This is a genomic window from Amycolatopsis sp. NPDC003865 (assembly GCF_053605345.1).
In genome coordinates this window covers 1-57,671 of the sequence record NZ_JBSGJA010000024.1, presented here as the reverse complement: position 1 = coordinate 57,671, position 57,671 = coordinate 1, and the positions used below count along the sequence as shown (strand labels likewise).

At 73.0% G+C, this 57,671-nt stretch carries 26 protein-coding genes and 1 pseudogene (1 of these 27 running past the window's edge); 13 read left to right on the top strand and 14 right to left on the bottom strand.

Features of this window, described 5'->3' with window-relative positions:
* The 5 genes from ACWEVP_RS40445 to ACWEVP_RS40425 all read left to right on the top strand — a co-directional run.
* Nucleotides 1-258 carry the 3' end of a serine hydrolase domain-containing protein gene (locus ACWEVP_RS40445; RefSeq protein WP_452067871.1) on the top strand. The gene continues 1,017 nt to the left of window position 1, outside the view, so the window shows 258 of its 1,275 coding nt (coding positions 1,018-1,275); its start codon lies off the left edge, out of view; its stop codon occupies nucleotides 256-258.
* Between the two features lie 74 nt (nucleotides 259-332).
* Entirely contained in the window at nucleotides 333-17,915 is a 17,583-nt protein-coding gene (locus ACWEVP_RS40440; protein ID WP_452067966.1) for a non-ribosomal peptide synthase/polyketide synthase, read from the top strand.
* Between the two features lie 10 nt (nucleotides 17,916-17,925).
* Entirely contained in the window at nucleotides 17,926-32,667 is a 14,742-nt protein-coding gene (locus ACWEVP_RS40435; protein ID WP_452067870.1) for a non-ribosomal peptide synthase/polyketide synthase, read from the top strand.
* Nucleotides 32,664-33,917, top strand: a complete 1,254-nt coding sequence (locus ACWEVP_RS40430) for an MFS transporter (RefSeq protein ID WP_452067869.1) — start codon at nucleotides 32,664-32,666, stop codon at nucleotides 33,915-33,917. The genes ACWEVP_RS40435 and ACWEVP_RS40430 overlap by 4 nt, the downstream gene beginning before the upstream one ends.
* Nucleotides 33,917-34,114 (top strand): MbtH family protein, encoded by a 198-nt coding sequence (locus ACWEVP_RS40425; protein WP_452067868.1) that lies wholly within the window; start codon nucleotides 33,917-33,919, stop codon nucleotides 34,112-34,114. The genes ACWEVP_RS40430 and ACWEVP_RS40425 overlap by 1 nt, the downstream gene beginning before the upstream one ends.
* 43 nt (nucleotides 34,115-34,157) lie before the next feature.
* On the opposite strand, the gene ACWEVP_RS40420 is transcribed toward ACWEVP_RS40425, so the two are convergent.
* The 3 genes from ACWEVP_RS40420 to ACWEVP_RS40410 all read right to left on the bottom strand — a co-directional run bounded on the left by ACWEVP_RS40420 (nucleotide 34,158) and on the right by ACWEVP_RS40410 (nucleotide 35,888).
* Entirely contained in the window at nucleotides 34,158-34,652 is a 495-nt protein-coding gene (locus ACWEVP_RS40420) for a roadblock/LC7 domain-containing protein (RefSeq protein WP_452067867.1), read from the bottom strand.
* Complete coding sequence (locus ACWEVP_RS40415) at nucleotides 34,649-35,017, bottom strand: hypothetical protein (RefSeq protein WP_452067866.1); 369 nt, start codon at nucleotides 35,015-35,017, stop codon at nucleotides 34,649-34,651. Before ACWEVP_RS40415 ends, ACWEVP_RS40420 begins: the two co-directional genes overlap by 4 nt.
* A gap of 220 nt (nucleotides 35,018-35,237) precedes the next feature.
* Entirely contained in the window at nucleotides 35,238-35,888 is a 651-nt protein-coding gene (locus tag ACWEVP_RS40410) for a DUF4230 domain-containing protein (protein WP_452067865.1), read from the bottom strand.
* A gap of 59 nt (nucleotides 35,889-35,947) precedes the next feature.
* Between ACWEVP_RS40410 and ACWEVP_RS40405 the strand changes: the two genes are divergently transcribed.
* The gene (locus tag ACWEVP_RS40405; RefSeq protein WP_452067864.1) at nucleotides 35,948-36,091 is read left to right on the top strand and encodes a hypothetical protein; all 144 of its coding nucleotides are present in this window, start codon (nucleotides 35,948-35,950) and stop codon (nucleotides 36,089-36,091) included.
* A gap of 21 nt (nucleotides 36,092-36,112) precedes the next feature.
* On the opposite strand, the gene ACWEVP_RS40400 is transcribed toward ACWEVP_RS40405, so the two are convergent.
* Both ACWEVP_RS40400 and ACWEVP_RS40395 read right to left on the bottom strand, forming a co-directional pair.
* Nucleotides 36,113-37,480, bottom strand: a complete 1,368-nt coding sequence (locus ACWEVP_RS40400; protein ID WP_452067863.1) for an endo-1,4-beta-xylanase — start codon at nucleotides 37,478-37,480, stop codon at nucleotides 36,113-36,115.
* A 9-nt stretch (nucleotides 37,481-37,489) separates the two neighbouring features.
* Nucleotides 37,490-38,242, bottom strand: a complete 753-nt coding sequence (locus ACWEVP_RS40395) for a GH12 family glycosyl hydrolase domain-containing protein (protein ID WP_452067862.1) — start codon at nucleotides 38,240-38,242, stop codon at nucleotides 37,490-37,492.
* A gap of 235 nt (nucleotides 38,243-38,477) precedes the next feature.
* Here ACWEVP_RS40395 and ACWEVP_RS40390 point away from each other — a divergent pair, with 235 nt between their 5' ends.
* Together ACWEVP_RS40390 and ACWEVP_RS40385 are read left to right on the top strand one after the other, a co-directional pair.
* Nucleotides 38,478-41,354, top strand: a complete 2,877-nt coding sequence (locus ACWEVP_RS40390; protein WP_452067861.1) for a glycoside hydrolase family 9 protein — start codon at nucleotides 38,478-38,480, stop codon at nucleotides 41,352-41,354.
* Between the two features lie 119 nt (nucleotides 41,355-41,473).
* Nucleotides 41,474-43,084: a long-chain fatty acid--CoA ligase gene (locus tag ACWEVP_RS40385; RefSeq protein WP_452067860.1), complete on the top strand. Its 1,611-nt coding sequence runs from the start codon at nucleotides 41,474-41,476 to the stop codon at nucleotides 43,082-43,084.
* Here the strand turns inward: ACWEVP_RS40385 and ACWEVP_RS40380 are convergent.
* Nucleotides 43,081-44,745 carry a helix-turn-helix domain-containing protein gene (locus ACWEVP_RS40380; protein ID WP_452067859.1) on the bottom strand — a complete coding sequence of 555 codons (1,665 nt, stop codon included), beginning with the start codon at nucleotides 44,743-44,745 and terminating at the stop codon, nucleotides 43,081-43,083. The two genes, ACWEVP_RS40385 and ACWEVP_RS40380, sit on opposite strands and share 4 nt — an antisense overlap.
* Before the next feature lie 144 nt (nucleotides 44,746-44,889).
* Here ACWEVP_RS40380 and ACWEVP_RS40375 point away from each other — a divergent pair, with 144 nt between their 5' ends.
* Both ACWEVP_RS40375 and ACWEVP_RS40370 read left to right on the top strand, forming a co-directional pair.
* Nucleotides 44,890-46,272 (top strand): MFS transporter, encoded by a 1,383-nt coding sequence (locus ACWEVP_RS40375; RefSeq protein ID WP_452067858.1) that lies wholly within the window; start codon nucleotides 44,890-44,892, stop codon nucleotides 46,270-46,272.
* Nucleotides 46,273-46,319: 47 nt separating this feature from the next.
* Entirely contained in the window at nucleotides 46,320-47,900 is a 1,581-nt protein-coding gene (locus ACWEVP_RS40370; protein ID WP_452067965.1) for a tannase/feruloyl esterase family alpha/beta hydrolase, read from the top strand.
* 41 nt (nucleotides 47,901-47,941) lie between these two features.
* On the opposite strand, the gene ACWEVP_RS40365 is transcribed toward ACWEVP_RS40370, so the two are convergent.
* Nucleotides 47,942-48,556: a TetR/AcrR family transcriptional regulator gene (locus ACWEVP_RS40365; protein WP_452067857.1), complete on the bottom strand. Its 615-nt coding sequence runs from the start codon at nucleotides 48,554-48,556 to the stop codon at nucleotides 47,942-47,944.
* Between the two features lie 94 nt (nucleotides 48,557-48,650).
* On the opposite strand from ACWEVP_RS40365, the gene ACWEVP_RS40360 reads away from it, so the two are divergent.
* Both ACWEVP_RS40360 and ACWEVP_RS40355 read left to right on the top strand, forming a co-directional pair.
* Nucleotides 48,651-49,820 (top strand): alpha/beta hydrolase family protein, encoded by a 1,170-nt coding sequence (locus ACWEVP_RS40360; RefSeq protein ID WP_452067856.1) that lies wholly within the window; start codon nucleotides 48,651-48,653, stop codon nucleotides 49,818-49,820.
* 266 nt (nucleotides 49,821-50,086) lie between these two features.
* Nucleotides 50,087-52,534: a glycoside hydrolase family 3 N-terminal domain-containing protein gene (locus ACWEVP_RS40355; RefSeq protein WP_452067855.1), complete on the top strand. Its 2,448-nt coding sequence runs from the start codon at nucleotides 50,087-50,089 to the stop codon at nucleotides 52,532-52,534.
* Between the two features lie 141 nt (nucleotides 52,535-52,675).
* Here the strand turns inward: ACWEVP_RS40355 and ACWEVP_RS40350 are convergent, their stop codons facing one another.
* From ACWEVP_RS40350 to ACWEVP_RS40335, 4 genes are all read right to left on the bottom strand, one after another.
* Nucleotides 52,676-53,044, bottom strand: a complete 369-nt coding sequence (locus tag ACWEVP_RS40350; RefSeq protein WP_452067854.1) for a hypothetical protein — start codon at nucleotides 53,042-53,044, stop codon at nucleotides 52,676-52,678.
* 469 nt (nucleotides 53,045-53,513) lie between these two features.
* Nucleotides 53,514-53,669, bottom strand: a complete 156-nt coding sequence (locus ACWEVP_RS40345) for a hypothetical protein (RefSeq protein ID WP_452067853.1) — start codon at nucleotides 53,667-53,669, stop codon at nucleotides 53,514-53,516.
* A 126-nt stretch (nucleotides 53,670-53,795) separates the two neighbouring features.
* Nucleotides 53,796-54,881: a spore photoproduct lyase family protein gene (locus ACWEVP_RS40340; protein ID WP_452067852.1), complete on the bottom strand. Its 1,086-nt coding sequence runs from the start codon at nucleotides 54,879-54,881 to the stop codon at nucleotides 53,796-53,798.
* Between the two features lie 11 nt (nucleotides 54,882-54,892).
* Nucleotides 54,893-55,339, bottom strand: a complete 447-nt coding sequence (locus ACWEVP_RS40335; protein WP_452067851.1) for an ATP-binding protein — start codon at nucleotides 55,337-55,339, stop codon at nucleotides 54,893-54,895.
* Between the two features lie 105 nt (nucleotides 55,340-55,444).
* On the opposite strand from ACWEVP_RS40335, the gene ACWEVP_RS40330 reads away from it, so the two are divergent.
* Nucleotides 55,445-56,290: a MerR family transcriptional regulator gene (locus tag ACWEVP_RS40330; protein WP_452067850.1), complete on the top strand. Its 846-nt coding sequence runs from the start codon at nucleotides 55,445-55,447 to the stop codon at nucleotides 56,288-56,290.
* On the opposite strand, the gene ACWEVP_RS40325 is transcribed toward ACWEVP_RS40330, so the two are convergent.
* From ACWEVP_RS40325 to ACWEVP_RS40315, 3 genes and pseudogenes are all read right to left on the bottom strand, one after another.
* Nucleotides 56,255-56,548 carry a DUF3099 domain-containing protein gene (locus ACWEVP_RS40325; protein ID WP_452067849.1) on the bottom strand — a complete coding sequence of 98 codons (294 nt, stop codon included), beginning with the start codon at nucleotides 56,546-56,548 and terminating at the stop codon, nucleotides 56,255-56,257. The genes ACWEVP_RS40330 and ACWEVP_RS40325 overlap by 36 nt on opposite strands.
* Nucleotides 56,545-56,913, bottom strand: a complete 369-nt coding sequence (locus tag ACWEVP_RS40320; RefSeq protein WP_452067848.1) for a hypothetical protein — start codon at nucleotides 56,911-56,913, stop codon at nucleotides 56,545-56,547. Before ACWEVP_RS40320 ends, ACWEVP_RS40325 begins: the two co-directional genes overlap by 4 nt.
* A pseudogene (locus ACWEVP_RS40315) lies at nucleotides 56,910-57,671 on the bottom strand (cytochrome b); the annotation flags it as partial. The gene ACWEVP_RS40320 and the pseudogene ACWEVP_RS40315, both read right to left, overlap by 4 nt.

Sequence of the window (57,671 nt, the reverse complement as noted above, 5' to 3'; positions counted from 1 at the left end):
ACGGAAGCGACGCGCGTGGTGCCGGTCCCGCCCGGCGACTTCGGCACGTACCGCAACGGATCCATCGAGTACGTGATCACGGCCGACCGCCTCGTCGTCGACGGTGAGGTGTTCCCCGAACTGGTGCTCCACGACGACCGGACGTTCACCGTCCGCGATCCGGCGACCGGCCGGGTCACCCCCTGTGGCCGGTTCCGCGGCGAGCCCGGTGCCTCGGCCGCGGTCGAAATCGGCGGCCGCCTGGCCGGGCGCCGCTGACGCAAGCCCCTGTCCTGCCCCGCCGGTAGCGGCGGGTTCCCCGTCGTGCCCGGAAGGTAGCGAAGACGATGACCGTGCAAGACACGCCGGCCGAACCGGACGGCACCGCGCCGAGAACCGCCGGCCTGGCGGAACTGTTCGCCGCACGGGCGCTTTCGGCGCCGGACGCCGTCGCCGTGGAAGGTGACGGCCTCCGGCTGACCTACGGTGAGCTGCACGCCCGGGCCGGGCGGCTGGCCGCCCACCTCGTCCGGCTCGGCGTGCGGCCGGAGGACCGGGCCGGGCTCCTGCTCGGCCGGTCGGCGGAGCTGGTCGTCGCCGAGCTGGCCGTCGTGATGGCCGGGGGCGCGTACGTGCCGCTCGACGGCCGCGCGCCGGACACCCGGCTGCGCACCCTTCTGGCCGACGCCGGGGTGTCGGTCCTGGTGACCGACGACCCGAGCCGGGCCGCCGCGATCCACAGTGGACCCGCCGTGTCCGCGGTGGAACCGTTGCCGGAGGGGGATTTCGTGCCGCCGCGGGCGGACCCGGACCGGTTGGCGTACCTGATGCACACTTCGGGCTCGACCGGGACGCCCAAGGCGGTCGCCGTCCGGCACCGCGACGTCGTGGCGCTGGCCGCGGACCGCCGCTTCGCCGGGGGCGCGCACGAGCGGGTGCTGCTGCACTCGCCGGTCGCGTTCGACGCGTCGACCTACGAACTGTGGGTGCCGCTGCTGGGCGGCGGCACCGTGGTGGTCGCCCCGCCCGGCGACCTCGACGTCGAGACGCTGCGAACCGTCCTTTCGCGACACCGTGTGACGGCGCTCTGGTTGACGGCCGGCCTGTTCCGCGTCGTCGCCCAGGAGGCGCCGGACTGCTTCCGCGGCGTGCGCGAGGTCTGGACCGGCGGGGACGTCGTCCCGGCCGGGTCCGTGCGGCGCGTGCTGCGGGCGTGCCCGGGCCTGACCGTGGTCGACGGCTACGGCCCGACCGAGACGACCACGTTCGCCACGGCCCACCGGCTGCCGTCGGCGGAGGCGGTACCGGCGGCCGTGCCGATCGGCCGCCCGCTCGACGACGTGCGCGCCTACGTCCTGGACGGCGCTCTCACCCCGGTCGCCGACGGCGAACCGGGCGAGCTCCACCTGGCCGGGGCCGGGCTGGCCCGCGGCTACTGGGCCCGGCCCGGTGCGACGGCGGAGAAGTTCGTCGCCGACCCGGCCGGCGCGCCCGGTGACCGCATGTACCGCACCGGCGATCTGGTGCGCCGCACCGAAGACGGCGAGCTGGAGTTCCTCGGCCGGGCCGACGACCAGGTCAAGGTCCGCGGCTTCCGGGTCGAGCTGGGCGAGATCGAGACCGTGCTCGCCGCGGCCCCCGGCGTCGCCGAGGTCGTGGTGGTGGCCCGCGAAGACCGGCCGGGCGTCAAACGCCTGGTGGCCTACGTGGTGGGGGAGCCGGGTGACCTCGAAGCGGTCGCCGCGGCGGCGCTGCCCGGCTACATGGTGCCCTCGGCGTTCGTGGTGCTCGACGAGCTTCCGTTGAGCGGCAACGGAAAGGTGGACCGCCGGGCGCTGCCCGCACCGCCCGCGGAAACCTCGGAAAGCGCCGGGCCCCGGACGGACACCGAGCGTGCCGTCGCCGGTGTCCTGGCGGAGGTGCTGGGTGTCGAGCGCCTCGGCGTCGACGAGGACTTCTTCGCACTCGGCGGCGACTCCATCCTCGCGGTGCAAGCGCTTTCGCGGCTGCGCCGGGAATTCGGCGCCGGGCTGTCGGCGCGGGCACTGTTCGACGCGCCCACCGTGGCGGCGTTGGCGAGCCTCCTCGAGGACGCTCCGCGCGCCGACGCCGCGATCCCGGTCGCGCCGCCGTCGGACGTGCTCCCGCTGTCCCCGGCCCAGCGGCGGCTGTGGTTCCTCGACGAACTGACCGGCGGCAGCGCCGAGTACAACACCGGCGCCGGGCTCCGGCTGGCCGGCCCGCTCGACGTCGACGCGCTGCGCGGGGCGCTCGCGTCGCTCTGCGCGCGGCACGAATCACTGCGGACGACGTTCGGGGACGGCGTCCAGCGGATCGCACCCACCGGCGAGATCCCGTTGCGCGTCGAAGAAGAACCGCCGGCCGACGACGTGCTGGCGGCCGAGCTGAGCGAGCCGTTCGACCTGCGGGCCGGCCCGCTGACCCGCGTGACCCTGTTCCCCCTCGGCCCCGGCGAGCACCTGCTCCTGCTGTGCCAGCACCACATCGTCACCGACGGCCGCTCGATCGGCGTGCTCACGAAGGAACTCCTCGACCTCTACGCCGGCGTGACCCCGCCGCCGCTGACCCTGGGCTACCGCGACTACACGCACTGGCGCCTGGAGTCCACTTCGGACGACCAGCTCGGCTACTGGCGCGATGCCCTGGACGGCCTCGAACCGCTCGCCCTGCCGACGGACCGGCCCCGCCCGCCGCAGCGCTCGACCGACGGCGCGGTGCACCGCCACGACCTCCCGGCCGGCCTGGTCCGGCGGATCGCCGACGCCGGCCGCCCGCACGGCGCCACGCTCTTCATGACGCTCACCGCCGCGGTGCAGGTGCTCCTGGCGGCCTACAGCGGGCAGCGGGACATCGCCGTCGGCACGGCGGTCGCCGGCCGCGACCGGGCCGAGCTCGAGCCGCTGACCGGGTTCTTCGTCAACACCCTCGTCCTGCGGTCCACAGTGGATGGTGATCGGCCGTTCGGCGACTTCCTCGGCGAGTTCCGTGAGACCGTGCTGACGGCGTTCGCGCACGGTGACGTCCCCTTCGACCGCGTCGTCGACGAGGTGCAGCCGGACCGCGACCCGTCGCGGACGCCGCTGGTGCAGGCCGTCGTCGTCCTGCAGACGCCGCTCGTGGAGCCGCGCGAGGTCGGCGGCCTGCGGGTGACCGAGTACGAGCTGCCGCGCCCGTCGGCCCGGTTCGACCTGGTCGTCGAGTTCTGGCCGCACGAGGACGGCTTGCGCGTCACCGTCGAGTACGCCACCGCGCTCTTCGACGCGGCCACGGTCGAACGCCTCACGCACAGCCTGGAGACGCTGCTGACCGGGATCGCCGCCGACCCGGCGCGCCCGGTGGGCGACCTCCCGCTGCTCACCGGCGCCGACCGCGAATTCCTGCTCCCGGCGAGCACGGAAAGCGCGGAAGGAACGGTCCCGGACCTCTTCGACCGCCGCGCCGACCGCCACCCGGACGCGACGGCGGTGGCCGGCGCGGTCGAGCTGACCTACCGCGAACTGAAGGACCGCGCCGACCGGCTCGCCCGGCGGCTGATCCGCCTCGGCGTCCGCACGGAGGACCGGGTCGGCGTGCTGATGGACCGCTCGGCCGACCAGGTCGTCGCCGTGCTCGCGATCCTCAAGGCCGGTGCCGCCTACCTGCCGCTGGACCTGCGGGCCCCGGCCGGCCGGATGCGGCTGGTCCTCGACGGCACCCCGCTGCTGCTCACCGACGAGCGGTGGCAGGACACGGCGGCCGAGGTCCACCCGGATCCGTTCGTGGTCACCGACGTCGACGAGCCGGCGGCCACTCCGGACATCCCGCTGGATCCGCGCAACCTGGCCTACGTCGAGTACACCTCCGGCTCCACCGGCGTCCCGAAGGGCGTGGCCGTGCGGCACGCCGACGTCGCCGCGCTCGCCGCCGACCCGCGGTTCGCCGGCGGCGCCCACGACCGGGTGCTGCTGCACTCGCCGCTCGCCTTCGACGCCTCGACCTACGAGCTGTGGGTCCCGCTGCTGAACGGCGGCACCGTCGTCGTCGCGCCGCCCGGCGACCTGGACGCCGACGCTCTTCGCGGACTCACGGCCGAGCACAAGATCACCGCGCTGTGGCTGACCGCCGGGCTCTTCCGGCTCTTCGCCGAGGACGACCCGGAGTGCTTCGCCGGCCTGCGCGAGGTCTGGACCGGCGGTGACGTCGTCCCGCCTGCCGCGGCGCGCCGGGTGCTCGACGGCTGCCCGGGGCTGACCGTCGTCGACGGCTACGGCCCGACCGAGACCACGACGTTCGCCTCGTCGTTCCCGATGCCGGTGGCGGCCGCGGTCCCCGAGACCGTCCCGATCGGCACGCCGCTGGCCGGCATGCGCGTGTACCTCGTGGACGACCGGCTCCGGCTGGTGCCGCGCGGCGCGTTCGGCGAGGTCTGCATCGCCGGTGCCGGTCTCGCCCGCGGGTACTTCGACCGGCCGGGCGCGACCGCCGAGCGGTTCGTCGCCGATCCGTTCGGCGCGCCGGGCGACCGGATGTACCGGACCGGCGACCGCGGCCGGTGGCGCACCGACGGCACCCTCGAATTCGCCGGCCGGGCCGACGACCAGGTCAAGATCCGCGGCTTCCGCGTCGAGCCGGCCGAGGTCGAACGCGTGCTGGCGGCCCAGCCGGGCATCGCCCAAGCCGTCGTGGCGGTGCGCGTGACCGGGACGCGCAAGCAACTGGCCGGATACGTCGTCCCGGTCGACAAATCCACTGTGGACACCGAGGCGCTCCGGCGTGCGGTCGGCCGCACGGTGCCGGACTACATGATGCCGTCCGCGATCGTCGTCCTGGACGCGTTGCCGCTCAACGCCAACGGCAAGGTCGACCGGCGCGCCCTGCCCGAGCCGCGCTTCGAGTCCACCGGGGACCGGACACCGCGCACCGAGCGGGAAGCCGTCCTCGCCGGCATCTGGGCCGACGTGCTCGGCGTCGAACGCGTCGGCGTGGAGGACAATTTCTTCGCCCTCGGCGGCGATTCGATCCTCAGCATCCAGGTCAGCGCCCGGGCCCGGCGCGCGGGCCTCGCCGTGACGACGGCCGACCTGTTCCGGCACCAGACGATCGCGGCGCTCGCCCCGGTGCTCGGGGACGCCGCGGCGGGCCCCGACCGCGGGCCGGTGACCGGCGAGGTCGCGCTCACGCCGATCCAGCGCTGGTTCTTCGCAACCGCGGCGGTGCCGTACCGGTTCGACCAGACGATCGCGGTCGAGCTCGCGCCGAACGCCGGCGAGGTCGCGCTCGCCGCGGCGCTGGCCGCGCTGGCCGAGCACCACGACGCCCTGCGGATGCGGTTCGAACCCGACGGCGACGGCTGGCGACAGCACAACGCCCCCGTCGGCGAAGGACACTCGATGCTGCGGTGGGCGCTGTCCGGCGAACCCGGCCGGCGCGTGCTGCACCTGGCCGCGCACCACCTGGTCGTCGACGGCGTCTCGTGGCGGCTGCTGCTCGAAGACCTCGACCGCGCCTACCACCAGGTCATCCGCGGCGAAGCGGTCGACCTCGGCCCGCGGACGACGTCGTTCCGCGACTGGGCTGCCAAGCTCGCCGAGCACGCCGAAGCGGGCGGCTTCGACGACGAACTGGACCACTGGCGGAGCCTGCCCGAGGCGGCCCCGATCCCCGTCGACGGCCACGGCGCGAACACGGTCGGCCGGGCCCGCGCGGTCACCGTCCGGCTCACCGCGGAGGAGACGCGGGCGCTGCTGCGGCAGGTGCCCGAGGTGTACCGGACGCAGGTCAACGACGTCCTGTTGACCGCGCTCGGCCGCGTGCTGGGGGAGTGGACCGGGCACGTTCCGGTGATCGACCTCGAAGGGCACGGCCGCGAAGAACTGTTCGACGCCGACCTCTCGCGGACGGTCGGCTGGTTCACCAGCATGTTCCCGGTGGCGCTGGACGTCCCGGACGACTGGGGCACCGCGCTGAAGTCGGTCAAGGAGCAGCTGCGGGCGGTTCCGCGGCGCGGCATCGGGTACGGCGCCCTGCGGTACCTGACCGGGACCGCGCCGGTGATCACCCCGCCCGTCAGCTTCAACTACCTCGGCCGGTTCGACCTGCCCGGCGACCTCTACACCGGCCTGCACCGCGAGCTGTCCCTCGACGCCGACCCCAGCGACAGCCGCCCGCACCTCCTCGAAGTCGTCGGCCGGGTCGACGGCGACACCCTCGAATTCGGCTGGCACTACGCCGAAGGCGTGCACGACGAAGCCACCGTCAAACGGCTGGCGGAGGGGATGCTCGACGCGCTGCGGGCGATCGCCGCGCACTGCGCGGACCCGGCGGCGGGCGGCCGCACACCCTCCGACTTCCCCCTCGCGCACCTCGATCAGTCCACTCTGGACGCACTGGTCGGCGACGGCCGCGAAGTCGAGGACGTCTACCCGCTGACGCCGATGCAGGCCGGCATGGTCTTCCACGACCTGGCCCAGCCCGGCGAACGCGTCTACTTCGAACAGATCTCCTTCACCCTCGAGGACGTCCCCGACCCGCGGCGGCTCGGGGAGGCGTTCCAGCGGATCGTCGACCGGACCCCGGTGCTGCGCAGCCGGATCGTCTGGGACGGCGTACCCGAACCGCTCCAGATCGTCCAGCGCACCGCCGAACTCCCGGTGTCCTGCCCCGAGGACGAAGCGGAGTACCTCGCGGCGGATCTGGCCGAAGGGCTCGACCTGGCGACGGCGCCCCTGGCCCGGCTGGCCATCGTGCGGCTGTCCGGCACGGCCGTGCGGGTGATCTGGACGTTCCACCACGTCCTGCTCGACGGCTGGAGCGTCTTCGGGATCCTCAACGACGTCGTCGCGCTGCTGCGCGGCGAAGAACCGCCGCCACGACGGCCGTTCCGTGACTACGCGGCCTGGCTGGCCGGCCAGGACGAGACCCTCGCCGAGACGTACTGGCGCGCCGAACTCGACGGCGTGACGCCCACGCCGCTGCCCGGCGACCGCGCTTCCGGGCGCGCCCACTCGGCGAGTTCCGGCGCCCGCGTCCCGCTCGAACTCGACGACGCCGGAACGGCGGCGGTCCACGCCTTCGCCCGCCGCCACCGGCTGACCGTGAACACCCTCGTCCAAGGTGCCTGGGCGGCGCTGCTTTCCCGCTACAGCGGCGAGCCCGAAGTCTGCTTCGGCGCGACGGTGTCCGGCCGCCCGGCCGAACTGCCCGGCGCGGACGACATCCCCGGCCTGTTCATCAACACGCTCCCGGTCCGCGTGCGCCTCGACCGGGACCGGGGCGTCGCCGCCTGGCTGCGCGACCTCCAGGCCGCGCAGGCGGAATCCCGGCGCTTCGGGCACGTCGGGCTGCCCCGGCTGCAGGCGTGGAGCGGCAGCGGCGGGAGTCTGTTCGACAGCATCGTGGTGTTCGAGAACTACCCGGTCGACGAGGTCTCCGGGCTGCGGGACGTCGTCGCGGCCGAGCGCACCAACTACCCGCTCGGGCTGGTCGCCTACCCGGGACGGCGGCTGTCGCTGGTGCTGACCCACGACCCGGCGGTGATCGCCCCGGCGGTCGCCACCCGGCTCGCCGCCCACCTCGAAGCTCTGCTCCGGGGCATGGTCGCCGCCCCGGACGCACCGGTGACGCGGGTGCCGATGCTGTCGGCGGCCGACGTCCGGCAGCTGCTCACCGAACGGAACGACACCGCGCACCCGGTGCCGGCGGGGACCGTGCCCGAGCTGTTCGCGGCCCGGGTGCGCAGTCACCCGGACGCGGTCGCGCTGGTGACGGACGACGAGTCCGTCACCTACAGCGAACTCGACGTCCGCGCGAACCGGCTGGCCCACCGGCTGCTCGGCCTCGGCGTCCGGCCGGAGGACCGGGTCGCCGTCCTGATGGACCGCTCGCCCGCGCTCGTCGTCGCCGAACTGGCGATCCTCAAGGCGGGCGGCGCGTACCTGCCGCTGGACCTGCGCGCTCCCGCCGACCGGCTGCGCCTGCTGCTGGCCGAAGCCGAGGCCGACGTGCTGGTCGCCGACGACACCTGGCTGGCTACCGCCGAAGAAGTCCACAGTGGACCAATTGTGACCGGTGCGGGCGACCGGCCGGAAACGCCGCCTGTGCTGGCGATCGATGCCGACCAGCTCGCCTACGTCATCTACACGTCCGGGTCGACCGGCAAGCCCAAGGGCGTGGCCGCCCGGCACCGCGACGTCGTCGCGCTGGCTGCGGACCGGCGGTTCGCCGCGCATGACCGGGTGCTGCTGCACTCGCCGCAGGCCTTCGACGCCTCGACCTACGAGCTGTGGGTCCCGCTGCTGAACGGCGGCACGGTCGTGCTCGCCCCGCCCGGCGACCTCGACGTCCACACCCTCGGCCGCGCGCTCACCACGCACGGGGTCACCGGCGCGTTCCTCACCACCGGGTTGTTCCGCCTGGTCGCCCAGGAAGCCCCCGAGGTGTTCGCCGGGCTGCGCGAGGTCTGGACCGGCGGCGACGCCGTGCCCGCGGCCGCCCTGCGCCGCGTGCAGGCCGCCTGCCCCGGCGTCCTCGTCGCCGACGTCTACGGCCCCACCGAAACCACGACGTTCGCGACCGTGCACCCGCTGCCCGGCGAGATCCCCGACGTCGTCCCGATCGGCGCGCCACTGGACAACACGCGCGTCTACGTCCTCGACGGCGACCTGCACCTGACCCCGCCGGGCGCGCCCGGCGAGCTGCACATCGCCGGCGCCGGGCTCGCGCGCGGCTACCTCGGCCGGCCCGGCCTGACCGCCGACCGGTTCGTCGCCGACCCGTTCGGGCCGCCGGGGGAGCGGATGTACCGCACCGGCGACCTGGTGCGCTGGACCGGCGACGGCGCGCTCGAGTTCGTCGGCCGCGTCGACGAGCAGGTGAAGGTGCGCGGGTTCCGCGTCGAGCCGAGCGAGATCGAAGCGGCGCTCGGCGAGCACCCGGACGTCGAGCAGGCCGCGGTGCTGGCGCGCGCGGACGGCGGGGTGAAGCGGCTGGTCGCCTACGTCGTCGGCGAGACCGCGGGGCTGGCGGAGTTCCTCGGCAAGACGCTGCCGGACTACATGGTGCCCGCCGCGTTCGTCCGGCTGGACCGGTTCCCGGTGAACGTCAACGGCAAACTGGACCGGACCGCGTTGCCCGCGCCCGACTTCGGCGGCCGGGAGCACGTGGCCCCGCGCACCGACCGCGAACGCCTCGTCACCGAGATCTGGGCCGAGGTGCTGGGCGTCGAGCGCGTCGGCGCGACCGACGACTTCTTCGAGCTCGGCGGCGACTCGATCCTCAGCATCCAGGTGGTGTCCCGGGCCCGCCGGGCCGGGCTGGAGCTGCTGCCCGGCGACCTGTTCGCCCACCGCACACCGGCCGCGCTCGCCGCAGCGGCGCGCACCACCACCGAGACGGCCGAGCGCGGCCCGGTCAGCGGAGCCGTGCCACTGACCCCGATCCAGCGCTGGTTCTTCGCGACGCAGACCGCCGCGCCGGACCACTTCCACCAGTTCGTCCACTGGGGACCCGGCACCGTGGACGTCGGCGCGGCCCGGCGAGCCGTCGACGCGCTGCTGGCGCACCACGACGCCCTCCGGATGCGGTTCAGCCACGACGAAGCCGGCTGGCACCAGGAGAACGGCCCGGTCGGCGCCGAGACCCCGCTCGTGCGCCTCGCCGTCTCCACGCACGACGTCAAGCTCACCGTGCACCACCTCGTGGTCGACGGCGTGTCCTGGCGGGTGCTCGTCGAAGACTTCGAGCACGCCTACGGCCAAGCGCTGCGGGGCGAGCCGATCGACCTCGGCTCGCGGACGACGTCGTTCCGCGAATGGGCCGGCCGCCTGACCGAGCACGCCAGGAACGGCGGCTTCGACGACGAGCTGGACCACTGGCGCGGCCTGCCCGCGGTGACGCCGATCCCGGTCGACGGCGAAGGCGACACGACGGCTGCCGGGCTGCGCTCGGTCACCGTCCGGCTGCCCGAGCCGGAGACGACCGCCCTGCTGCGTGAAGTCCCGCCGGTCTACCGGACGCAGGTCAACGACGTGCTGCTGACCGCGCTCGGCCGGGTGCTGCGGGACTGGACCGGCGGCACGCCCGTCGTCGACCTCGAAGGCCACGGCCGCGAAGACCTGTTCGCCGGTGTCGACTTGTCGAGGACGGTCGGCTGGTTCACCAGTGTGTTCCCGGTGGCGCTGGACGTCCCGGACGGCTGGGGCACCGCGCTCAAGGCGGTCAAGGAGCAGCTGCGCGCGGTTCCGCGCCGCGGCATCGGGTACGGCGCCCTGCGGTACCTGGCCGGCACCGCCCCGGAGATCGATCCGCAGATCAGCTTCAACTACCTCGGGCAGTTCGGCTCCGGCCGCCTCGAATCCGACGAGAGCCCCCGCTCGGCGCGGGCGCACCTGCTCGACGTCGTCGGCCGCGTCGAAGCCGGCGAACTCGAACTGACGTGGTACTACGCCGAAGGTGTCCACCATGAGTCCACTGTGGACACGCTGGCCACGGCGATGCGCGAAGCGCTGCGGGAGATCGTCCGGCACTGCGCGGACCCGGGCGCGGGCGGCCGGACGCCGTCCGACTTCCCCCTGGCCGCCCTCGACCAGTCCACCCTGGACGAACTGGTCGGCGACGGGCGCGCGGTCGAGGACGTCTGCCCGCTGACGCCGATGCAGTCCGGCATGGTCTTCCACGCCCTGTCCCAGCGCGAGGAACGCGTCTACTTCCAGCAGGTCGCCTTCGTGCTCGACGGGGTCGGTGACCCGGCCGCCCTCGAACGCGCGTGGCGGCACGTCGTCGACCGGACCCCGGTGTTGCGGACGCGGATCGTATGGGAGGACGTGCCCGAGCCCGTCCAGGTCGTGCAGCGCCACGTCGACGTCCCGGTCACCCACCACGACTGGCGCGGCCGCACCCCGGCCGAGCGGGACCGGGCCTGGCGGGACCTCCTCGACGCCGACCGCGCCCGCGGGCTCGACCTGACCGGGACGCCGTTGCTGCGGCTGGTGCTGGCGCGCCTGTCCGACACCGAAGTCCGCGTGCTGTGGACGTTCCACCACGTCCTGCTCGACGGCTGGAGCGTCTTCGGCGTGCTGTCCGACGTCTTCGCCGCGTACGCCGGCGACGAGCTGCCCGAGCGGCCGCCGTTCCGCGACTACGTGACCTGGCTGGCCCGCCAGGACGACGCCGCGGCCGAACGGCACTGGCGAGCGGAGCTCGGCGACCTCGCCGCCCCGGCCCGGTTGCCCTTCGACCGCGTGCCCGCGCAGGCCCACACCACCCGTTCTTCGCAGTGGCTGCGCATCCCGCTCGAGAACTCCGGGCGGTTGCGGGACGCGGCCCGCCGCGCCGGGCTCACCGTGAACACCGTCCTGCAGGGCGCGTGGGCGCTGCTGCTGGCGCGCCTCGGCGGCGAGCCGGACGTCTGCTTCGGCACCACGGTGTCCGGCCGCCCGGTCGAGCTGCCCGGCGCCGACGACATCACCGGCATCTTCATCAACACCCTCCCCGTGCGGGTCACTGTCGCGGGCGGGCCGGTGGCGGACTGGCTCGCCGCGCTGCAGGACCGTCAGGTCGAGTCCCGCCGGTACGGGCACTTGCCGCTGACGAAGCTGCAGGCGTGGAGCGGCACCACGGGAAGTCTCTTCGACAGCATCGTCGTCTTCGAGAACTACCCGGCCGACACCGCGGCGGCGCACGGGCTGCGCCTGCGGGACGTCGACGCGGCCGAGACGACCAGCTACCCGCTCAGCGTCGTCGCCTCGCCGGGCGAGCGGATCACCCTCGACGTCGGCTACGACCCGGACCTGTTCGACACCGCGACGGCCGAGCGGATCGTCCGGCAGCTGACCGGCGTCCTCGACGCCTTCGCCGCGGACCTGCACCGGCCCCTGTCCGACGTCGACCTGCTCACCGACGCCGAACGCCACCGGGTGCTGGTCGAGTGGAACGCCACCGGACACCCGCTGCCGGAAGGCGATCCGGCCGCGCTGTTCGCGGCCCAAGCCGGGCGCACCCCGGACGCCGTCGCGCTGACCGGGGACGGCTTCCAGCTGACGTACGCCGAACTGGACGAGGCCGCCGACCGGCTCGCGCGGTACCTGGTCTCGCTCGGCGCCGGGCCCGAACGCCTGGTCGGCGTGCTCATGGACCGCTCGCCCGGCCTCCTCGTCACCGAACTGGCGATCATCAAGGCGGGCGCGGCCTACCTGCCATTGGACACCCGTGCGCCGGCACCGCGGCTCAAGACCCTCCTCGCCGGCGTCACCATCCTCGTCGCCGACCAGAGCTGGGCCTGGACCGCCCGCGCGATCCACCAGGGACTCGTCGTCGTACCGGACGGCCGGACGGCGGAGGTACCGCTGCCGGTCGCGGACCCGGACAACCTCGCGTACGTGATGTACACGTCCGGTTCGACGGGGACGCCGAAGGGCGTGGCCGTGCGCCGGCGCGACGTCGTGGCGCTGGCCGCCGACCGGCGGTTCGCCCCGCACGACCGGGTGCTGCTGCACTCGCCGCACTCCTTCGACGCCTCGACGTACGAGCTGTGGGTACCGCTGCTCACCGGCGGCACGGTCGTCGTGGCGCCCCCGGGCGACCTCGACGTCGACACCCTCGGCCGGCTGCTCACCACGCACCACGTCACCGGCGCGTTCCTCACCACCGGCCTCTTCCGGCTGGTCGCGCAGGAAGCCCCGGCGGCCTTCGCGGGGCTGCGGGAGGTGTGGACCGGCGGCGACGCGGTCCCGGCCGCCGCGCTGCGCCGGGTCCGCGAAGCCTGCCCGGACACCGTGGTCGCCGACGTCTACGGCCCCACCGAGACCACGACTTTCGCGACCGTGTACCCGATGCCCGGTGCGGTTCCGGACGTCGTCCCGATCGGCAGGCCCCTCGACAACATGCGTGCCTACGTCCTCGGCCCGGACCTGCGGCCGGTGCCGCCCGGCGCGCCCGGCGAGCTGTACCTCGCCGGGGAAGGCCTGGCGCGCGGGTACCTCGGCCGGCCCGGGCTGACGGCCGAACGGTTCGTCGCCGACCCGTTCGGGCCGGCGGGGGAGCGGATGTACCGCACCGGCGACCTGGTGCGCTGGACCGGCGAGGGTGCGCTCGAGTTCGTCGGCCGCGCCGACGAGCAGGTCAAGGTCCGCGGGTTCCGGATCGAGCCCGGCGAGATCGAGGCCGCGCTGGCCGCGCACCCCGGCGTTGCCCAGGCGGCGGTGCTGGCCCGCGAAGACCACGGTGTCAAACGCCTGGTCGCCTACTTCACCGGTGCCGCGGACGACCTGGCCGGGTTCCTCGGGCAGACGCTGCCGGACTACATGGTCCCGGCCGCGTTCGTCCGGCTCGAGCGCTTCCCGTTGAACGTCAACGGAAAGCTCGACCGGACCGCGTTGCCCGCCCCGGACTTCGCGGCGGCCGGCACCCACCGGGCGCCGTCGACCGAGGCCGAGCGGGCGCTGGCCGCGATCTGGGCGGACGTGCTCGGCGTCGAGGACGTCGGAGCCGAGACCAACTTCTTCGAACTGGGCGGTGACTCGATCCTCAGCATCCAGGTCGTCTCCCGCGCCCGCCGCGCCGGCCTGACCCTGTTGCCGCACGACGTCTTCCGGCACCCGACCCTGGCCGCGCTCGCCGCACACGCGGGCACGGACCACAGTCCGCGCGCCGAGCAGGGCCCGGTCACCGGGGAGGCACCGCTCACCCCGATCCAGCGCTGGTACTTCGAGACCCAGCCCGCGCGGTTCGACCAGCGCGTGGTCGTCGAGTTCGCCGAGGACGTCGACGAGCACGCTCTCCGCCGGGCGCTGGAGGCGGTGTGGGCCCACCACGACGCCCTGCGCCTGCGGTTCGACCACGGCAACCAGCGCGGCGAACCGGTGTGGCCCGCCGAACTGCGCACCGGCGAGGTGTCCTTCGACCTCGGCCGCGGGCCGCTGCTGAACGCCGTCCTCGACGGGCGGCGGCTGCTGCTGGCCGCGCACCACCTCGTCGTCGACGGCGTCTCCTGGCGGATCCTCCTGGAGGACTTCCACGCCGCCTACCGCGGTGAGGACCTGGCGCCGAAGACGACATCGTTCCTCGCCTGGGCGCGACGGCTGGCCGACCACGCCGAAGCCGGCGGCTTTGACGACGAACTCGACCACTGGCGTGGCCTGCCGCCGGTGCGGCCGCTGCCCGCCGACGGCGACGGCCCGGCCACCGTCGCCGAGAGCCGCGAAGTTACCGTCCGGCTCACCGCCGAAGAGACGCGGGCGCTACTGCACGACGTCCCCGAGGTGTACCGGACGCAGGTCAACGACGTGCTGCTGACCGCGCTGGGCCGCGTGCTGCGGGACTGGACCGGGCACACCCCGGTGATCGACCTCGAGGGGCACGGCCGCGAGGAGCTGTTCGACGACGTCGACCTGTCCCGGACGGTTGGCTGGTTCACGACGGTGTTCCCGGTCGCCCTCGACGTTCCGGACGACTGGGGTACCGCGCTGAAGTCGGTCAAGGAGCAGCTGCGGGCGGTTCCCCGGCGGGGCATCGGCTACGGCGCCCTGCGCTACCTGACCGGCACGGCCCCCGCGATCGACCCCCCGATCGGCTTCAACTACCTGGGCCGGTTCGACGACGCCGCCGGTGGCCTCGACGCCGACGTCGACCCGGACGCGCCCCGCACGCACACCCTCGACGTCGTCGGCCGGGTCGTCGGCGGCGAGCTGGAGCTGGCCTGGTCGCACGTCGCCGGCGTGCACCACCGGGGCACCGTCGAACGCCTCGCCGAGCGGATGCTCGCCGCGTTGCGGGAGATCGTCGCGCACTGCGCCGAACCGGGCGCGGGCGGGCGGACCCCGTCGGACTTCCCCCTGGTCCCGCTCGCTCAATCCACAGTGGACGATTTGGTCGCCCGCGGCGCCGAGGACGTCTACCCCGTGACGCCGATGCAGGGCGGCATGGTGTTCCACGGCCTTTCCCAGGCCGGGCAGGGCTTGTACTTCGAGCAGGCGACGTTCGTGCTCGACGGCGTCACCGACGTCGAGCGGCTCGCCGAAGCCTGGCAACGGGTCGTCGACCGCGCTCCGATCCTGCGCACCGCGTTCGTCTGGGCCGGGGTCGCCGAACCGGTCCAGGTCGTGCACCGCGAGGTCACGCTGCCGGTCCGCCGGCTCGACTGGACCGGGCGCGATCGTGACGAGGAGCTGCGGAAGCTCCTCGCCGAGGACCGCGCGGAGGGACTCGACCTCGGTACGGCGCCGCTCACCCGGGTCGCGCTGGCCCGGCTCTCGGCCACCGAAGTCCAGGTGCTGTGGACGTTCCACCACGTCCTGCTCGACGGCTGGAGCGTCTTCCAGGTGCTCTCGGACGTGTGCACCGCCTACGCCGGGCAGCCGCTGCCCGCGCGGCCGCCGTTCCGCGACTACCTCGCCTGGCTGGGCCGCCAGGACCAGGTGGACGCCGAACACTTCTGGCGCACCGCGCTCGACGGCGTCGAAGGCCCGACGCCGGTGCCCACCGACCGGACGCCGGCCCCGGGCCACGCGCCCGTTTCGGCCGAGTGGCTGCCGGTCAAGCTCGACGAGCCCGCCACGGCCCGGCTCGACGCGTTCGTCAAGCGGCACGGCTTGACCCACAACGTCGTGCTGCAAGGGGCCTGGGCGCTGCTGCTGTCGGTCTACAGTGGACGCGACGACGTCGTCTTCGGTGCCACCGCCTCCGGCCGGCCCGCCGAGGTGCCCGGCGTGGACGACATCACCGGCATCTTCATCAACACCCTGCCGGTCCGGGCCGGCGTCGACCGCCGCGCCCGCGTGGCCGACTGGCTCGCCGGGCTGCAGGCCGCGCAGGCGGAGGCCCGCGGGCACGGCCACGTGCCCCTCGCGCGGGTGCAAGGCTGGGCGGGCCTGCCCGGCGGGGCCGACCTGTGCGCGAGCCTGGTGGTGTTCGAGAACTACCCGATCACCGGCGCGGCCGCCGGCCACGGCCTGACCGTGCGCGGCCTGTCGGCCCGCGAGACGACCAGCTTCCCCCTGACCGTGGTCGCCTCGCCGGGGGCCGAGCTGTCGGTCGACGTCGGCTACGACCCGGCCCTGTTCGACGCCGCGACGGTGTCCCGGCTGGCCGGGCACCTGCTGACGGTCCTCGGCGAGCTGGCCGCGGACGGCGACCGCGCCCTCGGCGCGGTCACGATGACCACCCCGGCCGAAGCCCGGCTGCTGGCGCGGTGGACGACGACCGGCGACGAGCCACCGGCCCGGTCCCTGCCCGAGCTGTTCGCCGAGCGGGTCCGCGCCCGGCCGGACGCGGTCGCGGCCGTCCTCGACGGCGAGGCGGTCACCTACGCCGAGCTGAACCGGCGGGCCAACCGGCTCGCGAACCGCCTGGTGGGCCTGGGGTTGCGGCCGGAAGAACCGGTCGGGCTCGCCGTGAGCCGCGCGGACGCCGTGGTCGCCGAACTGGCCGTGGTCAAGGCAGGCGGCGCGTACCTGCCGATCGACACCCGCGCCCCGGCCGAGCGGCGGAAGCTGCTGCTCGACGGCGTCCGGTTCGTCATCGCCGCGGAGGAGCACCCGCTCGGGCAGACGGTGTTGCTGTCCTCAGTGGACGAGGAATCCGGCGCGGACCCCGAAGTCGCCGTCGATCCGGACCAAGCCGCCTACGTGATGTACACGTCCGGCTCCACCGGAGTGCCGAAGGGGGTCGTGGTGCGCCACCGCGATGTCGCCGCGCTGGCCGCCGACCGGCGGTTCCGCGGTGGGGCGCACGAACGCGTCCTGCTGCATTCGCCGCTGGCCTTCGACGCCACGACGTACGAGCTGTGGGTGCCGCTGCTGACCGGCGGCCGGGTGGTCGTCGCCCCCGGCGAAGGCGTCGACGCGCCGGCGCTGCGGGACCTCGTGCGCGAGCACGGCCTGACCGCGATGTGGATCACCGCCGGGCTCTTCCGCGTCCTCGCCCAGGAAACCCCGGACTGTTTCGCCGGGTTGCGCGAAGTCTGGACCGGTGGCGACGTCGTCCCGGCCACCTCGGTGCGGCGCGTCCTCGCCGCGTGTCCCGGGTTGCGGGTCGTCGACGGCTACGGCCCGACCGAGACCACGACGTTCGCGACCGCGCACCCGATGGCCGGTGTCGTCCCGGACCGCATCCCGATCGGCCGGCCCCTCGACGGCGTGCGGGCCCGCGTCGTGGACGCGGACCTGCGCCCGGTGCCGCCGGGCGTGCCGGGCGAACTGTGCCTGGCCGGGGCGGGCCTGGCCCGCGGCTACCGGGACCGGCCCGGCCTCACCGCCGACTGGTTCGTGGCCGACCCGCTCGGCGCGCCGGGGGAGCGGATGTACCGCACCGGCGACCTCGTCCGCTGGACCGCCGAAGGCACCCTCGAGTTCCTCGGCCGCCGCGACGACCAGGTCAAGCTGCGCGGGTTCCGCGTCGAACCGGGCGAGGTCGAAGCCGTGCTGGCCCGGCACCCGGACGTGGCGCAGGCCGCGGTCGTCGTGCGGGAAGACCAGCCGGGCGCCAGGCAATTGGTGGCCTACGTCGTGTCCGATGTGGACGATTTCGTGCTCCGGGAGTTCCTGGCCCGCACGGTGCCGGACTACCTCGTGCCGACCGCCTTCGTCACGCTCGACCGGCTGCCGGTCAGCGCCAACGGCAAGGTCGACCGCCGCGCGCTGCCCGCACCGGCCGCGCCGGAAACCCGGCACGTCGAACCGGAAACCGAGACCGAACGCGCGCTCGCCGGGATCTGGGCCGAAGTGCTCGGCGTCGACCGGGTCGGTGCCGAAGACAGCTTCTTCGCCCTCGGCGGCGACTCCCTGCGCAGCCTGCAGATCGCCGCACAGGCCAGTGCGCTGTTCGACGTCCGGCTCACCCCGGCCGACGTCCTGGCCGCGCGCACGGTCGCCGGGCTGGCCGGAACCGTCGAGGAACTCATCCTGGGCGAGCTGGAAAGCCTCGCCTTCGACCAGGAAGCGTGAGGACTGCTCCATGACCACGTCCCGACAGGACCGCATCGCGGCGCTGCCCGCCCACCTGCAGGAAGCGCTGCGCCGGCGGATGGCGGGAGCGGGCGCGCGCACGCCGGAGATCCCGGCCGCCGCCGACCGCTCCCGTCCGATCCCGCTGTCGTCCGCCCAGCGCCGGCTCTGGTTCCTCAGCCGCCTGCGGCCCGGCGACCCCGAGTACAACAGCGCGTTCGCCCTGCGCCTCACCGGCGAACTCGACGTCGCCGCCCTGGGCACCGCGCTGCGGCTGCTCGTCGCCCGGCACGAGCCGCTGCGCACCACGTTCACCGAGGTCGACGGCGAAGGCGTGCAGGTGGTGCAGCCGCCGTACGAGGTGCCGCTGCCCGTCGTCGACGTCGCGCAGGCCGACCTCGACGCCGTGCTGCGCGAGGAGTACGTGCGGCCGTTCGACCTCGAACGCGGCCCGCTGCTGCGCGCGGTGCTGGCCCGGGTCGGCCCGGCCGAGCACGTGCTGCTCGTGTGCGTGCACCACATCGCCACCGACGGCGCTTCGATGGGCGTGCTCACCGAGGAACTCGGGCTGCTCTACCGCGACGGCTCGGCCGCCGAGTTGCCGCCGCAACCCCTGCAGTACGCGGACTTCGCGCTGTGGCAGCACGACCGCCCGACCCGCCCGGCCGGGCTCGAGCACTGGAAAGAGCGGCTGGCCGGGATCACGCCGCTGGACCTGCCGGCCGACCACCCGCGCCCCGCCACCCGGGGGACGGCGGGCGCGGTCCGCGAGTTCACCGTGCCCGACGCCGTCGCCCGGCGGCTGGCCGAGCTGGCCCGCACGGCCGAAACCACGGTGTTCACGGTGCTCGTCGCCGCTTGCCAGGCGCTCTTCGCGCGCTACACCGGGCAGGACGACATCGCGCTCGGCACCGTCGTGCAGGGCCGTGACCGGCCGGAACTGGAGCGGGTCGTCGGGTTCTTCGCCAACACCGTCGTCCTTCGCTCCACAGTGGACACCGCAGTACCGTTCGCCGACCACTTGAGCACCGCCCGCCAGACGGTCCTGGACGCCTTCGCCCACGACGACGTCCCCTTCGAGGAACTCGTCGACGCCGTGCACGCCGGCCGGGACCCGGGCCGCCACCCGCTGTTCGACGTCATGGTGCTGCTGCACAGCGCCGGCGGTGCGCTTTCCTTCCCCGGCCTCACCGCCGAACCGGCCGAGGTGGCGCGGGACTCGGCGAACTTCGACCTCTCGATCGAGTTCGAGGAGTCCGGCGGACGGCTGGCCGGGCTCGTCGAGTACAGCACCGAGCTGTTCGAAGCCGCGACCATCGACCGCCTGCTCACGCACCTGCTGCGGCTCCTCGGCGGGATCGCCGCGGACCCGGCGCGCCGGATCGCCGACCTGCCGCTGACGACCGAGGCCGAAGAAGCCACGTTGCTGGAGTGGGGGAGCAGCGCGCTCGACGTCCCTCGGACGACCGTCGTCGACCTCCTCGACCACCAGGCGCGGACCCGGCCGGACGCGACCGCGCTGGTCTGCGGCGACGTCCGGCTCACCTTCGCCGAACTCGCCGCCCGCACCGACGCGCTCGCCGCGGACCTCGCGGCGAGGGGCGCCGGGCCGGACCGCGTGGTCGCCGTGCTGCTGCCGCGCTCGGCCGAAGCGATCGTCGCGCTGTTCGCCGTGCTCAAAGCCGGTGCCGTGCACCTGTCCATCGACCCCGGGCAGCCGGAAGAACGCATCCGCGTCCTGCTGGACGACACGCGGCCGGTGGTCGTGCTGGACGGCAGCGTGGTGCCCACCGGCGGGCCGAGACCGGCCGGGCCCCATCCCGCCGATGCCGCGTACGTCATCCACACCTCCGGCTCGACCGGCACGCCCAAGGGGGTCGTCGTCGAGCACGCGGCCCTGGTCAACCTCCTCGCCAACCACCGGAGGGTGTTCGGGCGCGAGCCGATGCGGGTGGCGCTCACCGCGACGCTGTCGTTCGACACCTCCTGGGAAGGCCCGCTGCTGCTGGCCGACGGCCACGAACTGCACCTGATCACCGACGAGACCCGCCTCGACCCGGCCGCGCTCACCCGGTACGTCCGCGACGCGTGCGTCGACTTCCTCGACGTCACCCCGTCCTACCTGCGGCAGCTGCTGCCCGCGGGGCTCCTGACCGGCGCGCACCGTCCGCGGTTCCTCATGGTCGGCGGGGAGGCCGTGGACCTCGACCTGTGGCAGGAGCTGGCCGCCTCGGACACCGCCGCGTACGACTACTACGGGCCCACCGAGTCCACTGTGGACGCCACCTGCGCGCCGATGACGGGGGACCGGCCGTTGATCGGCCGCCCGCTCGGCAACGTCGGCGCGTACGTCCTCGACGAGCACCTGCGGCTCGTCCCGCCCGGCGTGCCCGGCGAACTCTGCCTCGCCGGGGCGCAGCTCGCCCGCGGCTACCTCGGCCGGCCGGGCCTGACCGCCGACCGCTTCGTGGCGAACCCCTTCGGGGAACCGGGAACGCGGCTGTACCGCACCGGTGACCGCGTCCGCTGGATCGACGGGCGGCTGGAACACCTGGGCCGCATCGACGACCAGGTCAAGGTGCGCGGGTTCCGGATCGAGCCGGGCGAGGTCGAGGCGGCGCTGCGGCCGCACGTGACCGACGCCGCGGTGGACGTGCGCGGCGGCCGCCTCGTCGCCTACGTCGTCGGCGACGCGGAGTTCGCCGGCTTGAAGGCCGAGCTGTCGCGGACGCTGCCGGCCCACCTCGTGCCGTCGGCCTTCGTGCGTTTGGATCGGCTGCCGCTGACCCGCCACGGGAAGCTGGACCGCCGGGCCCTGCCGGCACCGGACCTGGCCGCGGCCACGGAGTACGTCGCCCCGCGGGACGACCGCGAGCGGCTGGTGACCCGGGTCTGGGCCGACGTGCTCGGCGTCGAGCGCGTCGGCGTCGACGACGACTTCTTCGACCTCGGCGGCGACTCGCTGCTCGGCATCCGGGTCGTCTCCCGGCTGAGGGACGAACTCGGCGCCGACGTCCCCGCCCGGCTCGTCTTCACCGCACCGACCCCGGCGCGGCTGGCCGCGCAGCTGCCCGACGCGGCCGCGCCGCGGGCGGCGATCCCACTCCTGCCGCGCGACGGCGGGCCGCTCGAAGCACCGCTTTCCTTCGCCCAGCAACGGCTGTGGTTCCTCGACGAGTTCGAGCCGGGCAGCACCGAGTACGTCTCACCGACGGTCCTGCGGCTGCGCGGCGAGCTGGACACCGCGGCGCTGAACCAGGCGCTCACCGCGCTGGTCGCCCGGCACGAGTCGCTGCGCACGACGTTCGCGACCGTCGACGGCCGCGGCGTCCAGATCATCCACCCGCCGTACGCGGTCGACGTCCCGGTGACCGGCGGCGACCTCGCCACCGCGCTGGACACCGCCACCGGCCCGGTCGACCTGCGCACCGGCCCGCTGCTGCGCACGGCGTTGACGCGGCTCGCCCCCGGCGACCACGTGCTCGCGCTGGTGCTGCACCACATCGTCACCGACGGCTGGTCCTCGGGCGTGCTCCTGAGCGAACTCGCCGCGCTCTACACCGCGTTCACCCGCGGCGAAGACCCGGCGCTGCCGCCGTTGCCCCTGCAGTACGCCGACTACGCGGTCTGGCAACGGGACCGCACGGACTTCGACGACCAGCTCGGCTACTGGCGGCACCGCCTCGACGGCGTCCCGGTGCTGGACCTGCCCACCGACCGGCCGCGCCCGGCCGTCCGCACCAAGAACGGCGCCCTGCACGAGTTCAGCGTCCCGGCCGGGACGACCGCCCGGCTCAAGGAACTGTCCCGCCACCACGGCGGCACGCTGTTCATGACGCTGCTCGCCGCCTGCCAGTTGCTGTTCGCCCGCTGGTCGGGGCAGGACGACGTCGCCGTCGGCACCGTCGTCACCGGCCGCGAGCGCACCGAGCTGGAAGGGCTCATCGGCTTCTTCGTCAACACCCTCGTCCTGCGGTCCACTGTGGACCTCGGCCGCGGGTTCGACGCGTTCCTCGGCGACGTGCGCGACACCGTGCTGGACGCCTTCGCCCACCAGGACGTCCCGTTCGACCGCGTCGTCGACGACCTGCAGCCCGAGCGCGACACCAGCCGCACGCCGCTGTGCCAGGTGCTGGTCGTGCTGCACAACACCCCGGACGCCCGGCCCGCCCTGCCCGGCCTCGACGTCGAAGAGCTGGTCCCGCCGATCGTCACCGCCGGCTTCGACCTGATGGTCCACTTCCAGGAAACGGCCGGGCGGCTCGACGCGGTCGTCAACTACAACACCGATCTGTTCGACCGGGCCACGATCGAGCGGTTCACCGGCTGGCTGCACACGCTCCTGGACGCCGTCGCGGCCACGCCGTCGCAGGCCCTCGGCGCGTTGCCGTGGATGACCGGCGCCGAGCGCGAACTGGTGCTGCGCGACTGGAACCCGGCCGGCGAGCCGGAGTCGCGGCCGACGCTGCCCGAGCTGTTCGCGGCGCAGGCCGCGCGCACGCCGGACGCCGTCGCCGTGACGCACGAGGGCACCGAGCTGACCTACCGCGAACTGGACCGGCGGGCGAACCGGCTGGCCCACCGGCTGATCGCCGCGGGCGCCGGACCGGAGCGCCTGGTCGCGCTGCGGCTGCCGCGCTCGGCCGATCTCGTCGTCGGAATCCTCGGCGTGCTCAAGTCCGGCGCCGGGTACCTGCCGATCGACCCGGACTACCCGGCCGCGCGCGTCGAGGCGATGCTCGCCGACGCCCGGCCGGTCTGCATCGTCGACGACGTCACCGCGGACGACCGGCCGGACACCGACCCGCGGGCGCGCGTCGATCCGCACAACACCGCGTACGTCATCTACACCTCCGGCTCGACCGGCGTGCCGAAGGGCGTGCTGGTCCCGCACGCGAACGTCACCCGGCTGTTCTCCTCGACCGCGCACTGGTTCGGCTTCGACGAGGAGGACGTCTGGACGCTCTTCCACTCCTACGCCTTCGACTTCTCGGTGTGGGAGCTGTGGGGCGCGCTGCTGCACGGCGGGCGGCTCGTCGTCGTCCCGGCCGATGTCGTCCGCGCGCCCGAGGACTTCCTGACGCTGCTGGCCGAGCAGCGCGTGACCGTGCTGAACCAGACGCCGTCGGCGTTCTACCGGCTCGGCACCCTGCCGTCGCCGCCGCTGAGCCTGCGGTACGTGATCTTCGGCGGCGAGGCACTGGATCCGGTGCGGCTGGCGGACTGGCGCCGCCGGCACCCGGACGGCCCGCGGCTGGTCGACATGTACGGCATCACCGAGACCACCGTGCACGTCACCTACCGCGTCCTCGACGACGACCGCGCCACGGTCGGCGTGCCGATCCCGGACCTGCGCGCCTACGTCCTGGACGCGGACCTCGCGCCGGTCCCGCCCGGCGTCACCGGCGAGCTGTACGTGGCGGGCGCCGGGCTCGCCCGCGGTTACCTCGACCGGCCCGGGCTGACCGCGTCGAGGTTCGTCGCGGACCCGTTCGGCGCGCCGGGAACCCGGATGTACCGCACCGGCGACCTGCTGTGCTGGACCGCCGGCGGCGAACTGGCCTACCGGGGCCGCGCCGACCACCAGGTCAAGATCCGCGGCTTCCGCATCGAGCTGGGTGAGGTCGAGGCCGCCCTGACCGCGCACCCCGACGTGACCGGAGCCGCCGTCGTCGCCCACGGCACCGGCGACACCCGCCGGCTCGTCGCCTACCTGACCGGGACCGTGCCCGGAACCACCGCGCTGCGCGAGTTCCTCGGCCGCTCGCTGCCCGCGCACATGGTGCCCGCGGTGTTCGTCGGCCTGGCCGAACTGCCGCTCAACGCCAACGGCAAACTCGACCACAAGGCGCTGCCCGAACCCGGCGCCCGCACCGAAACCCGTTATGTGGGGCCGCGTACGCCCGAAGAGACCGTGCTGGCCGACATCTGGTCGGCGGTACTGGGCGTCGAGCGGGTCGGCGTCGAGGACAACTTCTTCGGTCTCGGCGGCGACTCGATCCTCAGCATCCAGGTCGTCGCCCGCGCCCGGCAGGCCGGGCTGGGGATCTCGTCGAAGGACCTGTTCCAGCACCAGACCGTCGCCGAGCTGGCCAGGGTCGCCACGCCGAATGCGGCCCCCGTGGTCGTCGAAGAAACCGGCCCCGCGCCGCTGGGCCCGATCCAGTCGTGGCTGTTCGAGCACCTCGACCAGCCGTGGCGGCTGACCATGTCCGTCCACGTCGTCCTGTCCGCTGTGGACAGAGTGCGGCTCGTTCGCGCGGTCGCCGCGGTGACCGAACGCCATGACGCCCTGCGCATGCGGTTCTCCCGGGCGGACGGCGAGTGGCGGCAGGAACCCGCCGCCGCGGAGACCGCCGACGTCCTCCGGCACGTCGAACTGTCCGAAGTGGATGATGTCGTCGCCGCGATGCACGCCGAAGCCATCCGCGCGCAGACGTCCTTGGACATCGCGAACGGCCCGGTCTGGCGGGTGGTGCTCTTCACCTTCGCCGACCGCGCGCCCCAGCTGTTCCTGACCGCCCACCACCTCGTCATGGACGGTGTCTCCTGGCGCGTCCTGCTCGGTGACCTCGACCGCGCCTACCACGGCGAAGCGCTGGAACCGGTGGGCAGCTCGTTCACCCACTGGGCCCGGTCGCTGACCGAGCACGTGAAAATGGGACGCCTCGACAAGCACACCGCGTATTGGGAAACTGCCCTCCGCGGTGCGCGGACGGACCTCCCGGTCGACCACCCCGGCCGCAACCGCGCGAAGTCGGCGCGCGCGGTCTCGGTGTCACTTGGCCGGGCCGAGACCGCCGCGCTCCTGCGCGACGTGCCGGCGGCGTACCGCACCGAGGTCAACGACGTGCTGCTCAGCGCCCTCGGCCGGGTGCTCGCCCGCTGGACGGGCCGGTCCCGCGTCGTCGTCGCGGTGGAAGGCCACGGCCGCGAGGAAATCGCGGCGCCGCTGGACCTGTCCCGGACGATCGGCTGGTTCACCGCCCAGTACCCGCTGGTCCTCACGGTGCCCGACGGGGACTGGGGTGACGTCCTCAAGGCGGTCAAGGAGCAGCTGCGCGCCGTGCCGGACAAGGGTGCCGGCTACGAAGCCCTGCGGTACCTGAGCCCGCCGGACGCGCCCGGTGCCGCGCTGCGCGACGACCCCGCCCCGAAGATCTCCTTCAACTACCACGGCCGCTGGGACGTCGACGGCGACGGCTGGTACTCCGGCCGCGGCGAGCCCCTCGGGCACGACAGCGACCCCGACGGCCCCCGGCCGTACCTGCTCGACGTCGTCGGCGTCGTCGAAGCCGGCGAGCTGCACTTCACCTGGGAGTACTCCGCCGAAGTGCACGACGAGACCACCGTCCGCGCACTTGCTTCGCAGCTGGTCGAAGCCCTGGCCGAGGTGGTGGACCACTGCGCCGGCGCCGGTGGCCGCACTCCGTCCGACTTCCCGCTGGCCCGGCTCGACCAGGGCACCGTCGACCGGCTGGCCGGCGACGGCCGCGACGTCGAGGACCTCTATCCGCTCACGCCGCTGCAGGCCGGGATGGTGTTCCACAGCCTGGTCGACCGCGATTCGAGCGCGTACTTCGACCAGTTCCGCCTGCGGCTGGCCGGCGTCCGCGACCCGCGCGCGCTCGCCGAAGCGTGGCAACGCGTGGTGGACCGGACGCCGATCCTGCGCAGCAGCATGGTCTGGGACGGCGTCGACGAGCCGCTCCAGCGCGTCCACCGGCACGTCCGCGTCCCGGTCGGGCAGCACGACTGGCGCGACCGCACCCCGGCCGGCCAGGAGACCGCGCTCGAAGAGCTGCTCCGAGCCGACCAGGTCGCCGGCATGGACCTGACGGCGCCGCCGTTGATGCGCCTGGAAATCGCCCGCGTCGCCGACGACGAGGTCCAGCTGGTCTGGACGTCGCACCACGTCCTGCTCGACGGCTGGAGCACGGCCCAGGTCTTCGGCGAGGTGGCCGAGCAGTACGCGGCGATCGCCGGCGGCCGGACCGCCGAACTGGCCCCGCGCCGGCCGTTCCGCGACTACCTCGCCTGGCTGGCGGCGCAGGACCACGCCGAAGCCGAACGGCACTGGCAGACGGCGCTCGGCGGCTTCGCGGCCCCCACGCCGTTGCCGTACGACCGCCGTCCCCAGGAGGCCCACCGCGCCGAGTCGGCCGCCGAGGTCCGCGTCGAGCTGTCCGCTTCGGAGTCGGCCCGGTTGCGGGAAGTGGCGAAGGCGGCCGCGCTGACCGTGAACTCGGTCGTCCAGGGCGCGTGGGCGCTGCTGCTGGCCCGCCACAGCGGCGAATCCGACGTCCTGTTCGGCATTACGGTCTCCGGGCGGCCGGCCGAGCTGCCCGGGGTCGAGGCCATGATCGGCATGTTCATCAACACCATGCCGACCCGCGTGGAAATCCACAACGGACTGTCGATCGCCGGATGGCTGCGCGCGATCCAGGCCCGGCAGGCCGAAGCCCGGCGCTACGACTTCCTCGCGCTCTCGCGGCTGCAGGCGTTCACCGCGGTCCCGGCGGGCACGGCGCTGTTCGACAGCGTGGTGGTCTTCGAGAACTACCCGATCGAAGAGAGCGGAGCGGACGGCGTGCGGGTGCTGGACGTCAGCTCGCTCGACACCACCAGCTACCCGCTGAACCTGACCGCCTTCCTGCACGACCGGCTCGGCCTCGAGCTGTCCTACGACCCGCGGCTGTTCGACGAGCCGACGGTCCGGCGGCTGGCCGGGCAGCTCGCCCACCTCGTGCGGTCCATGGCCGCCGGTCCGGACCGCCGGGTGGGGGAGCTGTCCCTGTCGGCGCCAGAAGAGCGGCCGGAGCTGATCGAAGCCGGGGTGGGTGCCGCGCTCGACGTCCCGGCGGGCACGGTCTTGGACGCTTTCGAGGCGACGGTCGCGCGGAGCCCGCACGAGACCGCGCTCGTCTTCCGCGACACGCGGCTGAGCTTCGCCGAACTCGACGCACGGGCCGCCGAGCTGGCCCGCCGGTTGACGGCCGCGGGGGCCGGACCCGAGCGGGTGGTGGCGATCCGGCTGCCGCGCTCGGCGGAGGCGGTCATCGCGATCCTGGCGGCGTTCAAGGCGGGGGCGGCGTACCTGCCGGTCGATCCCGGGCTGCCGGACGACCGGGTGCGGATGCTGCTCGAGGACGCGCGCCCGGTGGTGGTGCTGGACGGAGCGGAGCCGCCGCCCGCATCGGACGCGGTCGCCGCGACCCGGCCCGGGCCCGCGAACACCGCCTACGTCCTCTACACCTCCGGCTCCACCGGCCGGCCGAAAGGCGTGCTCGTCGAGCACCGCGGGCTGATGAACCTGCTCGCGAACCACCGCGGCGTCTTCCTCGGCGGGCCCCGGACCCGGGCCGCGCTCACCGCGTCGTTCTCCTTCGACACCTCCTGGGAACCCCTGCTCGCCCTGGTCGAGGGCCACGAGCTGCACGTCATGGACGACGACACCCGGCTCGACCCGCACGCCGCCGTCCGGTACGTCCGCGACCACCGGATCGACCTGCTCGACCTCACCCCGACCTACCTGCACCAGCTCCTGGCCGCGGGGCTCCTGCAAGGAGACCACCGGCCCGCCACCGTGCTCGTCGGCGGCGAGGCGACCGGCGAGGCGCTCTGGCGGGAGCTGGCCGGTTCCGGTGTCACCGCCCACAACTACTACGGCCCGACCGAGGTGACCGTCGACGCGACGCACGCCCCCGTCACCGGCGACCGGCCGTCGATCGGGCGGCCCCTGGCCAACCTCTCGGCCCACGTGCTGGACGCGGCGGGCCACCCGGTCCCCGCCGGCGTGGCGGGGGAGCTGTTCCTCGCCGGTCCCCAGCTGGCCCGCGGCTACCTGAACCGGCCGGGCCTGACCGCCGAGCGGTTCGTCGCCGACCCCTTCGGACCGCCGGGATCCCGGATGTACCGGACCGGCGACCGCGTGCGCCGGGGCACCGACGGGCGGCTGGACTACCTCGGCCGCGTCGACGACCAGGTCAAGATCCGCGGCTTCCGCGTCGAACCGGGCGAGATCGAGGCGGCGCTGCGGCAGCACCCGGCGGTCACCGACACGACGGTCGTGGCCCGCGACGGCCGGCTCGTCGCCTACGTCGTCGGCGAAACCCGCGACCTGCGGACCTGGCTGCGCGGCCGCCTGCCGGAGCACCTCGTGCCGTCGGCGTTCGTGGCCCTGACCGCGATCCCGTTGAACCGCAACGGGAAGATCGACCGGACCGCGCTGCCCGCACCCGACCGGGACGCCGAAGCCGAGTACGTCGCCCCCGAAACGCCCGCCGAACTCCGGCTCGCCGCGATCTGGGCCGACGTGCTGCGCGTCGGGCGCGTCGGGCGCACCGACAGCTTCTTCGAGCTCGGCGGCGACTCGATCAGCAGCATGCGGATCACCTCCCGCGTCCGCGCGGAGTTCGGCATGGAGGTCTCGCCGCGCGCCTTGTTCACCGCGCCCACGCTCGAACGGTTCGCCGCCGCGCTGCCCGTCGCGCTGCCCGCCGCGCGGGCCACCGCCCGGCCGATCCCGGCCGTGCCGCGAGACGGCGCCCTGCCGCTTTCCTTCGCCCAGCAACGGCTCTGGTTCCTCGACGAGTTCGAACCGGGCAGCACCGAGTACGTGTCGCCGACGGCGCTGCTGCTGCGCGGCGACCTCGACGTGACCGCGCTGCGCCGGGCACTGACCGCCGTCGTCGCCCGGCACGAGTCGTTGCGGACGACGTTCGCGACCGTCGACGGCCACGGCGTCCAGCTCGTCCACGAGCCGTACGACGTCGAGCTGCCGGTCGGGAACTTCAGCGAAGAGGCCCTCGAAAGCGAGCTGCGGAAGCCGTTCGACCTGCGCACCGGGCCGCTGCTGCGGGCCCGCCTGTTCCGCCGGGCGGCCGGCGAGCACGTCCTGCTCCTGGCGCTGCACCACATCGTCACCGACGGCTGGTCCTCCGGCGTGCTGACTTCCGAGCTGGACGCCTGCTACACCGCGTTCACCCGGGGCGGCGAACCGGACCTGCCCGGACTGCCCGTGCAGTACGCCGATTTCGCCGTGTGGCAACGGGAATCCCTCGACGGCCCGGTGCTCGCCGAGCAGCTCGGCCACTGGCGCGAGCGCCTCGACGGCGTGGCGCCGCTCGAGCTGCCGACCGACCGCCCGCGCCCGCCCGTGCGCACCACCGAGGGCGACTGGGTCGAGTTCACCGTGCCCGCCGAGGTCACCGCGCGGCTCAAGGAGCTGGCGGGCGAGGGCGACGGCACGCTGTTCATGACGCTGGTCGCCGCCTGCCAGGTGCTGCTCGCCCGGTGGGCGGGCCAGGAGGACGTCGCGGTCGGCACGGTCACCGCCGGCCGGGAGCGGCCCGAACTGGAGCGCCTCGTCGGGTTCTTCGTCAACACCCTCGTCTTGCGGTCCACTGTGGACGCGAAACGGCCGTTCCGCGAGTTCCTCGGTGAGGTGCGGGCCACCGTGCTGGACGCCTTCGCCCACCAGGACGTCCCGTTCGAGCGCGTGGTGGACGCGGTGCAGCCGGTCCGCGACTCGAGCCGGACCCCGCTGTTCCAGGTGATGGTGGCGCTGCAGAACACCGGCGACGAGCCGGACGGCGGCACCCTCGCCGCCGAGGAGCTCGCGCTGCCGATGACGACCGCGACCTTCGACCTGCTCGTGCAGTTCGAGGAACACGGGGGCGCGCTGCGCGGTGCGATCAACTACAGCACCGGCCTGTTCGACGCGGCCACGATCGAGCGGGTGGCCGCGCGGCTGCGGGTCCTGCTGACCGAAGCCGCGGCGGACCCGGACCGGCCCGTCGGCGACCTCTCGCTGTTCCTGCCCGGCGAACGCGAAGCCGTGCTGGCCGCGGCCCCGCGGGAGCCGCGGCCGGACGTCACCCTGCCCGCGCTGCTGCGTCACGACTCCGACGCCGTCGCCGTGTCCGACGACCGGGTCTCGCTCAGCCACCGCGAACTGGACGTGCGCGCGAACCGGCTCGCGCACCGGCTGATCGCCGCCGGAGCCGGCCCGGAGACGCGGGTCGGGGTGCTGCTGCCGCGGTCGGCGGACCTGCTGGTCGCGGTGCTGGCGGTGCTCAAGACCGGGGCGGCCTACGTCCCGATCGACCCCGGCTACCCGGCCGACCGGATCGCCTACCTGCTCGAAGACGCCCGCCCCGTCTGCGTGCTCGACGACGTCGACGCGCCCGGTTTCCCGGACCACGCACCGGAAGCGGCCATCGACCCGGAGCACCCGGCGTACGTCGTCTACACCTCCGGCTCGACCGGCCGGCCCAAGGGCGTGGTCGTGAGCCACCGCGCGGTGGCGAACTACCTGCGCTGGGCCGTCGACGCCTACCCGGGCCTGGGCGGCGCCGGTGTGCTGCACTCCTCGGTGTCGTTCGACCTCACCGTCACGACGTTGTTCGGCCCGCTCCTGGCCGGTGGCCACATCCGGGTCGCCGACGTCCTGGAGGCCGAGCCGGTGCCGTGCACGTTCCTCAAGGCGACGCCCAGTCACCTGCCCGTCCTGGCGGGCGACCCGCGGGACCTCGTCGTCGGCGGCGAGCAGCTGCTCGGCGACGTGCTGGACCGGTGGCGCCGGGCGCACCCGGGCGCGACCGTGGTCAACGAGTACGGGCCGACCGAGACGACGGTCGGCTGCATGGAGTACCGCGTCGAACCCGGGGACGCGGTCCCCGCCGGGCCGGTCCCGATCGGGCACCCGATCCGCAACACCCGGCTCTACGTGCTCGACGCCGGGCTGAACCCGGTGCCGCCGGGCATCCCCGGCGAGCTGTACATCGCCGGCGACGGGCTCGCCCGCGGCTACCTCGACCGGCCCGGGCTGACGGCGTCGCGGTTCGTCGCCTGCCCGTTCGGGCCGCCGGGGGAGCGGATGTACCGCTCCGGCGACCGGGTGACCCGGCGACCGGACGGCGAGCTCGTGTACCACGGCCGGGCCGACGAGCAGGTCAAGATCCGCGGCCACCGCGTCGAACCCGGCGAGATCGAGGCCGCGCTGCGGGCGCACCCCGCCGTCACCGACGCGGCCGTGCTCGCCCGGGACGGGCGGCTGATCGCCTACGTCGTACCGGACGCCGAACCGGACCTGCGCGAGTTCCTCGGCCGGTCGCTGCCCGACTACATGGTGCCGTCGGCGATCGTCGCGCTGGACGCCCTTCCGGTGACCCGCAACGGAAAACTGGACCGGGCCGCGCTGCCGGACGCCGACGCCGAAGAACACCGGTACGTCGAGCCGGCCGGGCCGGTCGAGACGGCGCTGGCCGCCGTCTGGGCCGAGGTGCTGGGCCGCGAACGCGTCGGTGCGCGCGACAACTTCTTCGAGCTGGGCGGGGATTCGATCCTCAGCATCCAGGTCGTGCACCGCGCCCGGCTGGCGGGACTGCGGATGCGCTCGAAGGACCTGTTCGCCCACCAGACCGTGGCGTCGCTGGCGACCGTGGTCACCGCGGCCGGCGAAGACCGGGCACAGCACGAAGCCGTGGTCGGCGAGGTGCCGCTCACGCCGATCCAGCGGTGGTTCCTCGACGCCGAGCCGGCGAACCCGGCCCACTTCACCCAATCCGTGCTGCTCGAACTGGCCGGGCCCCCGAACGAAGAGGCGCTGCAGCAGGCGCTCGACGCGGTCGTCGCCCACCACGACGCCCTGCGCCTGCGGTTCACCCGGGACGGCGGGCAGTGGCGGCAGCACAATGACGCGCCGGAAGCGGCCGTCCCGCTGCGGATACTGTCCACTTCGGACCCCGAGGCCGTCGCCGACGAGGTGCACGCGAGCTTCGACCTCGCCCGGCCGCCGCAACTGCGGGCGGTGCTGTTCGAGCCGGACCGGCTCTTCCTGGCGGCGCACCACCTGGTCGTCGACGCGGTGTCGTGGAGCATCCTCGTGGAGGACCTCGAGCGGGCCTACGGGCAGATCCAGGCGGGGGAGAAGGCGGACCTCGGCCCGAAGACGACGTCCTTCCGCGACTGGGCCCGGCGGCTGCGGGAGTTCGCCGAAGGCGGCGGCCTGGACGACCAGCGCGAGTTCTGGGCGCGGGAACTGCCCGGCCGCGCGCTTCCGCTCGACCACACCGGTGACGGGACGGCCGCGGTCGAGTCGGTACCGGTCGAGGTCGGCGAGCGCGACACCGACGCCCTGCTGCACCTGGCGCCCGGCGCGTACCGGACGCGGATCAACGACGTGCTGCTCAGCGCGCTCGCCTGGGCGGTCGGCCGCTGGACCGGGCACGACGCGGTCGCGATCGACCTGGAAGGGCACGGGCGCGAGGAGGTCTTCGACGGCGTGGACCTGTCCCGGACGGTCGGCTGGTTCACCACGCTGTTCCCGGTCGGGCTGACGATCGACCCGGACGCGGGCTGGCGCGCGCTGGTCAAGTCCGTGCGGCGGCAGCTGCGGGCGGTGCCGGGCAACGGGTTCGGCCACGGCGTGCTGCGCTCCTACCGGTTCCCGGAGCTGGGCGCGAACGCCCCGCAGCTGGCGTTCAACTACCTCGGCCAGGGCGACGGCACGGGCGGCGGCGACGGGCTCTTCCGCGCGTCGCACCCGCCGATCGGCCGCGAGCAGGACCCGGCGAACGTGCCGGCGCACCTGCTGGAAGTCGTCGGCGGCGTGCGGGACGGCCGGCTGGAGTTCACCTGGTTCTTCCGGCCGGACCGGCACGACCGCGCGACGGTCGAGGCCGTCGCCGCCGGCTTCGCCGAAGCACTGCGGAGCATCGCCGCCGACTGCCGCGGGGAGGAGGCGTGAGCGCGCCGGCCAAGGAGAAGCTGTCCCGCAACCGGGACTACCGCCTGCTGTGGAGCGGCCAAGTCGTGTCCGAGGCCGGGTTCAGCACGACGACGATCGCGTTCCCGTTGCTGGTGCTGGCGATCACGGGCTCGGCCGCGCAGTCCGGGCTGGTGCTGGGCGCGGTCGCGATCGCCCAGCTGGTCGCCGGGCTGCCGGCCGGTGCGCTGGTGGACCGCTGGCCGCGCAAGCGGATCATGCTCGGCTGCGAGGCGGTGCAGGCGCTCGGGGCGGCGAGCCTGGTGCTCGCGGTGTGGTGGGGCGTGGCCGGCGTGGCGCAGCTCGTCGTCGTCGCCGTCCTGATGGGACTGTGCCGGGCGTTGTTCGAGCCCGCCGAGGAAGCCAGCCTGCCGCGGCTGGTGAGCACCGAGCAGGTCCCGTCGGCGGTGGCGCTGAACGCGGCGCGCACCAGCGCCGGCCAGCTGTCGGGCACCGCGCTCGGCGGGTTCCTGTTCGCGCTGGGCCGGTTCGTGCCGTTCGTCTTCGACGTCGTCGCGCACGTGGTCGCGTTCGTGTCGCTGGTGTTCGTCCGCCTGCCCGCGCGGCCCGGACCGGCGGCGGACCGCCCGCCCGCGCACCTGGGCCGCGAGATCGTCGAAGGACTGCGCTGGGTCTGGCAGCAGCCGCGCGTGCGCGTCACGGCGGTGTGCGCGATCGTCCTGAACCTGTTCTTCGCGGCGTACTACCTGGTGATCATCGTGCTGGCGAACGAACGCGGCGTGCCGCCCGGCGAGATCGGCGTGATGGCCGCGATGCTCGGCGCCGGCGGCATCGCGGGGGCGCTGGCCGCGCCGTACCTGCACCGCCGGCTGGGCCCGTACCCGCTGATCATCGGCGTGTTCTGGGGGCTGACGCTGCTCACGCCGCTGGCGGTGTTCGTGCACGACGGCTACCTGATGGGCCTGCTGTTCGCGGCGATGGCGTTCCTGGCGCCGGCGGCGAACACGACCATCAACACCTACCAGCTGCTCTACACACCCGACGAGCTGCGCGGCCGCCTCGGCGGCGTGATGGGCGTGACGGGCGGGCTGGCCGCGGCGCTCGGCCCGGCGCTGGGCGGCTGGCTCGTCGACCTCCTCCCCGACGCCGCCGCCGTGCTCGGCTGCGCCGGGGCGATCGCCGTGGTCACCGTGCTGACCACGTTCAGCCGCACCCTGCGCGGCTTCCCCGCTGTGTCCGATGCCGAAACCGTCAACACCGAGGAGTCCTGATGGACGAGAACACCACCTACCAGGTCCTGCTCAACGACGAGGGCCAGTACTCCCTCTGGCCGGCGGACAAGGAGGTACCCGCCGGCTGGCACCCCGACGGCACGCGGGGGACCCGCCAGGAGTGCATGGACCACGTGGACGAGGTGTGGACCGACATGCGGCCCCGCAGCCTGCGGGAACGGATGTCGGCCGGCTGACCCGGCGGGGATCCCGGGCTCCGGCCCGGGATCCCCGCGCGGCTCACTGAGCCCGGCGCGTGGCCTTCGGCGGGGTGGCCTGGCGCAGCAGGGACAGCGCTTGCTTGGCGGCCAGCGTGAACAGCCCCATCGTGATGTCCGGCTCGCCGAACACGACGAGCAGGAGCGACGACTCGACGGGGAAGACGCAGACGTAACCGGAGCTGCCTTCGAACATCGCGGACCGGGACTCGCCGATCTTGGCCTGGGCGGCGAACTGCGTGGCGAGCCCGACGGCCGCGGCCGACATGGCGGCGACGCTGTCCGGCTCGATGCCGTCGTTGTCGTTGGCCAGGACCAGTCCGTCGTAGGTGGCCACGAGCAGCCCGGCAACCTGGTCGACCTGGCCGCGGATCCGGCGCAGCGCCTCCAGCGTCTGGCTCCGGTCGGGCGGCGGGCTCGCCACCGCCGGGTCGGGCGGCGGGCCGGCCTCCGCGGACGGCCGGCGGATCGGCAGCGGGCCGCCGGGGTACTGACCGTAGGTGTCGGCAGCCTTCATACGGAGAGACTGGACTCGATGCGCTTGAGGCTGTGCCGGGCGAGCGCGAGGTTCGCGCGTTCGCGGTCCAGCGCCAGGTACAGGAACAACGTCGAGTTCCCGCGCGCGGTCAGGGGCCGGATCAGGTGGTACTGGCGGTGCAGCGTGATGAGGATGTCCTCGATGGCGTCGTCGAGCCCGAGCGAAGCCATCACCCGCAGCTTCGCGCGGACGACCTCGGTGTTGCCGGCGGCGGCGACGTCCAGGTCGAGCCACTCGCCACCACCCGCCGAGCCGAGCGACATTCCGCTGTCGTAGTCGACGAGCGTCGCGCCGAGGGCGCCGGGAATGGACATCGCTTCTTTCAACGCCAGTTCGATCGTCATGGAAAAGGGGCCCTTTCGCTTGCGAAGGCATGTGACGTTATGTGTTCGCGAGGGCTTCCCGTACGACTGTTCGGAGCAACTTGAACACGGTTCGCGGCGGTAATTCTGCCGGGTCGCCGTGGATTCTTCTCACACAAGGTGAGCGGGCCGGCGATTCCTTTTCCGCACGGAATCGGCTGTCGCGGATCTGCAATTTGCAGGTCGCAAATCGCGTGACCGGTCAGCCGGTCGCGTTGTCCGCGTAGGTCACCGTGATGTTCTTGAACCCGAGCGACTGCAGCAGGCCGACCAGCATCGTCTTCGTGTTCCGCTCCGCGTCGGCCACCAGCGTGCTCTTGCCCGCCGCCTCCTGGATCTTTTTCTGGGCCAGTTCGTAGACTGCCTGCTGCGAATTCGGGTTGCCGTTCAGGAAGTCGCTGATCCGCGTGAAGAGACCCTGCTGCTGGGCGTACACATAGGACTCCTTGACGTCCAGGGTCGCCGGTTCCAGCTGGGCGTGGCCCAGCGTGATCGTCGCCGACAGGCGGTCGTCGGAGACCTTGACCGCGTCGCCCTTCAGCCGCGAGAAGTCCACATACGCGTTGTCCGTGCCGACGCCGACGAACATCGTGTCGCTGCCCGCGAGGAAGCTCGGCAGGATCGAGCTCGTCGTGATGTCGACGATCACCTGGAACGACCCGCTCGCCGCCTCGTAGCGGGACAGCTCGACGATCGACTGCAGCAGCACCGGACCCGAGCGCTCCTCGGTCTTCTCGGCGAACGGGTTGCGCAACTGGGGTAACAGGTGCACCGCCGACGCGACCAGCACCGCCACCGCCAAAAGCACCACTGCCACCCCGGCCGCGACCAGCCGCTTGCCCCAAGCACCCATGCCGGAAGGTTACCCAGGCCGGCGCGCGGTCAAGCGGGTGCGGCGGTACCGTGTCCGGTGTGCGCAAGTCCGTGTGGCTGTGGATCCTGGTGATCGTCGTCGTCATCGTGGTGCTGGGGCTGATCTTCGGCGGGTACCGCAAGGGCGAGAAGCTCGGCGCGCCCGGCCCGGTGGTGACTTCGAGCCTGAGCCGGGCGGCCTGAGCCCCTCGCGGAAATGGTGGATCAGCGGGCCGCGCAGGTTGCCGTGACGCCCTCGGCGCTGCCGGTGCCCTGGAAGCCGAACTCGGTGGACTGACCGGCCGCGACGCTGCCGTTGTAGCTCACGTTGGTCCAGGTCACCGCACCGCTGGTGCCACTGTTGGTGGCGCTCCAGCCGTTGGTGACGGCCGCGCCCGCCGGCAGGTTCGTCGTCACCGACCAGCCGCTGAGGGCACTCGACCCGGCCGTAACCCGCACGGTGGCCACGAATCCGCCGTTCCACGAGTTGAGCGACACCGAACTGCTGCAGCCGCTCGGCACCGGGGTCGTGGGTGTCGTCGGCGTGGTCGGGGTCGTCGGGGTCGTCGGGGTGGTGGGTGTCGTCGGCGTGGTGGTGGTGCCGCCGGCGTTCAGCGCGTCGAGGACGCTGGTGTACGCGGCCTTCTTGTTCCCGTTGCCGTCGAACAACAAGGGGTTCTCACCGGTGCGCCACGAGTCGGTGTCGCGGATGCCCCACACCGTGATCCCGGCGCAGCGGGAAACGGCCAGGCAGGCCCGGGTGACCGTGCCGTAGACCGCGGCCTGGTTCGACCCGGAGATGTCCAGCTCGGTGATCTGGACCTCGACGCCGAGGCTCGCGAACCGCTGCAGGTTGGCCTGGTAGTCGCCCGGCGCCGAGTTGCTGAGGTGCGACTGGAAGCCGACGCAGTCGATCGGCACACCGCGGGCCTTGAAGTCCTGCACCATGGTGTAGACGCCGGTGCTCTTCGCGTTGACGCCGTCGGTGTTGTAGTCGTTGTAGCAGAGCTTCGCGCCGGGGTCGGCCGCCCGCGCCGCGCGGAACGCGGCTTCGATCCAGTCGTTGCCGGTGCGCTGCAGGTTCGAGTCCCGCCGTCCGCCGCTCCCGCCGTCGGCGAAGGCTTCGTTCACGACGTCCCAGGCGTAGATCTTGCCCTTGTAGTGGGTGGCGACCTGGGTGACGTGGTTGATCGCGGCCTGGCGCAGCGCGGACCCGCTGAGCCCCTGGGCCCAGCCCGGTTGCTGCTGGTGCCACAACAGAGCGTGGCCGCGGACCCGTTTGCCGGTGCTGACCGCCTGGTTCAGGATGCGGTCGCCGCCGGAGTAGGAGAACTGGCCCTGGTTGGGCTCGGTCGCGTCCCACTTCATCTCGTTTTCCGGCGTGACCATCGAGAATTCACGGTCGAGGATGCCGACGTAGGTGGAGTCCCCGAGCTTCCCGGCCGAGACGGCGGTGCCGAAGTACCGGCCGGTCTGGGCGGCCGAGGCGCCGAGCGTCGAGGCCGCCCCGGCCGAGGTGGCGAGCACCAGCGAAATCCCGAGCGACACGGCCAGGAACGACGATGCGAGCGCTGCGCGCGATGCGGTTTTCATGATCCCACCTCAACCGATGGAAGCCGAGAAGGAGTTGACCGCGAGGCCGACGCCGCCGCTCCACGGCTCGAACCCGGCCTGGATGCTGGTCAGGTACCAGGACCGGTCGACCCGGGTGCGGTTGTCGACGTCGTTCACGAAGTCCATGACGTTGAACGACCAGCCCGAAATGGCGGACTGGGCCACGTAGGACACCACGTCGTTGCCGCCGTTGTTGCCCTGCCACACTTCCCAGCCCCGGCCGCCGATGGTCGTCGTGCCGACCCGGCCGCCGACCGGCTGCACGCCGCCGACCCGGTTGAACCAGATCATCAGCTCCATCTGGTTGACCCCGTTCGTCTTCGCGGTCGGGTCCATCCAGATGTCGTAGGAGGCGTCGAAGGTCGAGCCGCCGACGTAGGTGTAGGAGATCGAGGAGGGCGCGCTGCCGATCCGGCTCAGCTGCCGCGGCAGGGGGGAGCCGGGGGAGCAGTTGCCGTAGTGGCAGCCCAGGTAGACCGCCGGGTACGACAGCGGGGCTCCGCCGCTGGTCGAGCCCTGCTGGGTCTGGATCCGGAACCCGCTGCCCGTGACGTTGATGCACTGCTGGGCGCTGCTGCCCCACCGGTTGTTCATGACCACGTACCGGCCGCCGATCGTGGTCGAGCCGTACTGGTCGCAGATCAGGGTGTCCGCGTGGGCGGCAGGCGCCGTGCCGACGACCGGGGCCAGCAGGCCGGCCGTGAACAGTGCTACCGCGGACAGGGCGTGCTTCAGTTTCACGTGCCGCCTCCACCTCGTCGTGGGGAACGCTTCTGGGAGCGCTCTCAGCTCGTACCGGTTCCGATGAAACCACACGGGAACCGACGAGCAAAGACCCGAGCGGTGATCAATTCACGGGCACCCCGCGAAAGTTTCGCCGCGATTGCCAATCGCGCGGGGCAGCGGTTACCGTCGGCTGGGAGCGCTCTCAGTCCGGATCACCATCAGTACGCCGACGAAGACGAGGAGATGGCGAATGCGGGCAAGAAAGCTGCGGGCCGGACCGGCCCTGCTGGTCGCGGTGGCGCTCGGGCTGGCGGGAGGTACCGCGCCCGCGTCCGCCGCGGACTACGAGCGCCTGCTCAACGGTACGTTCTCCAGTGGCACACTCGACCCGTGGTGGGCCGGGTCGGGCACGACCGGCCACGTCACCGCGGGGGAGTTCTGCGCCGACGTCCCCGGCGGCACGGCCAACGGCTACGACGCCCTGGCCGGCCAGAACGGGGTGCCGTTCGAGGCGGGGCAGCAGTACACCCTGACGTTCGACGCGCACGCGACGACCGCCCAGCAGATCTCCGCCGTCGCGGGCGAAGCCGTTTCGCCCTACCGGCAGATCTCGCGGACCGACCTGACGGTGACGCCCTCGACCCAGCACTTCAGTGTAACTTTCACGTCCACTTTGGACTTTCCCGCCGCGGGCAACGGGCAGCTGGCGTTCTGGTTCGGTGGCCAGGCCGCCGCGAACACCGTGTGCCTGGACAACATCTCGCTCATCGGCGGCGTCGTCCCGCCCGGTGGCCTGCCGCCGACCAGCGGCATCCGCGTCAACCAGGAGAGCTACGCGCCCGGCCTGCCCAAACGGGCCACGCTGATCAGCGACTCGACGACCGCGCAGACCTGGACGCTGAAGAACGCCGCCGGCACCGCCGTGGCGACCGGCCAGACCAGGCCGCGGGGCGCGGACGCGGCCTCCGGCGAGAACGTGCACGAGATCGATTTCTCCGCCTACGACACCGCCGGCACCGGCTACACGCTCAGCGTCGGGTCCGAGACCAGCTTTCCGTTCGACATCTCCACCGCCGGACCGGAGAAGCTGAGGTACGACTCGCTCGCGTTCTTCTACCACCAGCGCAGCGGGATCGCGATCGACGCCGCCTACGTCGGTGCCGGCTACGCGCGGCCCGCCGGGCACGTCAACGTGGCGCCGAACCAAGGTGACGACAACGTCCCCTGCCGGTCGGACCTGAACTGCGGCTACACCCTCGACGTGCGCGGCGGCTGGTACGACGCCGGCGACCACGGCAAGTACGTCGTCAACGGCGGCATCGCCGCGTGGCAGCTGCTCGACGAGTACGAGCGCGCGGTGCGCCTCGGTGACGCGAGCGCCTTCGGCGACGGCAAGCTGGCGATCCCGGAGCGCGCCAACGGGGTGCCGGACATCCTCGACGAAGCCCGCTGGGAAGTCGACTTCCTGCTCTCGATGCAGGTGCCGGACGGCAAACCGAACGCCGGCATGGTGCACCACAAGATCCACGACGCGCAGTGGACGGCCCTGCCGACCCGGCCCGACCAGGACAGCCAGCCGCGCCGGCTGTCCGCACCGAGCACGGCGGCGACGCTGAACATGGCCGCGGTGGCCGCGCAGGCGTCCCGGTCGTGGGCGACGATCGACCCGGCGTACTCGGCGAAGCTGCTGGCCGCGGCCGAGAAGGCTTACGCGGCGGCGAAAGCGAACCCGAACGTCCTGGCCGACCCGAACGACGGCACCGGCGGCGGCACCTACAGCGACAGCACCGTGACCGACGAGTTCTACTGGGCCGCCGCGGAACTGTTCGCCACCACCGGCAAGAGCGCGTACCGCACCGACGTCACCGGCTCGTCGCTCTACCGCGGGAAGAGCTTCACCACGCACGGCTTCGACTGGGCGTCGACGGGCGCGCTCGGCGACATCACGCTGGCCCTGGTGCCCACCGACCTGCCCGCGGCGGACGTCGCCGCGACCAGGACGGCGATCACCACGACCGCGGACAGCCACCTGGCGCAGCTGGCGACCATGGGCTACCCGGCGCCGTACCGGACGGCCGACGGCACGTACGAATGGGGTTCCAACGGCCTGGTGGCCAACAACGGTGTCGTGCTCGCGCTGGCGTACGACTTCACCAAGCAGGACAAGTACCGCGACGGCGCGTTCGCGGCCATGGACTACCTGCTCGGCCGCAACCCCGCGAACTACTCCTACGTCGCCGGCCACGGCGACCAGCCGGTGCGCAACGTGCACCACCGGTTCTGGGCGCACGAGCTGGACGCGTCACTGCCGACCGCTCCGCCCGGCGCGCTGTCGGGTGGGCCCAACAGCGGCCTGCAGGACCCGACCGCGGCCCGGCTGCTCGCCGGGTGCGCGCCGCAGCGCTGCTTCGTCGACGACATCCAGGCGTACTCGGTGAACGAGGTCGCGATCAACTGGAACTCCGCGCTGGCCTGGCTGTCCGGCTGGGTCGCGGAGAAGACGTCGTCCACTGTGGACACGACGGCGCCCGCCGCGCCGGGTACCCCCGCCGTGTCCGCGGTGACGAGCGGCGGCGCCACGGTGACCTGGCCGGCGGCCGCGGACCCCGAAAGCGGCGTCAAGAGCTACGACGTGGTCCGCGTGGCGGGTTCGGCCCGCACGGTCCTCGCCGCCGTCCCCGGTACGACGGCGACGCTCACGGGACTCGCGCCGTCGACCGCGTACCAGGTGGTCGTCGTCGCTCGCAACGGCGCGGGCCTGACGAGCGCGGACTCACCTTCGGCGCAGTTCACGACCCTGCCCGCGACCCCGGCGGGCGGCTGTGCGGTGACGTACGCGGCGAACACGTGGAACGGCGGGTTCACCGCGGCCGTCACGGTGAAGAACACCGGCACGACGGCGTGGACGAGCTGGAAGCTGGGCTTCACCTTCCCGGGCACCCAGAAGGTGACGCAGGGCTGGTCGGCGACCTGGGCGCAGTCGGGCGCGAACGTGACCGCGGCGTCCCTGCCCTGGAACGGTTCGCTGGCCCCGGGCCAGTCGGCGTCGATCGGCTTCAACGGCAGCTACACCGGCAGCAACACCAACCCGGCGGCCTTCACCGTAGACGGGAGGACGTGCGGCTGAGTGGAGGTAGCCGACACCGGAGAGGGCGGAGGAGTGGGATCTTCCGCCCTCTTCTCCCGCCCGTGACCGCGCTTAAGGTCGTGCCCTGCCGGGGAAACCGACGACCGAAAGAGACGATCATGGACGGGCTGATGCAGCCGCGGCCGCTCACCATCGCCCACATCGTGGACCGGGCCGAGCGGCTCTTCGCGCACAAGGAAATCGTGACGCCGGACGAACGGCGCACGTACGCCGACGTGCTCGGCGACGTCCGCCGCCTCGCCGCGGCGCTGGCCGCCCTGGGCGTCCCGGAAGGCGCGCGCGTCGGGACGTTCGCGAGCAACACCCGCCGCCACCTGGAGCTCTACCTCGCCGTGCCGGCCACCAAGCGGGTGCTGCACTCGATCAACATCCGGCTCTCGGCGGAGCACCTCGAGTACATCGTCGGCCACGCCGAGGACGACGTGGTGTTCGTCGACCGCGGGCTGCTCCCGCGCATCTGGCCGAGCGCCGGGAAGCTGCCGAAGGTGCGGCACTGGGTGGTGCTGCCCGACGGCACCGACGAGGAGATCCCGGCGGATCCCCGGATCCTGGACTACGACGCGCTGGTCTCGGACGCGGAGCCCTTCGCGGGTTCGTTCGAAGCCGCGTTCACGCTCGCGGACGAGAACCTCGCGTCCGGGCTGTGCTACACCTCGGGGACGACCGGGCCGCCCAAGGGCGTGCTCTACAGCCACCGGTCGACGGTCCTGCACTGCCTGGGAACCCAGGCCGCCGGCCTGATCGGGCTCTGCGAAAGCGACGTCGTCCTGCCGATCGTGCCGATGTTCCACGCCAACGCGTGGGGCCTGCCCTACGGAGCGATGATGGCGGGGGCGTCGCTGGTGCTGCCCGGCGCGTCGGCGGAACCGGCGCACCTGCTGGGGTTGATGGCGGCCGAGCGGGTGACCGTCGCCGGCGCCGTCCCCACGGTCTGGACCAGCCTCGCGCCCGAACTGGGCGCGTACGACCTGAGCGCGACGCGGTTCCTGCTCGGCGGCGGCTCCGCCGTGCCCCCAGCACTGTCGGAGACCTACCGGGCCGCGATCGGTGTCCCCATCACCCATTCCTGGGGGATGACCGAGATCAGCCCGGTCGGGGTCATCGGCGGTGTGCGTACCCAGCACCAGGGGCTGACCGAGGACGAACAGGTGACCGTGCGGGCCGCCCAGGGGCAGCCGCTGCCGCTGGTGAACGTGCGGATCGTCGACGTCGAGACCGGCGACGAGCTCCCGTGCGACGGCCGCGCCGTCGGCGAGCTGCAGGTCGCGGGCCCGTGGGTGGCCGGCGGCTACTTCCGGGTGGACGCCCCCGGCAGCTTCACCGCCGACGGCTGGCTGCGCACCGGCGACCTGGCCACCATCGACGGCGAGGGCTACCTGCGGCTGGTGGACCGGATCAAGGACCTGATCAAGTCCGGCGGCGAGTGGATCTCCTCGGTCGAGCTCGAGGCCGCGATCGCGGCGCACCCCGACGTCGTCGAGGTGGCGGTGATCGGCCGCCCGGACCCGCGGTGGATGGAACGGCCCGTCGCGTACGTCGCCTTGCGCGAGGGCAGCGCGACCACGGCCGGCGACCTCCTGCGGCACCTGACGCCGCTGGTCGCGAAGTGGTGGCTGCCCGACGAATTCGTGTTCATGCCCGCGTTGCCGAAGACGGGCACCGGGAAGCTCTCCAAGCTCGACCTGCGGGAGGCGCAGCGGATCGCCTAGGAGATCCCGGCGCGCAGCCGGTGCAGGCGCAGGCCCAGCTGCAGCTCCAGATCGTTGCCCTGCCGCCAGTCGAAGCCGAGCACGCCGCCCGCGCGGTCCAGCCGCTTGAGCAGCGTGTTGACGTGGACGTGCAGCGCCCGCGCCGTCGCCGCGACGTTCGCGCGGTGGTCGTAGTACGCCCCGAGCGTCTCCACGAGCTCGGTGCCGCGCTGCCGGTCGTAGTCCAGCAACGGGCCGAGGGAGCCGGCCAGGAACCGGTCGAGCTCCCCGGCGCGCTCGGCGTCGAACACCATGGCGTACAACGCGTATTGCCGCGTCGTCGCGCCCGTGTCGGTGTGCCCGAGCGCCCGCAGCACCGCGCCGCAGCGGCCCGCCAAGGAGAACGCGCGGGACCAGTCGTGGCCGGCCGCCCGCTCGCCGACGACCAGAACCGGCGCGCCGAGCGTGCGGCGGAGTCTGCTGTGGACTTCCGCCACCAGCTCTTCCCCGTCGGCGGCGGGGAGCAGCATCGTGGCCCGGCCCAGGTGCTCGCCGGCCAGGCCGCCGTGGTCGCGGGCGACGTCGTGCAGGTGGCGGGCCAGGTCCGTCGGCGCCACCGCGGGGGAGTCCGCCACGACGACCAGGTCCAGGCGGTCGGCGTCGATGCCGCGGGCGCGGGCCCGGGTGCGCTGGGCCGGGCTGATCCCCGGGCTGCCGACCATCAGCTCGGTCAGCAGCTCGCCGCTCACCCGCTCGCCGGCCTCGGCGACCGCCCGCTCCTTGAGGATGAGCAGCCCGAGGATGTGGGTGGCCCGCTCCAGCGTGCGCAGGTCGGTGTCGTCCGGAACGCCGTCCCGGCGCCACGCCAGCGCGCCCAGGTAGCTGTCGCCCGCCTGGATCGCCGCCACACTCAAGCCGGCGGCGACCGTGCAGCGCCCCGAGCGCCGCGCTTCTTCGACGAGGCCGGCCAGCTCGATCTCGCCCGCGCGGTCGAGGAGCGTGACGCGGCCGCCCAGCTGGTCGGCGAGCAGCTGCGCGACGTCGTCCGGAGTGCCACCGGCCAGCACGACCCCGGTCAGTGCTTCGTGGATCGCCTGCGCCCGTTCGATCTTCCGGTACGCGCCCTGCAGCTCCTGCAACGCGGTCCGGCTCGCTTCGTAGAGCCGGGCGTTGTCGAGAGCGACCGCGGCGTGGTCGGCGAACGCGTTCAGCAACGCGATTTCGTCGGCCTGGAACGACCTTTCGGAGCGGTACGCGGCGAACAGCGCGCCCACCGCCTCACCCCGGATGACCAGCGGGACGCCGAGGAGCGCGACCAGGTCTTCGGTCCCCACCAGCCGGTCGAAGTCCGGGTCGTGCTGGATCAGCGTCGAGGACGCGTAGTCGCGCACCCAGTGGGGGCTCCGCGAGGCCAACACCTTGCCGCCGAGCCCCACCGTCGCCGGGATGGCCGCCGCGAGGAACTCGGCGGAGATCGTGCCGTCCGACGCGCGGGCCGACAGCCTCCCGTCCGCGCCGACCAGCGAGAGGTAGGTGAAGTCGGTGCCGATCAGGTCGTGGGCGTGGTGGACGATCGACTGCAGGACCTCGTCCAGCCCGCCGAGTGCGGTGAGGGACTTGACGGTCGCGTACAACGAGGCCAGTTCGCGCTGCCGCCGCGCGAGCGAACCCGGCTCGGTCACGGCACCCTCCTCCTCGCGATCGGGTGGACGAAAGGCCCACCGGCCCGCCGTGAGGAGTGGGTGGTCCACACCTCATCGGCAGCGTAACGGCGTCCTAGCATCACCGCCATCACCAGGCTGCGCTCAACGACGAAGGCGGCACCCATGGCAATCCCGCTCACCCAGCCCGACGGCCAGTCCGGCTCCGACGTGGCGAAAACCCGGCCCCGGGCCTTCCGCAAGCTGCTGGCCGCCGGGCTCGTCGGAAGCTCGATCGAGTGGTACGACTTCTTCCTCTACGGCACCGCGGCCGCGCTGGTGTTCCCCAAAGTGTTCTTCCCGCATTCCTCGGCGCTGACCGGCACCCTGCTCGCCTTCAGCACGTTCTGGGCGGGGTTCGTGGCCCGGCCGATCGGCGGCGTGCTCGCCGGGCACCTCGGGGACCGGTACGGGCGCAAACCGGTGGTCGTCGCCTGCCTGGCGGTGATGGGGGCGGCGACCTTCCTGATCGGCTGCCTGCCGACCGCGGCCGCCGTCGGCCCGCTGGCCCCGATCCTGCTGGTCATCCTGCGCTTCGTCCAGGGACTCGCGACCGGCGGCCAGTGGGGCGGCATCATCCTGCTGCTCACCGAATCCGCCGGGCCGAAACGCCGGGGCTTCGCCGGCACCTTCGGCCAGACCAGCGTTCCGGTGGCCGTGATCATCTCGAACCTGATCTTCGTCGCCACCAGCGGCCTGATGCCGGACGCCGCGTTCCTGTCCTGGGGCTGGCGGATCCCGTTCCTGCTCAGCGTTCTCATGTTCGCGGTCGTCCTCTACATCCAGGCCAAGGTCGAAGACACGCCCGAATTCCTCGAGCTGCAGAAGGAAGCGGCGAAGTCGGACGACGAAGTGGTGGCCCGCGCGCCGCTGGCGCAGGTCGTGCGCACCAAGTGGGGGACGATCCTGCTCGGCTGCGGGCTGCTGTCGGCCACCAACAGCCTGTTCTACGTCAGCATCTCCGGGCTGCTGAGCTACGGCACGGGGACGCTCGGGCTCAAACGCGACGCCCTGCTGGCCGTCGTGCCGCTGGCGTCGGCGGCGATGCTGGCGACCATCCCGTGGTCCGGGCACCTCTCGGACAAGATCGGCCGCCGGCCGCTGATCCTCGTCGGCGGCCTGGGCGTCGCCCTGTGGGGCTTCCCGTACTTCGGGCTCGTCGGCACCAAGTCCCTGCCGCTGATCTTCGTCGCGGTGGCGGTCGGGTTCGTGTTCCAGTGCCTCACCTACGGCCCGATCGCGAGCTTCCTCAGCGAGCTCTTCGCCCCGGCCGTGCGGTATTCGGGCGCGTCGCTGGCCTACCAGCTCTCGGCGATCATCGTCAGCGGCGGGACGCCGTTCCTGATGACCGCGCTCATCGCGGACACCGGCAGCACGCTGCCGGTCGCCGGCTACATCACGCTGATGGGGCTGATCACCTTCGCCAGCGCGTGGTTCCTGCCCGAGACGAACCCCGCTTCGGTCCGGGAAGACCCGGCAGCCGTGCCGGGCGCGCACCTCTACCGCTGAACTCCCGAAAGGAGACCGGAGTGCGGAAGTTCTCCCTGTTCGCCGCGGTGCTGGTGGCCGGCGCGTCCGTGGTCGCCGGAGCCGGGCCCGCCACCGCCACGACGACGTGCGCCGAGCTCGCCGGGCTGACGATCCCGGCGTCGGCGATGAGCCTGCCGACCACCGGCGGCCGCGTCACGTCGGCGTCGGTCGTGGCCGGTCCGGCCGGCGACTACTGCCGGGCCGACGCCGACCTCTTCCCGGTCGACCCGGCCGCGCCGTCGATCAAGATGCGCGTCGCGCTGCCGCGCGAGTGGAACCGCAAGGCGCTGATGTTCGGCGGGGGCGGCTACAACGGGACGATCCCGGACGTGGCGTCGAACGTGCCGTTCGGCCCGGCCGACCGGCCGGTGCCGCTGGCCCGCGGCTATGCGACGTTCGCGAGTGACTCGGGGCACCAGCAGAACCCGGCGTCCCCGCCGTCGCTGGACGGCTCGTTCGGCGCGAACGACGAGGCCCTGGTCAACTTCGCGGCCGGGGACGCCTTGAAGAAGACGCGGGACGCCGGCCTGTTCCTTATCCGGCGGACCTACGGGACCTCGCCCGCCGAGACGTTCTTCGCGGGCGGGTCGACCGGCGGCCGCGAAGCCCTGAACGTCGCGCAGCGGTGGCCGGCCGCGTTCGACGGTGTCATTTCCGCGTTCCCCGCCTGGAACAACATGGCGGAGATCCTGGACCTGGGTCACCTGACGCAGATCCTGTCGAAGCCCGGCGCGTTCCCGGGACCGGACAAGCAGAAGCTGTTGTACACCAGCGTGATCCAGGCGTGTGACGGTCTGGACGGTGTCCGCGACCGGATCGTGTCGAACCCCGGCGCGTGTCACTTCGATCCGCGCGTGCTGCGGTGCCCGGGCGGGGCGGACGCCGGTCCGGCGTGCCTGTCGGACGCGCAGATCGGGGCGGTGCAGGCGATGTCGTCGCCGTTCCGGTGGCCGTACCCGATCGCCAGCGGGGAAACGCAGTACCCGGGCTTCCCGTTCCTGTCGGGCGCGGACATGAGCACGCCGTTCCTCGGCTTCGGGACGACGGCCCCGGCGAACCCGATGCCGGTGACGAGCGGCTACGGGCCGCAGTACTGGGACCAGTGGGTCAAGTACTTCCTGACGCGGGATCCGCAGTACCGCTCGCTCGACGTGGATCCCCGGCACCCCGGGAAGTGGCTCGGCCGGATCAGCGAGCTGTCGAAGATCGAGGACCGCAACAACGCGGACCTGCGCCCGTTCGCCCGGGCGGGCGGCAAGCTGATCCTGCTGCACGGCGCGGCGGACGAGCTGGTGTCGCCGTACTCGACGAGCGACTACTACGAGCGGGTGCGCTCGGTGGCCGGGCCGCGGGCGACCGACGCGTTCCTGCGGTACTACGTGATACCGGGCGCGAACCACGCCAACTTCGGCACGCCCGCCTTCGCCGCCTCCTGGGACTCGCTCACGGCGCTCGAAAGCTGGGTCGAGAAAGGACAGTCGCCGGCGAACCCGGTGGCGACGGACTTGGCGCACGCCCGGACCCGGCCGCTGTGCGCGTACCCGGGGTGGCCCCGGTACCGCGCGGGCGACCCGGACAGCGCGTCGAGCTACGTCTGCACCCGCTGACGGGAGTCATCTGGTAAGGCCACGACCCCGGTCGTGAGCGGTCACGCCGCCGCCGCCTTCAGGGCCGCCTCGATCGCCCGCGCCAGTGTTTCCAGGTACCGGTCGCCGATCGGGCCCTTGAGCACGAGCATCCGGAAGGCCAGCGGTGCGATCAGCAGATCGATGCCCAGCTCGACATCCAGGCCGGGCGGGAGCTCACCGCGGTCGATCGCGACCCGCAGGATCGCGCCGGCCGCCGCTCGGCGCGGCGCGGCCACGTCGTTCTGGAGTACTTCGGCGAGGGCCGCGTCGTGGGCGGCTTCGGCGAGCAGCCCGGCCCCGATCCGGGTCACGAGCGGATGGTCCAGCTGAGCGCGGAAGGTCGCGAACAGCTCGCGCAGGTCGGTGCGCAGCGCGCCGGTGTCCGGCACCGGCGGCAGCGCGCCGGTGACCTTGTCGCGGATCAGCTCGGCCAGCATCGCCTGCTTCGACGGCCACCGCCGGTACAGCGCGGCCTTCCCGACCCCGGCGCGCCGGGCGACCGCGTCCATCGACGTCCGCGCGTATCCCGTCTCGGCCACCTCGGCGAACGCCGCCTCGGTGATCGCGTCGGTCACCTGCTTCCGCAGCACCGCGCCGCCGGTCACCGGCCGGGGCCCGTCTTCGCTCGTCGCCATGCCACCGAGTGTAGCGACGGAACGGTTGCGTTCCATTGCGCGGCTTGCTACAACGGAACGAGACCGTTCCGTTCGTAATCTGCGGAGGCATCCGATGAAGTTCCTCTTCGACGACGAGTCCTTCTCCTTCGAAGCCCTGCGCGCCGCCGGGTACGCCGCCTACGCCGGCGCCGACCTCGGCGAAGTCCTGGTCACCTGCCGGGAGATCCCCGAAGGCGACGAGGCAGCCTGGTCGACGCGGTGGGCCGCGACCGCCGCGCGGATCGAGGGCGTCGGCCGCGACGCACTGGCCGCCGGGCACCGGGTCAGCGCGCGGGAGGCGCTGCTGCGGGCGTCCAACTACTACCGGGTCGCCGACTTCTACCGCCGCGACGACCCCGCGCACGACCCGGAGTCCGCGCGGCTCGCTGAAGCCGCCCAGCGGACCTTCGCCGACGCCGCGCCGCTGCTGGACACCCCGGCCCGCGCGCTCACCATCCCGTACGAGGACACCACCCTGCCCGCGTACCTGTTCCTGGTCGACGACTCGGGCACCCCGCGCCCGACGGTGCTGTTCCACGGCGGGTTCGACTCCATCCTGGAGGAGAGCTACTTCGCCATCGCCGTGGGCGCGCTGCGGCGCGGCTACAACGTCCTCGCCTTCGACGGCCCCGGCCAAGGCGCCCCGCTGCGCCGGCAGGGCCTGCACTTCCGGCCCGACTGGGAGGCGGTGGTCACCCCGGCCGTCGACCTCGCCCGGAGCCTGTCCGAAGTGGACAACGACAAGATCGCCCTGATCGGCATGAGCATGGGTGGCTACCTCGCCGGCCGCGCGGCCGCCTTCGAGCACCGCGTCGCCGCGTGCGTGCTCTACGACGGGGTCTACGACCTGCACGAGCCCTTCGTCGCCGTCGCCGCGCAAGCGGCGTCGGCTCCGGGCGGGCTCGACGCGCTGATCGCGGAGAACACCGCGGCGCGCTGGGTCGTCCGCAACGGCAAGTGGACCTTCGGGGTGCCGACCTTCGACGAGGTGGTGGCGGCGACCAAGGGCTACACCATGGCCGGGATCGCCGACCGCATCACCTGCCCGACCCTGGTCCTCGACGCCGAGAACGACCAGTTCTTCGCCGGCCAGCCCCAGCGCGTGTTCGACGAACTGACCTGCCGGAAGGAGCTGATCCTCTTCCGCGAGGACGAAGGCGCCGGCGAACACTGTCACGAAGGTGCGCTGTTCTTGTTCCACCAGCGCACCTTCGACTGGCTCGACACCGTCCTCGGCGCCTGAGCAAGCGCTTGCGGCCCGGGCCGGGCACCGGCCTCGATCTGTCCGAAGTGGACGCGCCGACGGCGGCTGGGGCACCGGCCGACACCGGCGGCCGGTGGTCCGGGCCGGTGCGTCCGACGGCGGAGTCACGGGATACCGCTTACTTCGAGGTGGGCGCGGACGCGCATCCGGCCGCCGTTCGGCGCTTTACAGCCCGGCGGAAGGTGCCTACGGTGCGCTCGCACCCTTGCGGCCGGCCCGCGCCGACCACGGTTGAAGGAGGTCAGGTGTTCCGTAACCACAGACGTAGTACCCGCGCCACCGTCACGGTGCTCGCGGCGGCGGTCTCCCTCGCGGTTTCCGCGTTCACCGCCAGCAGCAGTGCCGCCATCGACCCGGGCGCCGCGCCCTGGCTGGACACCCATCGCCCGGTACCGGCCCGGGTGGAGGCCCTGCTCCGCGCGATGACGCTGCCCGAGAAGGTCGGCCAGATGGACCAGCAACTGGTCACCACGCTGACCGATTCGAACAGCGCGACGTGCGGGAACAACGGATTCACCCTGCCCAACCCCGAATGCATGCGGAAAATCCTGATCGACGCCCACGTCGGCTCGATTCTCGCGGGTGGTACCGAGAATCCGGTCGACACCACGGGCAAGGGCGGGGTGGGCAACACCGGCTACGACTGGGCCACCGAGTACAACATCATCCAGCAGTTCGCGATCAAGAATTCGCGCCTGCACCTTCCGGTGGTGTTCGGCGTCGACGCGGTGCACGGCTTCGGCCACCCGTGGCAGGCGCCGCTGTTCCCGCAGTCCATCGGCATGGGCGCCACCTGGGACCCCGCGCTCGCCCAGGCCGGCGGCAAGGTGACCGCGGACGCCCTGCGTGCCACCGGCTGGACCTGGAACTTCGCGCCGGTCCAGGACATCGCGCGCGACAACCGGTGGGGCCGCACCTACGAGACGTGGGCCGAGCAACCGGTCCTGTCGGCCGCGATGGGCGCCGCGAACATCAAGGGCATGCAAGCGCCCGGCAGGCGCGGTGGGCTGAACGTCAGTGCGACGGTCAAGCACTTCGCCGGCTACTCGCAGTCGGTCAACGGCCACGACCGGGCCGAGGCGCTGCTCCCGATGAACTACCTCCAGACGACGATCCTGCCGCCGTACGCGGCCGGGATCGACGCGGGCGCCGGGACCGTGATGGTCAACTCCGGTTCGATCAACGGCGTTCCCGCCACTTCATCGCACTACCTGCTGACCGACGTCCTGCGCGACCAGCTGCACTTCCAGGGTGTCGTGATCAGCGACTACCAGGACGTCACCGCGTTGCAGACCGCCTACCACATCGCGGCGGACCTGCCGGGCGCCATCGCCGCCGCCGTGAACGCGGGCGTCGACATGAGCATGCAGGTCGCCGACCCGGCGGGCTGGCAGGCCGCGATCCTGCAGGCCGTCGACACGGGCAGGATCTCGCGCGCGCGAATCGACCAGGCCGTCCGCCGCATCCTCACGCTGAAGTTCCAGCTCGGCCTGTTCGACCAGCCGTGCGTGGCCGACCCGGCGAAACCGTGCGTCGACGCGAACGCCGCGAACGCCGCCGTCACCGCGGGCCGCGACCAGACGGTGAAGGCCGCGCGGGAGTCGATCACCCTGCTGCGCAACGAGAACAACGCGCTGCCGTTGCCGGCCGGCGCGAAGGTCGTGGTGACGGGCCCGAGCGCGGATTCGATGACCAACCAGCTCGGCGGCTGGAGCGTGAGCTGGCAGGGCGTGGCCGGTGCCGGGCACGTGTGCTGCATGGGCCCGGACAACCAGATCCCGCCGGGCACCACCGTGCTGGGCGGCATCCGGGCGGCGAACCCCGGCGCGGTCTACGCGCCGGACCAGGCCAGCGCCGTCGCGGCCGCGCCGGACACCAGCGCCTACGTGGCGGTGGTGGGGGAGAAGGCGTACGCGGAAGGGCTGGGCGACAACCCGGCGCCGGCCCTGGCGCCCGACCAGCAGGCGCTCATCTCGGCGCTGGAGGCGACCGGCAAACCGGTGGTCGTCGTGGTCGTCGCGGGCCGGCCGGTCGGGCTGGGCCCGGCGGAGAAGGCGAACGCGGTGCTGATGGCCTACCAGGGCAGCACGGAAACCGGCACGGCGGTGGCGGACGTGCTGTTCGGCAAGGTGAACCCCGCGGGCAAGCTGCCGATCAGCTGGCCGTCCGACGCGCCGGCCGTCGGCGCCGACTTCGCCGGCACGGCCCCGTCCCCGCTGGGCGATCAGCCGAAGTTCTTCGACCAGCTGCCCAGCACCGCGTCCGGGCCGGGCAACGCGTACAACCCGCAATTCCCGTTCGGCTACGGCCTGTCGTACACGACGTTCACCCACACGAACCTGTCGGTGACGCCGAAGGTCGCCCGTAACGGCACGGCCACCGCGACGTTCACCGTCACCAACACGGGGAACCGCGCGGGGACCGACGTCGTACCGGTGTACGTGGCACAGCCGGTGAGCCCGGTGGTCGTTCCCCCGCAACGGCTGGTCGGCTTCGCGCGGGTGACGCTCGACCCGGGCCGGTCGCAGGTGGTGCGCGTGTCCTTCCCGGCGGCGACGCTGGCCGAAAGCGCGCCGGACATCAACGCGTCCGGCCCGCCCGCGGTGGTACCGGGCGATTATGTGGTGCAGCTGGACAAGAACAGCACGACACCGTACGCGGTGGACGTGTCGGCGCCGTTCGCGATCCAGTAGCGAAGGCCGGCCGGGAGCAGGGCGCTGCTCCCGGCCACGGGGGTCGGGCGGCGGGTGCGCTCCACAGTGGACCCGCGCCTCGACCCCGCCGAGCCGGTCGGCACGCAGCCGTTCCCACGGCGAGCCGGAACCGTGCTCGTGCTACACCTGCAGGTCGGCTTCGATGCGTTTCAGCTCGTGGCGGGCCAGCCCGAGGTTGGCCCGTTCCCGGTCCAGTACCAGGTACAGGAACAGCGAATTCCTCGACGATTTCAGCAATCGGATCAGGTGGTACTGGCGGCGCAGCGTGATCAGGATGTCTTCGATGCCGTCGTTGAGCGACAGCGACGACATCATCCGCAGTTCCGACCGCACGACCTCGGTGTTGCCGGCGGCGGCGACCTCCAGGTCCAGCCAGTCGCCACCGCCGGCGGTGCCGAGCGGCATCCCGCTCTCGTAGTCGACCAGCGCGACGCCGACGGCGCCGACGATCGACATGGCTTCCTTCAATGCGATCTCTATGCTCAACATCTTGGTTGCTTCCCTTCCCCGACCCGGTTTTCTGCGCGGTCACCCCTGGCGTTATCACCGGAGTGAGGGCTTACCTCGATGATTTCAGGCATGCGGATTGCTCTTCGGCCCGCAACGCTACCGGCAGCATTACTTCCGGCCAATCAACGTGCCGGAGTAATTGTGGGCATTACACGATCGGGTGAAATGGCGGCAAGGCAATTCGATCGAGGTTCTTTGATCACGTGCATTCCGGCGCCGATGTATCCGATTCTCCGTCACGGGGGTGACGTGCCGAGACGGGACCGCCCGCGGACGCCGGTTCGGGGGAGGGCCGGCGGTGGAAGCGTTCCGCCCGGCCGCACGCCGCGGGAGCGCGGACACGCTGCGCGACGGAGCCGCGGGCCGCCGTCGCCGGTTCGGCCCACCACTCGGTGTCATCGGCCCGCGAACCGGGCCGGAAGCCGGAGCTCCCGGCCCGGTGCCCGGCTCAGTACCAGTGCGCGCGGCCGCCGATCTTGCGGCCGGTTCCGCCGAGGATCGCGAGGACGACGCCCGCGACGGCGAGCACGGTGCCGATCGTGTACAGCACCGGGATGCCGATGAGGAAGCCGAGGATGATCAGGATGACGCCGAGGACGATCACGGTGGGGAGCTCCTTTTCCGGGGAATCGCCACCCCTGGGCGGGTGGCGGCTCGCTTCGAGCGCGGAGGTACCCGGACACCCCCGTCGGTCAAACAGGCGTTCTCATCCGGACGGCTGGACGGCCCCTCAGAAGGCGTAACGGATCCGGAGGTAAGGCGCGCGCTCGGCGACGATGCCCAGCAGTTCGTCGAGCAGCGCCCGCTTCCGGCCGGCGCGGTAGCGGACGTTGATCCCGCCGCCTTCGCTGCGCTTGGTCTCCTGCAAGTCGGGCCGCCACAGCACTTGCTCGGCCTTCGGGTGCCAGCCGAGGTTGACCTCGTGCAGTGCGCGGTTGTGGGTCAGCATGACGACCTCGGCGGCGAGCTGGGCCTTGGTGGCCTCGGCCGTGGCGTCCCCGAGGTCGGCCAGCAGTTCGGCCCAGTCCGCCTGCCAGCCCGGATACACCACGACCGGGCTGAGGTTGACGTGGACCTCGTAGCCCGCCTCGACGAAGTCGTCGAGGGCGCGCAGGCGTTCGGGGACCGGGCTGGTCCGCAGGTCCAGCAGCTTCGCCGCCCGCGCGGGCATCAGGGAGAACCGGACCCGGGTGCGGCCGCGCGGGGACAGGTCGAGCAGGCCGCGGTTGACGTACTTGGTGGCGAAACTCGCCTTCGCCGTGGGCCGGCGGGCGAACAGCTCGACCAGGTCGGCGACGTTGTCGCTGACCAGGGCGTCGACCGAGCAGTCGGAGTTCTCGCCGATGTCGTAGACCCACGCGTCCGGGTCGCACTGGTTGGGCTCGGTTTTCGGGCCCTGCCGGGCGATGTGGCGCGCGAGGTACCCGGTGATCCGGTCGATGTTGGCGAAGACCGTGATCGGGTTCGAGTAGCCCTTGTGCCGCGGGACGTAGCAGTAGGCGCACGCCATCGCGCAGCCGTTGGCGGTCGACGGCGCGATGAAGTCGGCGGAGCGCCCGTTCGGGCGCGCGGTCAGCGACTTCTTGGTCCCCAGCACGAGGGCCTCGCGCTTGATGCGCACCCAGCGCCGGACGTTGGTCTCGTCGCCGTGCAGCTCGGGGATCTGCCAGTGGCCGGCGACCTCCACGCGGGTGGCATCGGGGAACCGGGCGAGCACCTGCCGGCCGCGGGGCAGTTCGGCCGCGGCGGGTTCGAAGTAGATGCGCGACGGGGACAGCAGCCGGTCGCGCTCGACGTCGGAGGGAGTGGTGGACACGGGGCTCCAGGTTACGGGGACCGCCAGGGCAGCAGGGCCCAGACGGTCTTCTCGGTGGCGTTCTGGTCGACCCCCCAGTCGAGGGCGAGGGAGGACACCACCGCGAGGCCGGTGCCGTACCCGTGGGCGCCGTCGCGGATGGCCGCGAGCGTTTGCGTCCGCCGCGGTGCCGCGTCGGTGACCTCGAGCAGGAGCCCCCGGTGGTGGCGGGTGTAGCACAGCCGCAGCGGGACGCCGGTGTGCTCGCGGGCGTTGGCGACCAGCTCGTCGGCGACGAGCACCGCGTAGCCCAGCGCGGCCGTGGGGACCGCGCCGAACGCGAGCCGGGCGGCGAGCCACCGGCGGATCACCTGGGCCTCCGGGCCGGGCCGGAGGTCGACGACGCCTTCGGCGGCCTCGGCGACCCGCGCGCAGAGGCGGCCGACCTGGGTGGTCACCCACCGGTGTTCGGTGTCCATCGGGCCCCTTTCGATCCGAATGCGATCCAGAGTGGGCTTTCGCGGCGGTCGAAGACGGCCTGACCGGCGATTCCGTGATTCAATACGCGTCCAGAAGGAGGCCGGATGAGCCGGAACGCCGGACCGCGGCCGCTCAGCTCGAGCGAGGTGGCGCGGACGCTGGGGGTGTCGCAGGTGACCCTGCGCACCTGGGAGCAGCGGTACGGGATCGGGGCCGCCGAGCGCGAGGCCAACGGGCGGCGGCGGTACACGCCCGAGGACGTCGAGCGGTTGCGCCGGATGCGGGCGCTGCAGGCCCAGGGGACCAGCGCGCGCGACGCCGCCCGGCTGGTGCTGGCGCGCTCGGCCGCCGAGGTGACGGCCGGGCAGCGCCGGCAGCGCCTCGCCGAAGTGGCCGAATCGCTGGACCTGCCCACGATGGGCGGCCTGGTCGACGACGCGCTCGGCAGCCTGGGCGTGGCGAAGACCTGGACCGAGGTCGTCGCGCCGGTGCTGCGCGCCATCGGGGAGCGGTGGGCGCAGCTCGGCGACCGCACCGCCATGGCCGCGGAGTGGGCCCTGGCGACGGCGACGTCCGCGGCGCTGGACCGGTACCCGGTGCCGGCGCGGCCGGGCCGGGCTCCGGTGCTCTTCGTGTGCGGCCCGGCGGAGCGCCACGAGCTGCCGGTCAAGGTGCTGAGCGCGGCGCTGAACGACGACGGCGCGCCGGCGACGTTCCTGGGCGGCCTGGTTTCGCTCGACGTCCTTCGCGTGGTGGCCGGCCGCTTCACGCCGGCCGGCGTGGTGGTGTGGTCGATGACGTCGCAGTCCGCGGACGTGCGGATCCTGCGCACCCTGCACGCCGACGGGGTGCCGGTGCGCCCGGCCGGTCCCGGGTGGCGCGGCCTGCCGATCGTGGGGGAGCCGGTGCCGGCGTCATTCACGGCGGCCCTCGCGGCCTTCTCCGGGTGACAGCGCGGGCCGCGCGAGGTGCCGGACGGCGTGTTTGCGCCGCACCGGGACGTCGTTGGCGATGAGCACCGCGGCCCACGGCAGCGGCACGGACACCGCCAGGAACGCCAGGGCCAGCCACCAGACGTGCGCGGTGAGCCCGGCGAGGACCAGGCACGGGATCCGGCAGGCCATCATCACTACGTACTTGCGGCGCCGGGCGGCGAGCTGCTCGTCGGCCGACGGCGCGGCGGTGGTGATCACGGCGGGTTTGGTCACGAAACCACCTTTGCTCCACTGTGGACGGCGAGCACGGCCAGCGGCCCGGCGACGTTCTCCAGGACCTGCACGACCATCGGCCCCGGCTGCCCGGGGAAGTGCGCGACCGCGGTCCAGAGCGAGCCGGCGAGCAGGATGCAGGCGAGCACCGAGCCGACGGTGATCGCGGTGCCGCGCAGCCGCCGGTCGTGGCTGTCCACGATGGTCAGCAGCAACGCACCGTGGACGGTCAGCGCCACCCCGGCCGCCACCGCGGGGGAGTCCAGGGGCAGCCACCCGAAGCTGGCCGTGGTGGCGAACGCGGACAGCAGCGCCGCGCCCGCCGCGCACCCGGCCGCCAGGCGGGTGGTGGCCGTGACGGTCATCGGCGCCCCCGGTCCAGGGCCCGCGTCTCCTCGGGCGGGTCCGGCGTCAGCAGCGAGCCCGGGACGGCGTGCCCCCCGGAGCCCAGCTTGTTCATCTTCTTCGGCACCGGCGCGCCCTGGTACTCGAGCGGCGTCGCGGCCAGTGGCTGGTGGATCTCGATGAACTCACCGTGCGGCAGCCGCTTTATGATGCCGGTTTCGACGCCGTGCTCCAGCACCTCGCGGTCGGCCCGCTGCAGGCCGACGCACAGCCGGTAGGCGAAGAAGTAGGCCAGCGGTGGCCCGACGAGCAGGCCGATCCGGCCCGCCCACGTCAGAGCGTTGAGCGAGATGTCGAACTGGACGGCGAGGATGTCGTTGAAGCTGGACAGGGTGAGCACGAGGAAGAACGTGATCGCCATCGCGCCCAGCGCCGTGCGGACCGGGACGTCACGCGGCCGCTGGAGCAGGTTGTGGTGCGCGGTGTCGCCGGTGAGCCGGCGTTCGATGAACGGGTAGCTCAGCAGGAGCGTGACGAGCACGGCGATGCCGATCGCGCCGGCGAAGAACACCGGCGGCACGGTGTGGTCGCCGAGGTAGACCTCCCACGGCGGCCACACGCGCAGCAGGCCGTCGGCCCACCCCATGTACCAGTCCGGCTGGGACCCGGCGGACACCTGGGAAGGGTTGTAGGGGCCGAAGTTCCACACCGGGTTGATCTGGAACAGCCCCGACATCAGCGCCAGCACCCCGACGACGAGGGTGAAGAACGCGCCGCC

What these genes read in the sequence shown, in the direction of transcription:
- ACWEVP_RS40435 (WP_452067870.1), top strand. Translation starts at nt 17,926, where the DNA reads ATGACCACGTCCCGACAGGACCGCATCGCGGCGCTGCCCGCCCACCTG.
- ACWEVP_RS40360 (WP_452067856.1), top strand. Translation starts at nt 48,651, where the DNA reads ATGAAGTTCCTCTTCGACGACGAGTCCTTCTCCTTCGAAGCCCTGCGC.
- ACWEVP_RS40330 (WP_452067850.1), top strand. Translation starts at nt 55,445, where the DNA reads ATGAGCCGGAACGCCGGACCGCGGCCGCTCAGCTCGAGCGAGGTGGCG.
- ACWEVP_RS40390 (WP_452067861.1), top strand. Translation starts at nt 38,478, where the DNA reads ATGCGGGCAAGAAAGCTGCGGGCCGGACCGGCCCTGCTGGTCGCGGTG.
- ACWEVP_RS40415 (WP_452067866.1), bottom strand. Translation starts at nt 35,017, where the DNA reads ATGACGATCGAACTGGCGTTGAAAGAAGCGATGTCCATTCCCGGCGCC.
- ACWEVP_RS40365 (WP_452067857.1), bottom strand. Translation starts at nt 48,556, where the DNA reads ATGGCGACGAGCGAAGACGGGCCCCGGCCGGTGACCGGCGGCGCGGTG.
- ACWEVP_RS40400 (WP_452067863.1), bottom strand. Translation starts at nt 37,480, where the DNA reads ATGAAAACCGCATCGCGCGCAGCGCTCGCATCGTCGTTCCTGGCCGTG.
- ACWEVP_RS40385 (WP_452067860.1), top strand. Translation starts at nt 41,474, where the DNA reads ATGGACGGGCTGATGCAGCCGCGGCCGCTCACCATCGCCCACATCGTG.
- ACWEVP_RS40420 (WP_452067867.1), bottom strand. Translation starts at nt 34,652, where the DNA reads ATGAAGGCTGCCGACACCTACGGTCAGTACCCCGGCGGCCCGCTGCCG.
- ACWEVP_RS40320 (WP_452067848.1), bottom strand. Translation starts at nt 56,913, where the DNA reads ATGACCGTCACGGCCACCACCCGCCTGGCGGCCGGGTGCGCGGCGGGC.
- ACWEVP_RS40425 (WP_452067868.1), top strand. Translation starts at nt 33,917, where the DNA reads ATGGACGAGAACACCACCTACCAGGTCCTGCTCAACGACGAGGGCCAG.
- ACWEVP_RS40410 (WP_452067865.1), bottom strand. Translation starts at nt 35,888, where the DNA reads ATGGGTGCTTGGGGCAAGCGGCTGGTCGCGGCCGGGGTGGCAGTGGTG.
- ACWEVP_RS40375 (WP_452067858.1), top strand. Translation starts at nt 44,890, where the DNA reads ATGGCAATCCCGCTCACCCAGCCCGACGGCCAGTCCGGCTCCGACGTG.
- ACWEVP_RS40350 (WP_452067854.1), bottom strand. Translation starts at nt 53,044, where the DNA reads ATGTTGAGCATAGAGATCGCATTGAAGGAAGCCATGTCGATCGTCGGC.
- ACWEVP_RS40335 (WP_452067851.1), bottom strand. Translation starts at nt 55,339, where the DNA reads ATGGACACCGAACACCGGTGGGTGACCACCCAGGTCGGCCGCCTCTGC.